Annotated in this window: 47 protein-coding genes and 1 pseudogene; 13 read left to right on the top strand and 35 right to left on the bottom strand. The window is 70.2% G+C overall.

Annotation, left to right across the window (positions count from 1 at the left end; all coding sequences use genetic code 11):
• Window positions 1–231: 231 nt before the first annotated feature.
• Window positions 232–1,248 (bottom strand): IS110 family RNA-guided transposase, encoded by a 1,017-nt coding sequence (locus tag BW996_RS19085; RefSeq protein ID WP_076459055.1) that lies wholly within the window; start codon window positions 1,246–1,248, stop codon window positions 232–234.
• A gap of 176 nt (window positions 1,249–1,424) precedes the next feature.
• Between BW996_RS19085 and BW996_RS21460 the strand changes: the two genes are divergently transcribed.
• Both BW996_RS21460 and BW996_RS21465 read left to right on the top strand, forming a co-directional pair.
• A complete protein-coding gene (locus BW996_RS21460) occupies window positions 1,425–1,964 on the top strand; it encodes a hypothetical protein (protein ID WP_139330954.1) in 540 nt (179 codons plus the stop codon).
• A 429-nt stretch (window positions 1,965–2,393) separates the two neighbouring features.
• Window positions 2,394–3,380, top strand: coding sequence for a helix-turn-helix domain-containing protein (locus BW996_RS21465; protein WP_139330955.1), 987 nt, complete (start codon window positions 2,394–2,396; stop codon window positions 3,378–3,380).
• A gap of 401 nt (window positions 3,381–3,781) precedes the next feature.
• On the opposite strand, the gene BW996_RS19090 is transcribed toward BW996_RS21465, so the two are convergent.
• From BW996_RS19090 to BW996_RS19125, 8 genes are all read right to left on the bottom strand, one after another.
• Window positions 3,782–5,266 (bottom strand): FGGY family carbohydrate kinase, encoded by a 1,485-nt coding sequence (locus tag BW996_RS19090; RefSeq protein WP_051632241.1) that lies wholly within the window; start codon window positions 5,264–5,266, stop codon window positions 3,782–3,784.
• A gap of 10 nt (window positions 5,267–5,276) precedes the next feature.
• Window positions 5,277–5,618 carry an L-rhamnose mutarotase gene (locus BW996_RS19095; protein ID WP_037485132.1) on the bottom strand — a complete coding sequence of 114 codons (342 nt, stop codon included), beginning with the start codon at window positions 5,616–5,618 and terminating at the stop codon, window positions 5,277–5,279.
• Window positions 5,615–6,610, bottom strand: a complete 996-nt coding sequence (locus BW996_RS19100) for an ABC transporter permease (RefSeq protein ID WP_051632242.1) — start codon at window positions 6,608–6,610, stop codon at window positions 5,615–5,617. The genes BW996_RS19095 and BW996_RS19100 overlap by 4 nt, the downstream gene beginning before the upstream one ends.
• A complete protein-coding gene (locus BW996_RS19105) occupies window positions 6,607–7,593 on the bottom strand; it encodes an ABC transporter permease (RefSeq protein ID WP_037485134.1) in 987 nt (328 codons plus the stop codon). Before BW996_RS19105 ends, BW996_RS19100 begins: the two co-directional genes overlap by 4 nt.
• Window positions 7,590–9,197 carry a sugar ABC transporter ATP-binding protein gene (locus BW996_RS19110; protein ID WP_037485136.1) on the bottom strand — a complete coding sequence of 536 codons (1,608 nt, stop codon included), beginning with the start codon at window positions 9,195–9,197 and terminating at the stop codon, window positions 7,590–7,592. The genes BW996_RS19105 and BW996_RS19110 overlap by 4 nt, the downstream gene beginning before the upstream one ends.
• Window positions 9,197–10,192 (bottom strand): rhamnose ABC transporter substrate-binding protein, encoded by a 996-nt coding sequence (gene rhaS / locus BW996_RS19115; protein ID WP_037485139.1) that lies wholly within the window; start codon window positions 10,190–10,192, stop codon window positions 9,197–9,199. The genes BW996_RS19110 and rhaS overlap by 1 nt, the downstream gene beginning before the upstream one ends.
• Window positions 10,193–10,254: 62 nt before the next feature.
• On the bottom strand, window positions 10,255–11,544 hold the full coding sequence (rhaI, locus tag BW996_RS19120; RefSeq protein ID WP_037485144.1) for an L-rhamnose catabolism isomerase: 1,290 nt from the start codon (window positions 11,542–11,544) through the stop codon (window positions 10,255–10,257).
• A gap of 26 nt (window positions 11,545–11,570) precedes the next feature.
• Window positions 11,571–13,676 carry a bifunctional rhamnulose-1-phosphate aldolase/short-chain dehydrogenase gene (locus BW996_RS19125; protein ID WP_037485146.1) on the bottom strand — a complete coding sequence of 702 codons (2,106 nt, stop codon included), beginning with the start codon at window positions 13,674–13,676 and terminating at the stop codon, window positions 11,571–11,573.
• Between the two features lie 265 nt (window positions 13,677–13,941).
• Between BW996_RS19125 and BW996_RS19130 the strand changes: the two genes are divergently transcribed.
• A complete protein-coding gene (locus BW996_RS19130; protein WP_037485149.1) occupies window positions 13,942–14,862 on the top strand; it encodes a LysR family transcriptional regulator in 921 nt (306 codons plus the stop codon).
• Between the two features lie 18 nt (window positions 14,863–14,880).
• On the opposite strand, the gene BW996_RS19135 is transcribed toward BW996_RS19130, so the two are convergent.
• From BW996_RS19135 to BW996_RS19165, 7 genes are all read right to left on the bottom strand, one after another.
• Complete coding sequence (locus BW996_RS19135; protein ID WP_051632243.1) at window positions 14,881–15,711, bottom strand: enoyl-CoA hydratase-related protein; 831 nt, start codon at window positions 15,709–15,711, stop codon at window positions 14,881–14,883.
• Window positions 15,712–15,738: 27 nt separating this feature from the next.
• The gene (gene pcaF / locus BW996_RS19140) at window positions 15,739–16,944 is read right to left on the bottom strand and encodes a 3-oxoadipyl-CoA thiolase (protein ID WP_037485151.1); all 1,206 of its coding nucleotides are present in this window, start codon (window positions 16,942–16,944) and stop codon (window positions 15,739–15,741) included.
• Window positions 16,945–16,963: 19 nt separating this feature from the next.
• Window positions 16,964–18,577, bottom strand: coding sequence for a carboxylesterase/lipase family protein (locus BW996_RS19145; RefSeq protein ID WP_081838283.1), 1,614 nt, complete (start codon window positions 18,575–18,577; stop codon window positions 16,964–16,966).
• 23 nt (window positions 18,578–18,600) lie between these two features.
• Complete coding sequence (locus tag BW996_RS19150) at window positions 18,601–19,443, bottom strand: amidohydrolase family protein (RefSeq protein ID WP_037485154.1); 843 nt, start codon at window positions 19,441–19,443, stop codon at window positions 18,601–18,603.
• A gap of 3 nt (window positions 19,444–19,446) precedes the next feature.
• The gene (locus BW996_RS19155; RefSeq protein WP_037485157.1) at window positions 19,447–21,135 is read right to left on the bottom strand and encodes a (2,3-dihydroxybenzoyl)adenylate synthase; all 1,689 of its coding nucleotides are present in this window, start codon (window positions 21,133–21,135) and stop codon (window positions 19,447–19,449) included.
• Window positions 21,136–21,145: 10 nt separating this feature from the next.
• On the bottom strand, window positions 21,146–21,946 hold the full coding sequence (locus tag BW996_RS19160) for an SDR family NAD(P)-dependent oxidoreductase (RefSeq protein ID WP_037485159.1): 801 nt from the start codon (window positions 21,944–21,946) through the stop codon (window positions 21,146–21,148).
• 69 nt (window positions 21,947–22,015) lie between these two features.
• On the bottom strand, window positions 22,016–22,993 hold the full coding sequence (locus BW996_RS19165; protein WP_076459056.1) for a Bug family tripartite tricarboxylate transporter substrate binding protein: 978 nt from the start codon (window positions 22,991–22,993) through the stop codon (window positions 22,016–22,018).
• A gap of 165 nt (window positions 22,994–23,158) precedes the next feature.
• Between BW996_RS19165 and BW996_RS19170 the strand changes: the two genes are divergently transcribed.
• On the top strand, window positions 23,159–24,061 hold the full coding sequence (locus tag BW996_RS19170; protein WP_037485161.1) for a LysR substrate-binding domain-containing protein: 903 nt from the start codon (window positions 23,159–23,161) through the stop codon (window positions 24,059–24,061).
• 73 nt (window positions 24,062–24,134) lie between these two features.
• Here BW996_RS19170 and BW996_RS19175 read toward each other — a convergent pair whose 3' ends face one another.
• The 9 genes from BW996_RS19175 to BW996_RS19215 form a co-directional block, all read right to left on the bottom strand.
• Window positions 24,135–26,192 carry a glycoside hydrolase family 3 protein gene (locus BW996_RS19175; protein WP_206539531.1) on the bottom strand — a complete coding sequence of 686 codons (2,058 nt, stop codon included), beginning with the start codon at window positions 26,190–26,192 and terminating at the stop codon, window positions 24,135–24,137.
• A 307-nt stretch (window positions 26,193–26,499) separates the two neighbouring features.
• Entirely contained in the window at window positions 26,500–27,315 is an 816-nt protein-coding gene (locus tag BW996_RS19180) for a hypothetical protein (RefSeq protein ID WP_051632247.1), read from the bottom strand.
• A 77-nt stretch (window positions 27,316–27,392) separates the two neighbouring features.
• Window positions 27,393–28,325, bottom strand: a complete 933-nt coding sequence (locus BW996_RS19185; protein ID WP_051632248.1) for an alpha/beta hydrolase — start codon at window positions 28,323–28,325, stop codon at window positions 27,393–27,395.
• Complete coding sequence (locus tag BW996_RS19190) at window positions 28,322–29,476, bottom strand: MFS transporter (protein WP_037485169.1); 1,155 nt, start codon at window positions 29,474–29,476, stop codon at window positions 28,322–28,324. Before BW996_RS19190 ends, BW996_RS19185 begins: the two co-directional genes overlap by 4 nt.
• A gap of 23 nt (window positions 29,477–29,499) precedes the next feature.
• Entirely contained in the window at window positions 29,500–30,753 is a 1,254-nt protein-coding gene (locus tag BW996_RS19195; RefSeq protein ID WP_037485171.1) for an amidohydrolase family protein, read from the bottom strand.
• Window positions 30,754–30,820: 67 nt separating this feature from the next.
• Window positions 30,821–32,362, bottom strand: coding sequence for a bifunctional 3-(3-hydroxy-phenyl)propionate/3-hydroxycinnamic acid hydroxylase (locus tag BW996_RS19200; protein ID WP_037485174.1), 1,542 nt, complete (start codon window positions 32,360–32,362; stop codon window positions 30,821–30,823).
• A 2-nt stretch (window positions 32,363–32,364) separates the two neighbouring features.
• The gene (locus BW996_RS19205; protein ID WP_037485177.1) at window positions 32,365–33,228 is read right to left on the bottom strand and encodes a fumarylacetoacetate hydrolase family protein; all 864 of its coding nucleotides are present in this window, start codon (window positions 33,226–33,228) and stop codon (window positions 32,365–32,367) included.
• 73 nt (window positions 33,229–33,301) lie between these two features.
• Complete coding sequence (locus BW996_RS19210; protein ID WP_037485179.1) at window positions 33,302–34,204, bottom strand: VOC family protein; 903 nt, start codon at window positions 34,202–34,204, stop codon at window positions 33,302–33,304.
• A gap of 46 nt (window positions 34,205–34,250) precedes the next feature.
• Window positions 34,251–34,679 (bottom strand): GlcG/HbpS family heme-binding protein, encoded by a 429-nt coding sequence (locus tag BW996_RS19215; RefSeq protein ID WP_037485182.1) that lies wholly within the window; start codon window positions 34,677–34,679, stop codon window positions 34,251–34,253.
• A 129-nt stretch (window positions 34,680–34,808) separates the two neighbouring features.
• Between BW996_RS19215 and BW996_RS19220 the strand changes: the two genes are divergently transcribed.
• Together BW996_RS19220 and BW996_RS19225 are read left to right on the top strand one after the other, a co-directional pair.
• Complete coding sequence (locus BW996_RS19220) at window positions 34,809–35,738, top strand: LysR family transcriptional regulator (protein ID WP_037485189.1); 930 nt, start codon at window positions 34,809–34,811, stop codon at window positions 35,736–35,738.
• Entirely contained in the window at window positions 35,735–36,625 is an 891-nt protein-coding gene (locus BW996_RS19225) for a LysR substrate-binding domain-containing protein (protein ID WP_037485191.1), read from the top strand. Before BW996_RS19220 ends, BW996_RS19225 begins: the two co-directional genes overlap by 4 nt.
• 3 nt (window positions 36,626–36,628) lie before the next feature.
• Here BW996_RS19225 and BW996_RS19230 read toward each other — a convergent pair whose 3' ends face one another.
• Window positions 36,629–37,573 (bottom strand): AraC family transcriptional regulator, encoded by a 945-nt coding sequence (locus tag BW996_RS19230; protein ID WP_241462049.1) that lies wholly within the window; start codon window positions 37,571–37,573, stop codon window positions 36,629–36,631.
• 84 nt (window positions 37,574–37,657) lie between these two features.
• Between BW996_RS19230 and BW996_RS19235 the strand changes: the two genes are divergently transcribed.
• The 7 genes and pseudogenes from BW996_RS19235 to BW996_RS22320 all read left to right on the top strand — a co-directional run bounded on the left by BW996_RS19235 (window position 37,658) and on the right by BW996_RS22320 (window position 45,696).
• Entirely contained in the window at window positions 37,658–38,623 is a 966-nt protein-coding gene (locus tag BW996_RS19235; RefSeq protein WP_037485197.1) for a phytanoyl-CoA dioxygenase family protein, read from the top strand.
• Window positions 38,624–38,736: 113 nt separating this feature from the next.
• Entirely contained in the window at window positions 38,737–39,150 is a 414-nt protein-coding gene (locus BW996_RS19240; RefSeq protein WP_037485199.1) for a GlcG/HbpS family heme-binding protein, read from the top strand.
• A gap of 22 nt (window positions 39,151–39,172) precedes the next feature.
• A complete protein-coding gene (locus BW996_RS19245; RefSeq protein ID WP_037485202.1) occupies window positions 39,173–40,123 on the top strand; it encodes a LysR family transcriptional regulator in 951 nt (316 codons plus the stop codon).
• A 49-nt stretch (window positions 40,124–40,172) separates the two neighbouring features.
• Window positions 40,173–41,177, top strand: coding sequence for a Bug family tripartite tricarboxylate transporter substrate binding protein (locus BW996_RS19250; RefSeq protein ID WP_037485204.1), 1,005 nt, complete (start codon window positions 40,173–40,175; stop codon window positions 41,175–41,177).
• 16 nt (window positions 41,178–41,193) lie between these two features.
• Complete coding sequence (locus BW996_RS19255) at window positions 41,194–42,267, top strand: lactonase family protein (protein ID WP_037485210.1); 1,074 nt, start codon at window positions 41,194–41,196, stop codon at window positions 42,265–42,267.
• Window positions 42,268–42,327: 60 nt separating this feature from the next.
• A pseudogene (acnA, locus tag BW996_RS19260) lies at window positions 42,328–44,958 on the top strand (aconitate hydratase AcnA); the annotation flags it as partial.
• Window positions 44,959–44,985: 27 nt separating this feature from the next.
• Window positions 44,986–45,696 (top strand): transporter substrate-binding domain-containing protein, encoded by a 711-nt coding sequence (locus tag BW996_RS22320; protein ID WP_241462051.1) that lies wholly within the window; start codon window positions 44,986–44,988, stop codon window positions 45,694–45,696.
• On the opposite strand, the gene BW996_RS19270 is transcribed toward BW996_RS22320, so the two are convergent.
• From BW996_RS19270 to BW996_RS19310, 9 genes are all read right to left on the bottom strand, one after another.
• On the bottom strand, window positions 45,642–47,186 hold the full coding sequence (locus BW996_RS19270; protein WP_051632250.1) for a two-component system response regulator: 1,545 nt from the start codon (window positions 47,184–47,186) through the stop codon (window positions 45,642–45,644). The genes BW996_RS22320 and BW996_RS19270 overlap by 55 nt on opposite strands.
• A gap of 34 nt (window positions 47,187–47,220) precedes the next feature.
• Complete coding sequence (locus BW996_RS19275; RefSeq protein ID WP_051632251.1) at window positions 47,221–48,651, bottom strand: sensor histidine kinase; 1,431 nt, start codon at window positions 48,649–48,651, stop codon at window positions 47,221–47,223.
• Between the two features lie 165 nt (window positions 48,652–48,816).
• Window positions 48,817–50,574, bottom strand: a complete 1,758-nt coding sequence (arsA, locus tag BW996_RS19280) for an arsenical pump-driving ATPase (protein ID WP_037485213.1) — start codon at window positions 50,572–50,574, stop codon at window positions 48,817–48,819.
• Window positions 50,575–50,588: 14 nt separating this feature from the next.
• A complete protein-coding gene (gene arsD, locus BW996_RS19285; protein WP_037485253.1) occupies window positions 50,589–50,966 on the bottom strand; it encodes an arsenite efflux transporter metallochaperone ArsD in 378 nt (125 codons plus the stop codon).
• A gap of 92 nt (window positions 50,967–51,058) precedes the next feature.
• Window positions 51,059–51,718, bottom strand: coding sequence for an aquaporin (locus BW996_RS19290; RefSeq protein WP_037485216.1), 660 nt, complete (start codon window positions 51,716–51,718; stop codon window positions 51,059–51,061).
• A gap of 16 nt (window positions 51,719–51,734) precedes the next feature.
• Window positions 51,735–52,223 carry an arsenate reductase ArsC gene (locus BW996_RS19295; protein WP_037485219.1) on the bottom strand — a complete coding sequence of 163 codons (489 nt, stop codon included), beginning with the start codon at window positions 52,221–52,223 and terminating at the stop codon, window positions 51,735–51,737.
• Entirely contained in the window at window positions 52,220–52,579 is a 360-nt protein-coding gene (locus tag BW996_RS19300) for an ArsR/SmtB family transcription factor (protein ID WP_037485221.1), read from the bottom strand. Before BW996_RS19300 ends, BW996_RS19295 begins: the two co-directional genes overlap by 4 nt.
• Before the next feature lie 71 nt (window positions 52,580–52,650).
• Window positions 52,651–53,565 carry a sugar phosphate isomerase/epimerase family protein gene (locus BW996_RS19305; RefSeq protein ID WP_076459058.1) on the bottom strand — a complete coding sequence of 305 codons (915 nt, stop codon included), beginning with the start codon at window positions 53,563–53,565 and terminating at the stop codon, window positions 52,651–52,653.
• A gap of 13 nt (window positions 53,566–53,578) precedes the next feature.
• Window positions 53,579–54,013, bottom strand: a 435-nt coding sequence (locus BW996_RS19310) for a VOC family protein (protein WP_175619148.1), incomplete at its 5' end; no start/stop codon positions are given.

Consider the following 54,013-nt stretch of genomic DNA (forward strand, 5'->3'; position numbering starts at 1 on the left):
CTACAACCGGTCTTTACTGCGGCTTCTGTTGCCGCTGACCCTGATGAAAGACGCGCGTGGGGGCTCCATTCGTTAGCCGAGGTTGCTCTTGCGAGCGCCTCCAAAAGTTAAACGAGCACTCCCCACGCAGGTCTGACCTTGTTCCATCAACGCAGGCATCACGCGGTGGCAGATTCTTCCTTCACGGTGTCGGATGAGAGATTCGAAATCGGTTCGACTGGCCGGATCGGCTCACGTCACGGGCTTGAACGCCTCGCCCTTGGCCAGCATCGCCCAGGCCATGCGGGCATTCTTGGCCGCGATGGCCACGACGGCCTTCCAGTAACCACGCCGCTCGGACAGCGCCACCGCCCAGCGGCTGAGTCGGTCCTTCTTCTTGGCCGCAGCGGCCAGCGTGGCCCGCGCACCCAGGATCAGCAGCGCTCGCAGATAACTGTCACCGGCCTTGGTGATGCGACCCAGCCGCTGTTTGCCGCCAGAGCTGTATTGCCCGGGCACCAGCCCGAGCCAGGCGGCGAGTTGACGACCATTGGCGAAGTCGTGGCCGTGACCGATGCTGGCCAGCAGCGCGCTGGCGGTGGTCGCGCCGATGCCGGGCACCTGCATCAGCGTCTTCGATCGATCGTCGGCCTGCGCCATCACGCGGATGTGCTCGTCGTACTCGGCCACCCGTTCATCGAGTCGGCGCAATTCGTCGAGCAGGTCAAGGCAGGCAGTCTTCATCCAGCCGGGGAGTTTGTCGGCGTGCTCGGCGGTTTGCCGACGCACGGTCTGAGCCTTCAGCGGCAGCACGATGCCGAACTCGCTCATCAGGCCGCGCAGGCGGTTGATGGTGGCGGTGCGAGCCTTGACCCAGCCTTGGCGGACGGTGTGAATAGCGAGTCGACACTGAGAGAGTTCGGACTTGATCGGCACGAAGCGCATGGTCGGGCGCTGTACCGCCTCGCAGATGGCTGCGGCGTCGGCGGCGTCGTTCTTGCCGCGCCGACCGCTCATGCGGTAGGGGGCGACGAACTTCGGCGCCATCAGCCGCACGGTATGGCCGAAGCCGGCGAACTGGCGCGCCCAGTGGTGCGCACCCGAACACGCTTCCATGCCGATGGTGCAGGGCGGCAGTTTGGCCACCGACTCCAGCAACTGATCGCGCCGCACGCACGGGCGCACCAGACACGCCCGGCCGGTGGCATCGACACCGTGAAGGGCAAATACGTTCTTGGCGAGATCGATGCCGAGAAAGACAATGGTCATGGACATCTCCTTGCGTCAGTTGGATCGGGATCGAGATTGAGCAACCCCATCGTCGATCCGGCTCCCCGTCAGCGCATGAGGAAAAACCTCGGGTGGCTGGCGGGGCGGCTTGGGGATGTCCCTTTCATTCGTTAGGCGGCACTACAAACGTCGCTCTCATTTGCACGAAAGTCAACATGCGGCCCCTCTCACAGTTCATAGTACTCGCACTTATCTGCAACTTATCGGGCTACGCAGTCGCGGCCGAGCCCATTCAGCGCGGTGTCGCAGCTCCGTTCGGAGTTCAGGTCGGAGCCAATGGTTCATGCGATGCACTCCTCAAGCGTCTCGGGTCACCACCAGTCAATCGCCTGAGTGAAGATGACCCCTCAAACATTTCGTTCGAGGCAAAGTCGCCTGATGTGCTGTTCCCAAACGCTAGGTCAATCTCGGTGTTCTGCAACGGTGGTTTGGCCTGGACTGTGACTCTTGTAGTGAATCGGTCGCGCCCTGCTGACCAAGAGCTAGCAGATGTGTTGCAGGGAATGACAGAGAAGTACGGCGGAAGCCCGGAGATCGATGCCAAGGGGTATGGCTTCTTCAAAGCCCGCAATGCGCGAATCGCAATTGTCGCCGGGCCAAACTGGTTTGTCGTTCAATATGAATACCACGCGGACGAAAAACGAGAGAAGAGCGAGGCTGTCGATAAATCAAAAAAGCGCCGCGACGCGTTGTAAAGCAGGCGCAGATGCGCGGTGACGCCCAACTCAAACGTGAGGCATCACAATCCGCAGTTTTTTGCACTCAACATTCTGAAAATACAGAAGACAGCACACGGAGCCAACGTGAACGGATCAAGTATTTACAACTCCTGGAATTTCACAGACAACCCCTTTTCTGCTATGCCCCTGCTGGCTGATTCCTTGGGCGATCAGTTATTCATCGGGCGAGACGAGGAACTCCGACGCGTAGGCATCAGACTTACGTCATCAGCAAGCGCTGTCTGTCTGGATGGAATGGTCGGAGTCGGAAAGACCAGTCTCGCAAACATTGCTGCTTTTCGTGCTCTACGCAGCTATCGTGCAAACTCGAGAACCTCGCCACTCATAATTCCTTGCCGAAGACCCTTCCAGGTATCACCAACCGAAACGCCAGACGATTTTCGTATGCGCGTCTTGACTGAGGTGGCGCAGACGCTACTTGAGCGATCATCAGAGTTCCGCCTCGGCCTGAATATGGAGGGAAGCGTCGGACTCAACGCGTGGCTCAATAGTCCTCTGCTCCGCCAATGGAGTCTTGGTGTACCAATATTCTCCGCAGGTGGTGGAGCCCAGTCCAACGAGTCAGCCGGCTTCACCAGTAGTGGCTTTTCTCGGACAGTCATAAGCTGGCTAGAAGCAATATTCCCGGACAACCAAAATGGTGGCGTTGTATGCGTACTTGATAACCTGGAACTGCTCGAGACTTCCGCGATTGCCAGAAAGAAGATTGAAGCTTTGCGGGACACACTCTTCACAGTAAAGGGTCTGCGCTGGGTTCTTTGTGGCGCCCATGGAATTCTTCAGGGCGTAGTCGCCTCCCAGCGCCTAGTTGGCCATATGCAAGAGCCTGTGTACGTACCGCCTCTAGCTCTGGCTCACGCTCAGGCAGTATTCGATGCACGCGTACAAACCTTCAATGCGCAGAATGGGAGTGCGCCATATTTACCCTTTGATGCCGATGACTTTCACCGCATGTACTTGATTGTTCATCGCAGCCTCCGCAACGCTCTCGCCTACGCAAATGACTACTGCCTTCACATCGCAGAGAGCGGTACTGAGCCTCGCACAAAAGAAGAGAAGAGGCAGCGTTTCGATAGCTGGTTGAAGCGAATGGCCGAATCCATTCGAGACGCGGTGAAAGCCCAAACGGGACCGCGAGCGATGAAGCTGTTTCAAGATGCGATAACTCAATTCGATGGCGAGTTCGGTCCCGGCGACTTCACCACCTTGGGCTTCAAGAGTGTTCAAGCAATGCGGCCCCAAGTGAAGGCGCTCGAAGAGGTCGGCTTGGTAGAAGCGCAGAAAGACGATGTAGATCAGCGTCGAAAGTCCATCTCAGTAACCGGTAAGGGATGGTTAGTGCACTGGTGCATTCTGACTCATGGCAGCTGAAAGCTAGTGACACCCAATCCCCCGCTCAAGCGGAGCGCCAACGGCAGGCCGTGCCGGCCATCAAGCGCAGGGGCTTTCTGTCCAGCGCGGCCTGCAGTCGTTGCCCGCTTAGCTCGAACGTCAAAAATTACTGCAGCCTCCCATCCTCACAAAACCGAGGATGCCTTCGGCGCCTCAAAACGCGGCCAATCCATCCCCTCACCGCATCGCAACCAGCGGCGCGGCCATATCGGCCTCTCGGCGCGTCGGGGTGGGCGCGGGGCTGCTGACCAGCACGCTCTCGTTAGGGAACAGCGAGCTGCCATGAAGACGCCGAAGCCCGCGCCCGGGCGGATGCCCCCCGCACCAACGCCGTATCACCCGATCTGGCCGAGCTGTGCGCCGTCGTGCGCGAGGCGATGTCAGCCCGCGGCGGCTGACTCGACGCGGTTCAATTCGCTGTGCCGCTGCCATTGCCGCGCCAGCGCCTGCAGAGCCGGTGCAAGCTGGAGGTCGGCGGTCGGAAGGACTGGCGGTGCGGCCGGGGCGTGTGGTGACGCCGGCCAGTGCGCCAGCATCCAGGCGCCGCGTGCGGTGCCCTCCAGCGGGTCCGTCGAGACCTGCAGCGGTCGTGGCGCCAGCAGGGCGGCCAGCGCCGCGACATGCGCTGGATTGGTCGCCAGCGGACCTTCCAGCAGCACCGGGGTTTCCGCCCGCGCACCTGCGGCCAGATGCTCGACCATCCACGCCAGCATCAGCGCGCAGTACAGCGCCGCCAGCGCCGGGCGCAGCGCCGCCGGCACCGCCGCCAGCCCGGCCTCGACCGGCTGGCCGTGGCGCAGCACCCGGCCGCGCTGCCCGACGAAGGGGCCGCCCGCCTCGGCAAAGGCCGGCAGCGCCGTCCAGCCCTGCGCCAGCACCTCGCGCAGCGCCGGCACGGTGGCCCACGCCGGATCGCTGTCGCCGCAGATCGCGGCGAACTCGCGCCCGCCCATGAAGCGCCCGGTCGGCACCGGCCGGCCGTCGACCGCGATGTTGACGAGCTGGTCGCGCGCGGCGTCGAGCCCGTCGATCGGCGCGCCCGGCGCCATCACGATGCACCAGGTGCCGGTGGAGACGACGGTGGCGTCGGCCGCGGTGGCCAGATGCCGCGCCAGGCAGGCGTTGCTGTCGTGCGAGCCGGCCAGCACGCGCACGCCCTCGGGCAGGCCCAGCGCGGCGGCCAGCGCCGGGCGCACGCGGCCGACTGTCTCCCAGGCCGCGCGCAGCGGCGCCAGCCGCTCGGCCAGGCCGGTGCGGCGCGCCCAGGCGCTGGGGCCGCGCTCGACCGGCGACCACAGCCCGGTGTGGCAGCCCAGCGAGGAGACCTCGCTGCAGGCCACGCCGCTGAACCACCAGGCCCAGTACTGCGCATAGGGCAGCCAGACGCGCGCCCGCTCCCAGAGCGCGGGATGGCGCGTCTGCACCCAGCGCAGCGGGCGGCCGGCGTTCAGGCCCATCGGCAGCGCGGGCGAGCCGGTGTGATCGAACGGGTCGGCCTCGGCGCGCTCGGCGGCAAGGAACTCGGCGTCGTAGCCGTCCCATTCATAGTCGATGGGGGCCAGCGCGAGCTGCGCGTCGGGCCCGTCGCCGCTCAGGCCGCAGAAGGCTGCGCCGTGGGTGGTGATGGAGAGGCGGTCGATGCGGGCGCGCTGTGGGGCCGGCAGGCCGGCGATGTCGCGGCGCAGCCAGGCCTGCAGCTGCTCCACGTCCAGCACCGTGGCGTCCAGCGTCGCGTCGTGGCGGCCGGCGCTGGCCTGGCTGCGGCGCGCCACCACCTCGCCCGCGGCATCGATCAGCACCAGGCGGGCGTTGCTCTTGCCGATGTCGAGCACCAGCGTGCAGCGGTCGTCGGTCGTCGTCGTCATGGGAATCGGATCAGTCGAGGTGGAACAGACCCGGCAGCGGCTCGGCCACCGGCGCGCCGTCGGGATGGGTGCGCATCAGGTCCTTCATGTGCTGCCACCAGCGCTGCATCACCGGGTGCGCGGGCAGCGCGTCCATCGTGTGCTCGGCCGGCCGGCGCAGCACCGCGAACAGCACGCCGCCGCCGCTCTCGCCCTCCTCGTGCAGGAAGATGCTGTAGTCGCGGATGCCCGCGCCGTGCAGCAGCGCGACCAGCTCGGGCCAGATCGCGTCATGGCGGCGGCGGTATTCGTCGGCGCAGCCCGGGTTCAGGAACATGCGGAAGGCGATCTTCTCGGTCACGGCGGAGCTCATGCGGTCACGCTCCGGGCGGGCGAGGTCCTGGGCTGGGCCGACGGCCGGCGGCGCAGGAAGCGCGGCAGCACCATCGCCACGATCAGCAGGGCGCCGACGATCATCGACATCACGATGCCCGAGACGTTGAGCATGCCCAGCGCGAAGGTGAAGCTGCCCAGCAGCACGGCGGCCAGCACCGTGCCGACGATGCTGCCGCGCCCGCCCTCGATGGCCACGCCGCCGAGGATGACGATGGTGATGGCCTCCAGCTCCCAGCCCATGGCCAGGTTCGGGCGGGTGCTGCCGATGCGCCCGGTCAGCGCGATGGCCGCCAGCGCCGCCATCAGCCCGGCGAACAGGAACAGGCCCAGGCGCCAGCGGTCCACCGCGATGCCCGAGAAGCGCGCGGCCACCGGGTTGGCCCCGATCGCGTAGAGGCGCCGCCCGCCCACGCTGGCGTGCAGGAAGATGCCCACCGCGACCGCCGCCACCGCCATCAGCGCGAACTCGATCGGCACGATCAGGCCCTCGATGCCCAGCAGGTCGCCCAGCGTGCCGTTGCCCAGCACGCTCAGCGGCTCGGGGTAGCCGGTGATGGCCTGGTCGCCCAGGATGACCTGCGCCAGCCCGCGGTAGAGCGACAGCGTGCCGATGGTCACCACGATCGAGGGCAGGCGCCAGCGCGTGACCAGCCAGCCGTTGAGCGCGCCGCAGGCCAGGCCGGTGGCCAGCGCGGCGGCGATCATCAGCGGCAGGCCGGCGCCGGCCTGCATCGCCAGCCCCATCGCCAGCGAGCACAGCGCCATGGTCGCGGCGATCGACAGATCGATCTCGCCGGCGATGATCAGCAGCGCCATCGCCAGCGCGATCAGGCATTTCTCGGAGATGTTGTAGGTGCTGTCGGCCAGCGCATACGGCGAGAGAAAGCCGTCGATGCCCAGACCGAAGGCGAGAAAGACGAGCGCGATCAGGCCGATCAGCACGCGCTCCCAGGTGTCGAGGGCCTTCATGCGGGAACTCCGGAGGTGTCGAGGATCTGGCGGCCGGCCTGGCGCTGCGCGCGGGCGTTCAGCGCGACCGAGGCGAGGATGACGGCGCCGGCGATGGCCTGCTGCCAGAACGGCGAGACCTGGATCACCGGCAGCGCCGCGTTGATGACGCCGATGAAGAGCACGCCCAGCAGCGCGCCGCCCACCGTGCCGACGCCCCCGCCGATGCTCACGCCGCCGATCACGCAGGCGGCGATCACCGTCAGCTCGAAGCCGGAGGCCAGCTCTGTGAAGGCGATCGCGTAGCGCCCGACCCACAGCAGCCCGGCCAGCCCGGCCAGCAGGCCCGACAGCGTGTAGGCCATCATCAGCCGGCGCTGCACCGGGATGCCGGCGTAGACCGCCGCCACCGGGTGGCCGCCGAAGGCGTAGAGCTCGCGGCCCTCGCGGCGCCAGTGCAGCAGCCACAGCGTGAACAGCGCGGCGGCGGCGGCGAACCACAGCAGCATCGGCAGCCCCAGCAGCGTCTCGCGCGGCAGGCCCTTGATCAGCGGATGGATCTGGTGGTCATTGACCCAGGTGCCGCCGCTGGCGACGAAGATCGCACCGCGGTAGGCCGACATCGTGCCCAGCGTGACGACGATGGCCGGCAGGTTGAAGCGCATGATCAGCCAGCCGTTGAGCGCACCCAGCAGCGCGCCGATGGCGCCGGCCAGCAGCAGCAGCGCCGGCAGCGGCAGGCCCGGCCAGGCCTGGCCGGCCAGCGCGCACAGCATGCCCGTCAGCGCCAGGTTGGAGGCCACCGACAGGTCGACGCCGCGGGTGAGCAGCACCAGCATCTGGCCCATCACCAGGATGGCGAGGATGGCCGAGTCGTTGCCGATGTCGAGCAGCGTGCGCAGGCTCAGGAAGACCGGCGCGCGCGCGCCGACCGCCAGCGCGATCGCGGCGATGATCGCCAGCAGGATCCACTCGCGGCGCAAGGAGAAGGAAGCGGGTTTCATGGGCAGGCGAAGGAAGACAGGTCCTCGGGATCCGCAGGCACGGCAGCCGACGTCGTGGGCAGGGCAGGGCGCGTCGCCTCCAGCCCGGAGGCGGCCGCGACGATCGCCTCGGCGTCCAGCGGCCGGCCGGGCTCGCGCTCGAACTCGGCCACCAGGCGGCCGCGGCGCATCACCATCACCCGGTGGGCGAGGTGGCTGACCTCGGGCAGCTCGGACGACACCAGGATCACCGCCAGCCCCTGCGCGACCATCTCGGCCACGAGCTGGTAGACCGCCTGCTTGGCGCCCACGTCGATGCCCTTGGTCGGCTCGTCGAGGATGACGATGCGCGGGTTCAGGCCCAGCCACTTGGCGATGACCACCTTCTGCTGGTTGCCGCCGGAGAGGCCCGAGAGCGGCGTGTCCTGGCTGGCGGTCTTGATGCGCAGCCGCTCGATCATGCCGGCGGCCAGCGTCTGCTCGCGCGCCGCCGACAGCCACGGCCCGCGCGAGACGGCGGCCTCCATGCGGTTGCGCGGCCCGGCCAGCGCCGCCAGGCTGATGTTGTCGCGCACCGAGAAGGCCAGGATGGCGCCCTGGCGCTGGCGCTCCTCCGGCACGAAGGACAGGCCGGCGGCGATGGCGTCGGCCGGCTCGCGGATCGTGACGGCGCGGCCGTCGATGCGGATCTCGCCGCGCGCCTGCGGGTTCAGGCCGGTCAGCGCCTGCATCAGCTCGCTGCGGCCGGCGCCCACCAGGCCGTAGAAGCCCAGGATCTCGCCGCGGCGCAGCGTGAAGGCGATGTCGGCGAACTCGCTCGGGTGCGACAGGCCGCGCACCTCCAGCACCGTCTCGCCGCGCCGGTCTTCGACGGGCGGGTAGATCTGGTCGATCTCGCGCCCGGCCATCAGCCGGACCAGCGTGGGCTCGTCGGCCTCGGCCATGCGGCCGTGCCCGACCGAGGCGCCGTCGCGCAGCACGACATAGCGGTCGCAGACCGCGAACAGCTCGTCGAACTTGTGCGTGATGAACAGCACCGCCACGCCGCGGGCCTTCAGCCCGCGCACGATGCCGTAGAAGTCGCGGATCTCGGCCTGCGACAGCGCAGCGGTCGGCTCGTCGAGGATGACCACGCGCGCCTGCTGCGACAGGGCGCGGGCGATCTCGATCAGGTGGCGCTGCGCGAGACTCAGGTCGCGCACCAGGGTGGTGGCGGCAAATCCCGCGCCCACCTGGTCGAGCACCGCCTGCGCCTCGCGGTTCATGCGCGCCCAGTCGACCACCTGCAGCGCCGGCCAGCGCGCCGGGCCCTTCATCGGCGGTCGGCCGATGAAGATGTTCTCGGCAGCGCTGAGCGCTTCGAACATCACCGTCTCCTGGTGCACCGCGACGATGCCGGCGGCCTGCGCGTCCTGGGCGCAGGACAGGCGCAGCGGCTGGCCGTCGATCAGGATCTCGCCCTCGTCGGGCCGATGCACGCCGGTCAGCGTCTTGACCAGCGTGGACTTGCCGGCGCCGTTCTCGCCGATCAGCGCCAGGGCCTCGCCTGGCACCAGCTCGAGATCGACGCCGCGCAGGGCGTGCGTCGGTCCGAAGCGCTTGTGAAGACCGCGCAGCGTGAGCATCAGAAGATCTTCGCGAACTGCTCGACGTTGCTGGCGTCGTAGGTGAAGGGCTCGGCCATCGCGGCCTCGTTGTCCTTGTCCAGCGTCGCGGTGCCGACCCGGCCCATGCCGATCTTCTCGCCCGGCTGTGCCTTGGCCTGGCCCTTGACCAGCGCATGCGCGATGCGCACCGAGGCGTAGCCCAGGTCGATCGGGTTCCAGATCGCGAAGGACTTGACCGCGCCGCTCTTGACATGGCCGGCCATCTCCGAGGGCAGGCCCAGGCCGGTGACGAAGACCGCGCCGGTCTTCTTCTCGTCCTGCACCGCCTTGGCGGCCGCGGCCACGCCGACGGTGGTGGGCGCCACGATGGCCTTCAGGTTCGGGTGGCTCTTGAACAGGCCCTGCGCCTCGCGGTAGCTCTTGTCGGTCTGGTCGTCGCCGTAGACGACGCTCACCAGCTTCAGGCCCGAATAGGCCGGCTGGGCCAGCACCTTCTTCATCTCGCCGATCCAGATGTTCTGGTTGGTGGCCTGCGCGGTGGCCGAGAGCACCGCGATCTCGCCGCTCTTGCCCGCCACCTGCTCGGCCATCTTCACCAGCTTCTCGCCGATCAGCGCGTTGTTCGACGGCGCCAGGTGCATCAGGCGGCCGTCCTTGCGGATGCCCGAGTCGAAGGAGATGACCTTGATGCCGCGCTGCATCGCCTTCTTCGTCACCGGCACCAGCGCGTCAGGATCGTTGGCCGAGACGATGATGGCCTTGACGTTCTGCGCGATCAGCGTGTTGATGATCTCGATCTGGCCCTCGGCGGTGGCCTTGGCCGGGCCGGTGTAGATGATCTCGACGTCCTTGAGCTCCTTGGCGGCTTCCTGCGCGCCCTGGTGGGCGGCGTCGAAGAAGCCGATGCCCAGGCTCTTGACGACCAGGGCGATCTTGTCGGCGGCCAGCGCGGGCTGGGCGCAGCCCAGGCCCAGGACGAGGGCGGCGGCGATGGTGGACAGGCGATGGTTCATGGGGATGTCTCCTCTCGGTCTCTCTTGGGGGAATCTTTGGGGGAAAGCGCGCGGGGCAGGGCTCAGACGATGCCGCCGCCGCCACCGGCCACCGCCGGTCGGGCTTCGGCCATGCGGGCGCGGTAGCCGCTGGCGCGGTAGGCGGCCACCGGGTCGACCGCGCCGCCCGCGTCCAGCCGCACGCGCTGCAGCAGCGGCGTGACATCGGTCTGGAAGGCGGCCTTCAGCAGGTGGGTGGCGGTCATCGCGTCGTTGGCCTCCTGCGCGGCGTCGAGCGCGGCGCGGTCGACCAGCAGCGCCTGCGCAAAGCTGCGCTGCACCTGCACCGCGCTGGTCATCAGGCTCTCGATCGGATCGGTGACGTTGTGGCTCTGGTCGAGCATGTAGGCCGGGTCGAAGGCCACGCCTTCGTGGGCAGCGGCCACCAGCTCGTTGAAGACCAGGAACAGCCGGTAGGGCGAGACCGAGCCGGCGTCCAGGTCGTCGTCGCCGTACTTGCTGTCGTTGAAGTGGAAGCCGGCGAGCTTGCCCGCGGCGATCAGGCGCGCCACGATCAGCTCGATGTTGACGTTGGGCGCGTGGTGGCCCAGATCGACCAGGCACTGCGCCTTCGGGCCCAGCAGGCTGGCGGCCATGAAGCTCGAACCCCAGTCCTGGATCACCGTGCTGTAGAAGGCCGGCTCGCAGATCTTGTGCTCGAGCATCATGCGCCAGTCGTCGGGCAGCGCGGCGTAGATCTGGCGGCTGCTGTCCAGATAGCGCTCGAAGGCGCGGCGGAAGTGCTGCTGGCCGGGGAAGTTGCTGCCGTCGCCGATCCAGACCGTCAGCGCCTTCGAACCGATCGCCTGGCCGATCTCGATGCACTCGAGGTTGTGCTCGACCGCCTGGGCGCGGGTGGCCGCGTCGGTGTGCGTGAGACTGCCGAACTTGTAGCTGTGCGCCTGGCCCTTCTGGTCGGAGAAGGTGTTGGAGTTGATCGCGTCGAAGCCCAGGCCGAGCGCACCGGCCGCGCCGCGCAGCTCGCTCCAGTCGCTGCACTGGTCCCAGGGAATGTGCAGCGAGACGGTCGGCGTGGCGCGGGCGAGCTGCTGGATCACGCCGCAGTCCTGCAGCTTGTCGAAGACATGGCGCGGCTCGCCAGGGCCGGGGAAGCGGGCGAAGCGCGTGCCGCCGGTGCCCACGCCCCAGCTCGGGATGGCCACGCCGAAGGCGGCGACCTGCGCGCGCACCCGCTCCAGGTCGATGCCGCGGCGGGCGAGCTGCGCGCCCAGGTGGTCGTAGTCGGCCTGGACCTCGCGGCGCAGGCGCTCGTTGTGCGCGGCCAGCAGGCCGGCATCGATCGGGAGGGACATCGGGATCTCCGGGACGTCGTGGGGTTTCAGCGCGTGAAGGCGGCCAGGTTGCCGGCGTCCACGTTCAGGATGTTGCCGGTGCTCTTGGCGCTCAGGTGCTCGGCGGCGAAGAAGTAGGTGGCCTCGGCGATGTCCTCGGGGAAGACGCTGCGCTTGAGCATCGAGCGCTCGCGGTAGAAGGCCTCCAGGTCGCCCTCGTCGACCTTGTTGGCGGCGGCGCGCTCGGCGCTCCACTGGCCGGTCCAGATCTTCGAGCCGCGGATCACCGCGTCCGGGTTGACCACATTGCTGCGGATGCCCAGCGGCGCGCCTTCGAGCGCGAAGCTGCGGCTGAGCTGGATCTCGGCGGCCTTGGCGGCGCAGTAGGCGCTGGCCTGCGCACTGGCGACCATGCCGTTCTTGCTGGCGATCATCACGATCGAGCCGCCGCTGCCCTGCGCCTTCATCACCTTGAAGGCCTCGCGGCCGACCAGGAAGTAGCCGGTGGCCAGGATGCTCTGGTTCTTGTTCCACAGCGCCAGGCTGGTCTCGTCGATCGGCGCGGCCGAGGCGATGCCGGCGTTGCTCACCAGGATGTCGACGCCGCCGAACTCCAGCGCCGCCCGGTCGAAGGCCGCGATCACGCTGGCCTCGTCGGTGACGTTGCAGACCGCGCCGCGCACATGGTCCTTGCCGTGCGCCTTGGCCAGCTCGGCCTCGACGCCCTGCAGCGCCTCGGCGTCGATGTCGGCCAGCACCACGCAGGCGCCTTCCGACAGGAAGCGCCGCGCGATCGCCTGGCCGATGCCGCCGGCGCCGCCGGTGATCAGCGCCACCTTGCCGACCAGCGGCTTCGGTTTGGGCATGCGCTGCAGCTTGGCTTCTTCCAGCAGCCAGTATTCGATGTCGAAGGCCTCCTGCTCGGGCAGGCCGACGTAGCGGTCCACCGCATTGGCCTCGCGCATCACGTTGATGGCGTTGACGTAGAACTCGCCGGCGATGCGCGCGGTGGCCTTGTCCTTGGCGATCGTCACCATGCCGATGCGCGGCAGCAGGATCACCACCGGATTCGGGTCGCGCAGCGCCGGGCTGTTGGCGCGCTTGCAGCGCTCGTAATAAGCCGCGTAGTCGGCGCGGTAGGCGGCCAGCAGCCCGCCCAGCGCGGCGCGCAGCTCGGCGCCGGCCAGCGTGTAGACGGCTTCCGGCACGATCAGCGGACGGATCTTGGTGCGCAGGAAATGGTCCGGGCACGAGGTGCCGAGCGCCGCCAGCGGCGCCAGATCGGCCGAGTTGACGAACTCCATCACCTCGGCCGAGGTGTTCAGGTGCAGCAGCTTCGGTGCGCCCTCATTGGACAGGCCGCGCAGCACCGGCAGCAGCCGCGCCAGCGTGGCGTCGCGCTCAGGTTCGGGCAGGGCCTGCACGGCCGGGCCGCCGAAGACGGCTACCTTCTTCGCCTCGCGCTGCTGCGCCAGCCAGCCCTGGGCGCGCTCGATCAGGTCCACCGTGTTCTCGTAGCAGCTCTTGGCGGTGTCGCCCCAGCTGAACAGACCGTGGCCGGCCAGCACGATGCCGCGCAGGCCCGGGTGCGCCGCGTCGTATTCGGCCAGTCGCTGGCCCAGCTCGTAGCCCGGGCGCAGCCACGGCAGCCAGCCCACGGTGCCCTCGAAGACCTGGCGCGTGATGGCCTCGGAATGCGCCATCGCGGCGATGGCGATCACCGCATCCGGGTGCATGTGGTCGACATGCGCGTAGGGCAGCGACGAGTGCAGCGGCGTGTCGATCGAGGCGGCGCGGCTGTTCAGGTTGAAGGTGCAGTGCGGCAGGTAACCGACCATCTCGTCTTCGTGCGCCAGGCCGCGGTAGAGCTTCTTCAGGTCGCGCAGCTTGTCCATGTAGAGCGTCGAGAAGCCGTCGAGCTTCATCGAGCCGACATCGCCGCCCGAGCCCTTGACCCACAGCACCTCGACCGTCTCGCCGCTGAGCGGGTCGGTCTGGCGGATCTTGGCCGAGGTGTTGCCCCCGCCGTAGTTGGTGATGCGCAGGTCCGAGCCGAGCAGGTTGGAGCGGTACAGCAGCAGGCCGGGCTCGTCGAGCGTGGCGGCGCGGGCATCGTCCCAGCGCGGGAAGGGGCGGATGGAAGTCGGGGTCATGGCAGCGTGTGGGTTCGAAAGTTGTCTGACGACAGTGCGATGGGGACAGAGCTTAGGAGCGCTGACCTGCTGCCACAATCAATGACTTCTGATGCTTGGTATAAGCAAAATGATATGGTTTCCGCCGGACCCCAGCCGAAAGAGCGGGATGCTGCCATTTTTGCGGGTTGTCCCGGAGCCCTGAGGGCTGCCGAGATCCGATGACCGGGCTGTCGTTCGGGGAAAGTCCCGAGACGCACCGAGATGTTCCAGGAAGGATGGACCCATGAAGGACCTGCAGCTGCGCGCGCTGCGACTGTTCGAGACGGTGGCGACCACCGGCAGCTTCTCGCGGGCGGCCGAGCTGCTCGACATGAGCCAGCCGGCGGTGTCGATGCAGGTGCGCCAGCTCGAAGGCGACCTGGGGGTGGCGCTGTTCGAACGGCTGCCGCGCCCGCGCCTGACCGACGCCGGCCACGAGCTGCTGCAGCACGCGCGGCTGATGCTGGCGCAGGCCCGTGCCGCGCAGGAGGCGATGCAGGCCCACCGCGACGAGGCGCGCGGCCCGCGCGGCCTGCTGCATTTCGGGGTGGTGTCGACGGCGCATTACTTCGCGCCGCGGCTGCTGCGCGAGTTCATCGGCCTGCACCCGGAGGTGCGTCCGAAGCTCACGGTGGCGCGCCGCGCCGAGGTGCTGGAGATGCTGCAGGAGCACCGCCTGGACCTGGCGATCATGGGCTATCCGCCCTCCGAGGGCGATCTGGAGGCGACCAGCTTCGCGCGCCATCCGCACTGCATCGTCGCCGCGGCCGACCACCCGCTGGCTGGCCGCGCCGGGCTGCGCTGGAGCGACCTGCGCGACGAGCACTTCATCTTCCGCGAGCCCGGCTCGGCCACCCGGCAGTTCCTGGAGCACCTGCTGCAGTCGCAGTCGATCCAGGTGCGCGCCGGGCTGGAGCTGGCTGGCAACGAGACGATCAAGCAGGCGGTGATGTGCGGCCTGGGCATCAGTTTTCTGTCGGCGCACACCTTCCAGGTCGAGCTGGAGGCCGGCCGGCTGGCGGTGCTCGACGTCGAGGGCCTGCCCAAGCACATCGACTGGTGCTTCGTGCAGCGCCGCGACACGGTGCTGGGCGGCGTCGGCGCGGCCTTCCGCGAGTTCGTGTTCGAGCGCGGGGCGGCGGTGGCGGCCTGCCGGGTGCGCTGAGCGGCGCCCCCGCGCGTCTCAGGTCGGCTTGTCCTGCCGCGACCAGCATGGCTCGCGCCGCTCCAGCCGCGCCGCGATGCCCTCGCTCCGGTCCGGCCAGGCGAAAGCCAGCGCAAAGGCGCGCCGCTCCAGCTCCAGCCCCTGCTGCAGCGGCAGGTTCATGCCGGCAATCACCGTCTCCTTGATGAGCGTCTGCACGGCGGACGGACCGTTGGCCAGTCTGGCCGCCAGCGCCAGTGCGCGCGGTTCGACCTGAGTGTCGTCGACCACCTCCGACACCAGCCCGAGGCGCAACGCTTCGTCGGCGCCGATCGGCTCGCCGAGCAGCAGCAGCCGCATCGCCTGGAACTTGCCCACCGCGCGGGTCAGGCGCTGGGTGGCGCCGCCGCCCGGCATCAGGCCGATCCGGACCTCGGGCTGGCCGAAGCGCGCTCCGGTGCCGGCGATGATCAGATCGGCATGCAGGGCCAGCTCGCAGCCCCCGCCCAGCGCGTGGCCCCGCACCGCCGCGATCACCGGCTTGCGGCACTGTGCGATGGCGTCCCACAGACGGCCCATGCCGCGCTTGACGATCTCGGCGGGCGTGGCCGTGCGGTACTCGTTCAGGTCGGCGCCGGCGCAGAAGGCCCGCGGGCTGCCCGCCAGCACCACGGCGCGCACGTCGTCGTCGGCATCGGCCTGGATGAAGGCCTCGGCCAGGGCGTGGCGCAGCCGCAAATTCAGGGCGTTGAGCACCTCGGGCCGGTTCAGGCGGATGACGCGCACGCCCGGGTGAGGCTGCTCGATCAGCAGCACCGGCGGCGGCGTGGACGTCTTGGCCGGGACGGGGAATCCGGTCGTTTCGGTCATGAGCTGTCTTCCTTGGGGGGCTGGCGATCAGACGCGCTCGATGGCCAGCGCAATGCCCTGCCCCACGCCCACGCACATGGTGCACAGCGCGCGTCGGGCACCGGTGCGCTCGAGCTGGTGCAGCGCGGTGAGCACCAGGCGCACGCCGCTCATGCCCAGCGGGTGGCCGAAGGCGATGGCGCCGCCCTGCGGGTTGATGAAGTCGCCGTCGTCGGGCAGGCCCAGGCCGCGCAGCACGGCCAGGCCCTGGGCGGCAAAGGCCTCGTTGAGCTCGATCAGGTCGAAGTCGCCCAGGGACAGGCCGGTCTGCGCCAGCAGCTTGCGCACCGCAGGCACCGGCCCGATGCCCATGACGCGCGGCGCCACGCCGGCGGTGGCCAGGCCCAGCACGCGGGCGCGTGGCGTGAGGCCGTGGCGGGTGGCGCCGGCCTCGCTGGCCAGCAGCAGCGCGGCGGCGCCATCGTTCACGCCCGAGCTGTTGCCGGCGGTGACGCTGCCGCCATCGCGGAAGGCGGGCTTCAGCCGCGCCAGCTCCTCGGCGCTGGTCTGCGGGCGCGGGTGCTCGTCCACGCTGACCCAGGTGATGTCGCCCCGGCGGCCGGGCACGGGTACCGGGGTGATCTCGGCGGCCAGCCAGCCGGCGGCCTGCGCGGCGGCAGCGCGCTGCTGGCTGCGCAGCGCAAACGCATCCTGGTCGGCGCGTTGGATGCCATGCTCCTGGGCCACGTTCTCGGCGGTTTCGCCCATGCTGTCCACGCCGTGCAGGGCCAGCATGCGCGGGTTGACGAATCGCCAGCCGATGGTGCTGTCAGCCACCTCCGCCTGGCGGGAGAAGGCGCTGGTGGCCTTGGGCAGGATCAGCGGGGCCCGGCTCATGCTCTCCACCCCGCCGGCCACCGCCAGGTCGAGCGCGCCGCAGGCGATGGCGCGGGCGATGCCGCCCACCGCGTCCAGCCCGGAGCCGCACAGGCGATTGACGGTGCTGGCCGCCACGCTCACCGGCAGGCCGGCCAGCAGCGTGGCCATGCGCGCGACGTTGCGGTTGTCCTCGCCGGCCTGGTTGACGCAGCCGTAGCTCACCTCCTCCAGCGCTGCCCAGTCCAGACCCGGGTGGCGCGCCATCAAGGCCTGCAGGGGCACGGCGGCCAGGTCGTCGGTGCGCATGCCGCTGAGGGCGCCGGCGTAGCGGCCGATGGGCGTGCGCAGGCCGTCGCACAGGTAGACGTTTTGCATGGTGCAGACGCTTTCTCGTTCAGAAGGGCAGGCCCCGCCCGAGCGTGGCCGTGTAGTAGCGGTCCCAGAAGGCCAGCTTGTCCTGGAAGGGCACGGCCACCGGGGCGATGGTGTCGCCGATCTCCATCGTGGCGCTGGCCGGGCCGGTGAAGCGAGGCCATGCGGGCAGCCCGCTGCCGTTGGGATCGCCCGTGCGGGCGAAGTTCACCAGGTAGCTCGAGGCGGTGCTGGCGATGTGCCGGTCCACCGCCGTGTAGGCGCGTGTCGGTGCACTCACGTCGAGGTTGTCGTAGAAGTACACCTGCTCGAGCGAGTGGTAGGCGCCAAACCGTTCGGCCGGGCTCTGGCCGGTGAAGGCCTGGTCGGCGTGGTAGGCCGGGCGCCGGGTGAAGAAGTACAAATAGGCCGGTGCCTGGGCTCGTGCGGCGTGGGCGCGTGCGAAGGTCCAGACATTCCACGCGAAGGTGCCGTCACGCATCGGCTGGTAGGCCATGGCCTGGACTTCGGCGTCGCTGGTGGCCGGGTAGGCGGCCTTGAAATCCGCGGCCAGGCTGCCGAAGCGCGCGGCCGCCGTGCTCTCATAGCCCGCCAGCGTGGTCGCGAAGGGCGGGTAAGGCGTGCCTTCATCGGCGTTCCAGCCGGCCAGCAGCGGCACGGCGTTGACGGTGCCGGACTTCAGCAGCAGGTCGAGCTGATCGGGCAGCAGCACGCCATCGACGATGGGCGCGGTGATGGCGCCGGCACCGGCCATGATCGCCGCCGCGGGCCTGGCGCGCAGCGCGGCCAGGTCAGAGGCGCCGAGGTTGGCCGCGAAAGCCGTGCCGGCGGCCTGAGCCTGCGCCAGCGTGGGCAGGGCGGCGCCTGCGGGCAAGGCAGCCAGGCTTTCCAGCACCAGCTTGTGGAACAGCCCCGCGGCCAGCGGCGAGGCATAGAGCACGCTGGCCAGCGCACTGCCCGCCGATTCGCTGTACACGGTGACATTGCCGGGGTCGCCGCCGAAGGCCGCGATGTGGTCGCGCACCCATTTCAGGGCGGCCACCGCGTCGTGCAGGGCGTAGTTGCCCGAGCTGCCGGCTTCGGCCGTGAGTTCCGGATGTGCCAGGAAACCCAGCGGGCCCAGGCGGTAGTTCAGCGTCACCACGACGGCACCCTTGGCGGCCAGCCCTTTGCCGTTGTAGTTGGGCTGGGAGCCGGCCCCCAGCTGGTAGGCCCCGCCGTGCAGCAGCACCATCACCGGTCGCCTCTCGGCGGCGGACGCCGCGCCGGTCCAGACGTTGAGATACAGGCAGTCCTCGCTCTGCGACTCGGTCTGCTGATAGAGGATCGAGCCGACGCGACCGGCCGGTCGGTCCCCCATCAGGCAGGCCGCGGAAAAGTTGTCGCTGCGTCGCACACCGGTCCAGGCCGGGACCGGTTGAGGCACTCGCCAGCGCAGGTCGCCCACGGGCGGCGCCGCGAAGGGAATCGCACGAAAGATGCGCAGCGCGCTGGACGAGTCGACCGCCGCAGCCACCGTTCCCCCCGCGACGGTCACCGTGTCCCGTGACGCGACGTAGGGCGTCGCGGTGGCCGGCTCAGGCGCCGGTTCAGATTCACTGCCCCCGCATGCCGACAAGAGCACGGACGCCAGCATGATCGACGAGGTCGCCTTCACGTTCACAGCCCCAGCACGCGTTCGGCGTTGCCGTGCATGACCTTCTCCATCACGCTGTCGCTGTAGCCCAGCTCCTGCCACTCGCGGAAGATGCGCTCGTAGGGCAGGCTGGGGTAGTCGCTGCCGAACATGATCTTGTCCTGCAGGCGGCCGCGGATGTCGGTCTTCAGGTTGCCCGGAAAGTGCTTGGGAGCCCACCCCGACATCTCCCAGAACACATTGCCCTTGTGCAGCGCCACGGCGGTGGTCTCCTCCACCCAGGGCCAGCCGGGGTGGGCCATGATGATCTTGAGGTGGGGGAAGTCGGCCGCCAGGTCGTCGATGGCGCCGGGGTGGGCGTGGCGGATGCGGGCGCCGTGGCCGCCGGGCATGCCCGCGCCCATGCCGGTGGTGCCCACGTCGATCATCACGGCCGCGCCCAGCGCATCGATCTCCTCGAACAGCGGGTAGAAGCGCCGATCATTGACGGCAAAGTGCTGCATGATCGGGTGGAAATGGAAGCCGATGAAGCCGAGTTCCTGCACCGCGTGCTTGACCTGGCGGATCGCGATCTCGCCCTTGGCGGGCTCCACCGCACCCCAGCACTGCAGGATGCGGTCGGGGTGGCGCTTCCAGATGCCGTGCACATGGTCGTTGTCGCACGGCGGGGTGGCGACGGTGGTCTCCAGGTCCAGCGCGACCAGGCAGGCCTGCACGTCGTGCTGGGTGAACTCGGCGATCACGTCCTCTTCGGACTTGGCCACCCATTCCCGCTTCCAGTAGCGGGCCAGTTCGGCGGGGTAAGGGCCCTGGGCGTCGATCCAGCGTTGGGTGCCGGGATAGCAGTGCAGGTCGATGATGCGCATGATTCACTCCTTGACGGGATGCGGGACGCCGGGGGCGGCGGCCTCTTCGGCCAGGACGCGGGCGATGTGCTCGCCCAGCGCCTTCTTCGACACCTTGCCGAAGGTGGAGACGGGAAAGTCGGGCAGCAGCTCCAGCCGCTCGGGCAGCTTGAAGCGCGCGATCTCGCGCGCCTGCAGGAAGCCGGTCAGCTCGGGCAGCGTCAGGCGCTGGCCGGCGCGGGCGATGACGAAGGCGCACATGCGCTCGCCCAGCATCGCGTCGGGCATGGGCACGCAGGCGACGTTCTGCACCGCCGGGTGCTGCAGGATCAGGTTCTCGACTTCCTCGGCGCTGATCTTCTCGCCGCCGCGGTTGATCAGGTCCTTCTTGCGGCCCTCGACGATGTAGTTGCCCGAGGGGTGGCGGCGCATCAGGTCGCCCGAGCGGTAGAAGCCGTCCGGCGTGAACTGGCGCGCGTTGTATTCGGGCACGCCGAAGTAGCCACGCAGCGTGTAGGGGCCGCGGCAGGCCAGCTCGCCCACCTCGCCGTCGGGCACCTCGGCGCCCTCGTCGTCGATCAGCCGCACCTCGTCGTCCGGGCAGACCGGTCGGCCGCAGGTTTCCAGCAGCACCTCCTCGGGGTCGCCCTGGCGCACGAACATCAGCAGGCCTTCGCTCATGCCGAAGTTCTCCTGCACGAAGGCGTTGCGGAAGAGCTGGCGGGTGCGGATGCGCACCTCGGGCTGCATGCGCTGGCCGCCGCTCTGGATCTGCAGCACCGAGCTCAGGTCGTGGTCGCCGATGGCGGGGTCGTTGATCAGGCGGATCAAGAGGGCCGGCACCACCTTGAGGTGCGTCACGCCGTGGCGCGCGATGAGCTGGAACATCGGCTCGGGCCGGGTGCTGGCGTGCAGCACCACGGTGGCGCCGTTGAACAGAAAGCCCTGGATGCCCGGACAGGCCAGCGGCAGGTTGTGCGCGATGGGCAGCACCAGCAGCAGCACCGAGTCCTGGGTGACGCCGGCCACCTCGGCGGCCACCTTCGAGTTGTAGGCGTAGTCGTTGCCGGTGCGCGGGATCAGCTTCGGGATGCCGGTGGTGCCGCCCGAGAGCTGGAAGATGCAGGGATCGGCCGGATCGATGCGGATCTCGGCCAGCGTGCTGCGCGGCCGGGTCGCGGGCCGGGCGATCAGCTCGGCCAGCGCATGCTCGCCCGGGCCGGCCTCGCCCAGCACCAGGCGGATCTGCAGGCAGGCGTTCTCGGCCTGCACCCGCTCGATGACCGGCGCGAAGCGGAACTCCGCGCCGCCCTCGCGCACCGAGGCCGGATAGACCGCGCAGCGCGCCTGCGCCAGCCGGGTGAACTGGTTGATCTCCGCGAAGCGGTGCGTCACCAGCGCGGCGATCGGAATGCAGCCGATCTTCTGCAGCGCGAAGTACAGGATCACGAACTCCGCCACATTGGGCAGCGTCGGCACCACCCGGTCGAGCGGACGCAGGCCCAGGTCGAGCAGGTTCAGCGCCAGGTTGTCGCTGGCGGCGTCGAGCTCGGCATAGGTCCAGCGGCGCTCGCCGTCGATCAGCGCGGTGCGCGTCGAGAAGCGCCGGAACATGTCGGCGAACTCCTGCGCCAGGCTCTGGTCGCGCCAGTAGCCCTTCGCGCGGTAACGCTCGGCGAACTCGGGGGGAAAGGGAACGAAGCCTTCGAGCATGGCGCGCGCCTCAGGTGCTGGCGGTGAAGCCGCCGTCGATGACCACCACCTCGCCGGTGACGAAGCGGTTGGCGGTGATCAGGTTCAGCATCACCTCGGCCACGTCCTCGGCCGTCACGCAGCGCTTCAGCGGCGTGGCCCGGGCACGGTTGCCCATCAGCTCGTCGTACCGGTCGCCCAGCATGCGCTCCATCCACTCGCCCTCCATCCAGCCCGGGGCCACCGCGTTGACGCGGATGTGCGGCCCCAGGTTCCAGGCCAGGGTCTTGGTGAGGTTGACCACCGCGGCCTTGCTGGCGGCATAGGGCAGCGGCTGGGGGCCGGGCCGCAGGCCGACGATGCTGGCGGTGTTGACGATGGCCGGCGAGCCCCCCGCCTGCCGGCTTTTCTTCAGCCACGGCACCGCGGCGCGCGCCACCTGGAAGGTGCCCTTGACGTTGACGGCGAAGGTGCGATCCCACTCGGCCATGTCCAGGCTCTCGAGGTCGCGCATCGTCCAGTTCGCGGTGGTGCCGGCGTTGTTGACCAGCGCATCGAGATGGCCGAAGACCTCGCCGACGGCGGCCAGCGTGCGGCGCACCGCCTCGTCGTCGGCGACGTCGCATTGAAGGGTGAGCACCTGCGCGCCCAGCGCACGCGCCTCGGCGGCGGTGGCCTCGGCGGCGGTGGCGCTGCTGCCGTAGACCAGCGCCACGTCGAAGCCGTGGCGGGCCAGCTCCAGCACCGCAGCGCGGCCGATGCCGGTGGCGCCTCCGGTGACAAGCGCCTTGCGGCGGGCCGGGGTCGGGGTGTCGGATCCGGTTCGGTTCATCAGGGGTCTCCTCGGATAAGTCTTGGAATCGCGGACAGGGAAAAGGGCGCCAGGCCGAAGAGGCCGGCGTTACTGCGGCTTCAGGCCCAGCTCGGCGACGAAGCGCTTCATCACCTGGCGTTGGGCGGTGACGAACTCGCCGGTCTCGGCGGTGCTGCCGGTGCGCGGATAGATGCCCATCTCGGCCAGGCGCGCGATCAGGTCGGGCGTCTGCATCACCCGGGCGGCGTCTCGGTTGACTTTCTGGACGATCTCGTCGGGCGTGCCGGTCGGCGCGAACAGCGAGAACCAGCCGATCGCCTCGAAGCCGGGATAGGTCTCGGCGACGGTCGGGATGTCCTCGAAGCCCGGCAGGCGCTGCGCCGAGGTCACCGCCAGCGCGCGCAGCCGGCCTGAGCGGATGTGCGGCAGCAGGCCCGGCACGCCGTCGGCGGTCAGCTCCGCGTCGCCCGACAGGACCGCGCTGACCGCGGCCGGCGGCGCCGGATAGGGCACGGTGAACAGGTTCATGCGGCCCAGCCTGTTGACCATCTCGCCGGCCAGATGCGGCAGCGAGCCGGTCTGCGGCGCAGCGAAGTTGGCCCGTCCGCCCTTGGCCTGGCTGGCCTTGGCGAATTCGCTCAGCGTGCGTGCGCCGCCAGCGGCGGGCGTGACCAGCAGCAACGGGCTGGTGGCCAGCGTGGCCACCGGTACCAGGTCGCTGTCGAGGCTGAACTGCGGCTGGCGAAACAGCAGCGGCGTGATGACGGCCATCGCCGCCGGCACGAAGCCGAGCGTGTAGCCGTCGGGCGTGCTGCGCGCCAGCGCCGACATGCCCGGAATGCCGCCGGCGCCGGGCCGGTTGTCGACGATCAGCACCCGGCCCCACAGCGCGCCGAGCCGCTCGGCCACCAGCCGCGCCACCACGTCCGGCGCCGAGCCGGGCCCGGCCGGCACGATCAGCCGCACCGGCCGGTTGGGATAGTCGGCCTGCGCCCGGGCGGCCGGGCTGCAGATCGCCGCGCCCAGCGCCGCGGCCTGCAGCAGCATCCTGCGTCTTTGCACCATGTCTGTCTCCTGAGTCGCCCGGTCCGTCGGCCGGGTCATGGGGGTGGCACCTCGGCGGGTGCCTGACAGGCATGTTCGGTCGCTCAGGGATAACCGGGAAGATCGCAGAAAAATCCGAGCGATACATTCCAGGCATCACTGCAGACAAGACGGACGAGACACCGGATGAAGCTGGCCCAGCTGCGCGACCTGATCGCGATCGTCGACCACGGCAGCCTGAGGGCGGCCGCCCGCCATCTCGGCATGGCCCAGCCGCTGCTGACCCGCAGCGTGCGGGCGCTGGAGCAGGAGCTGGGCGCGCCGCTGTTCGAGCGCGGGCCGCGCGGCATGACGCTGACTCTGGCCGGACAGGCCTTCCACCGCCGGGTGCACCAGATCGTGCGCGACCTGGAGCGCGCCCGCGACGAGCTGCGCCAGGCGCATGGCGATGGCGGCGGCACGGTGGTGGCGGCGCTGTCGATCATGCCGCATGTGGGCATGCTGCCCGCGGCGCTGCCGGCCTTCCGGCGCCGCCATCCGGGCGTGCGGCTGCAGCTGATCGAAGGTCTGTTCCCGGCGCTCGAGGGGGCGCTGCGGGAGGGCCGGATCGACTTCTACCTGGGGGCCTCGCCCCAGAAGCCGCCCGGTCCGGGGCTGACGGTGCGCACGCTGTTCCAGAACCAGCGTGCGGTGGTGGCGCGGCGCGGTCATCCGCATCGTCACGCGCGCTCGCTGGCCGAGCTGGCGGCGCTGGACTGGGCCACGCCCTCGATCGACTACCGTGCCGAGGATGATCTGGCGGCGCTGTTCGCCCGTCACGGCCTGCCGGCGCCACGCATCCAGCTGCAGGCTGGCAGCGCGCTGTCGCTGATGGTCGCGCTGGCCGGCAGCGACCTGCTGGCGATGCTGCCGCGGCAGTGGCGCGACTACTCGCCGGTCGGCGAGGCGCTGCAGGTCATCGAGGTCGCCGAGGACCTGCCCGCGCCCGACATCGTGCTGGTGCGTCGCACCGACCTGCCGCTGACGCCTGCGGCGGAGCATCTGGTGGATCTGATGCTGAGGGCAGCGCCCGGGTCAGTCGCTGGCTGAGGGCATGGCTCATCAGGAGCAGCGTGGGCTGTGTTCGCCAAGGCAGAGCCCACGCGCGTCTCTGTTCAGTGTATCAATATGTTAACCCATGCCCGAACGGGTAGAGCGTGTCTGCTGCCGCATAGCCGGGGGCATCAGGGTCTTGCGCCGCCACGGCTGAAGCCTTGTTGGCCAGCGCCCAGGGCAACTTGCCCTGCGGCTTCGCCTTGCCGGTCAAGACATCCATCAACGCCGTGTCGCTCACACCGTAGTTGGCAATGATCGCATCTGCTTGGCGCAGCCCGCTGGCACTATCAAGCACATACGGCTGGCGAAAGTAGATGCTGAGAATAACCTTGGCGCCAACGGCCTGGGCCTCTGAAAGCGTGGCCTGGATGTCAGGCAGAGAGGGCGAAATCCTCCACGACTGCGCAGTAGCCATCCTCGAAAAGTCAAGGAAATCAACTTCCCACGGGTACGCTCCGCCGAAGCTGAGTCCGTTGTCGATGCCGGCGGTGTCTTGAGCACCCCAGGTTTGGCCCGTGCGTGGATTGAGATAGTTCGGATTGGCTCCGGTAAGAGGGTCGCTGCTCTTGTAGGCGCTCGAGGTGTTTGAGACTTCCACACGGATCAGTGCGTAGTCCGTGCCTGCCGGCACAGCCGTGCGGCTGTTGCTGTTGGCGGTGGTGCGGTCGCCCGTGGTCACCTGGTAGCCACCGTAGGTCGTGCTTCCGACGACGTCGCTGTTGAGGTTGATCGTGTAGAGCCGCACTGGGTTGGTCGCCGTGGGCGTGCGCATGGGCAAAGCAGCGTCGTTCTTCAGCAGTGTCAGCGAGCGGCGCTGGGCATCCAGTGCCTTGGCCAGGAACGCCGGTTTGCCAACAATGCTGTTGGCTGCCGCCGCGTCCACGTACGGATTCTCGAAGAGGCCGAGCGAGAACTGCTCCTTCAGCAGCGATGTCACTGCCTCGTCGAGCCGTGCCGTGGTCACGAGGCCTGCGTTCAGCACATCGATCACGGTCTGCTTGCTGCTGAAACCAGACAGCACATCGGTGCCCGCGTTGATCGCAGCAGCGATGCGCTCTTGCGTGGTTTTGTTCTCAAGTCCCCAAGCGCGCTGCGTGACGATGCCGGTATCGGAGTTGACGTAGCCCTTGAAGCCCAGTTGAGTCTTCATCAAATCTGTTACCGCCTGGCGGTTGAAGGCGAAGCCCACTTCCTCAAAAGTGATGCCTCCGTACGAGAGTGCCTGTGGCACGCTGTAGTAAGGCATGATCGCCGACACGCCCGCATCGATAGCCGCCTTGAATGGCTTGAGGTGATCACCGAAGCGGCCTCCTGAGTAACTGGCGTACTTGCCGAAGGTGTAGTGCGCGTCGAGGCCACCCGCAGCAGTCGCGCCACCAGGGAAGTGCTTGATCGTCATCGCCACCTTGGTCGCTGGCGTCACCGGTCCGCCTTGCATGCCACTGACCAGGTTCGTCATGATGCTGGCGTTCAGGTCAGCATCCTCGCTGAAAACTTCGTGCACGCGAAACCAACGCGGCTCCGTCGCGGTGTCGGCCATGTAAGCATAGGCGCCACGCAGTCCGATGGCGGCCCACTCCGAGCCGATGGTCTCACCAAAATCGCGGATGAGATCCATGTCGCGTATGGCGGCAAGCCCCGGCTCCTTGGGCCACTGCGAGAATGATCCCGCTGGCTCGTTGATACCTTGTCGAGCCGTGCGGTCGTAGTGGTTGCGGGCGTTGGACTTGAAAATGACCGGAATGCCGAGAGTGGTGGCCTCTGCCAGTGCCTGGACGGCATTTGTGAATTCTGCAGCGGCCTGCGGACTGACCAACGTGGTGGAGTCCAACTGAACCGCGTTGCGGAAGATGAAGCGTGTCATCTTCTCGGTGTTAATGAAGCGTTCAGCGTTGGTGCTGGAGATCGTGTTGGGCGCTACGGGTGCGTTGAGTGTGTCGATCAACAGCATGCCGGCCTTTTCGTCGACCGTCATGCGAGCGACAAGATCCTGTGCACGTTGGTCCACACTCAGCCGCCAGTCTTCGTAGGGCTCCAAGGTACCACTGCCGTTGGCATCGCGGAACTGGTAGCCTCCAACGGTGATGATGGCCTTGGTTCGCACGCCTAGGGTGGGCTGGATCATGCCTGTAGCAGAAGGCTCATCGGCTGAGCCTCCGCAGCTTGCGACAGTCAAAGCGCTCAGCGCGAGGCATGTCGCAGCTATCGCGCTGCGGTTGGGAGTCCGTTCGAAATTCATGTTGTCTCCTCTGGATCCTGATGTGCTGTCTGACATGGTGAGCTTGCGCTGGATCGTCGAGCGCAGCTTCGCCTGGGGGGATGAGAACCGGCGCCTGTGAAAGAACTGCGAGCACTGGCTCGGCACGCGCCTGCAGCCCTTCCACCGATTTTTTGGTACTGGTGCAGATACTCAAAAAATCGTAGACATGCTCTTAAAAATGGTATTGCGCGAGCAACATCACGGCATCCTGGCTGCTACCAACGACCTGCGATGAGTCGTTGCCGTACTTGTTGCGCCATCCCTCGTAGCCGAATCCGGCCTGCAGCGCGCGGCTGCCGATGTCGAACATCAGCGTGGCCCGCGCCAGCAGCTCAGGGCGGGTCGCGGCACCGAAGCCGTCCCGTCCCTTCGCCCCCGTCAGGTCCAGCAGACCGCCGAAGGTGATGCCGGAACCGACTGGAATCGCCCAAGTGCTCGACGCCGACCAGGTACGGTCAAAATGCACGCGACGCCCGACGATGCCGTTGTTGTTGCGCTCGTCGTAGAGGTGCACACCGACGTTCCAAAAACCGGCGCTGATCGGCAGCGCTGCTTCCAGGCCTAGACGCAGCTTGCGCACCTGCGGCGCGAAGGGCACGTTCTTGGTGTTGAGGTCCAACCGTGACACCAGCGACAGATCCTTGAACGGACCGGCGCTGATAGCCTGGCCACTGATCGCCGGCAACGACAGCGTGCGCTGGACGATGGCATAGGCTTCCTGCGCGCCGCCCCCTCCGCCAGTGGCAGGGTCGTTTGCATCCGACTTGAGCACGTCGGCCAGTAGCAGGTTGGCACCCAGTCGGTCGCCGCTGACATGGGTCAGGTTAAGCACCGTCTTGGCGATCGGCTCGGGGTTGCCAGGCTCGGTGAAGCGCCGACCCTGGCGCAGCTGTACGCTGGTATCGCTCCAGTCAGCAGCGTATGCAGGCAGCAGCGGCAGCATCGTCAGGGCGAGCGCAAGCGCCCGCAGGTCGTGACCTCGGTTCATGGGAATGTCTCCTCGTTCTCTCTGGGGAATCTTGTGGACAGCGGCGTCCGGGCCCGGGACGCCAGCGGGGCCGGGATTCAGCGCCCGGCGGCCGCGGCGCATCGCCGCACGAAATCGGCCAGCGGCGCGCTCACCGTCTCGTCGGCGGTGTTGAAGCTGTGGCCGGCCGAGAAATGGTTGTGCTCGCGCAGCAGGCGCAGCTCTGGCGCGAAGCCGTGGCGCGAGACCAGCCGGGCGAACAGCTCGCCGGCCTGCACTTGCATCTGCAGCAGATCGCGCTCGGCGACGCTGATCCACAGCGGCAGCGGCGCGGCATCGATGTGGTCGACCAGGCTGGCGGCGTCCCAGTCGGCCGGATCGCTGCCGAAGTAGGCCTCGTTGCGCGGGTCGGGCGTGGCGATGCCGAACTGCGGGCGGGCCAGCCCCTCCAGCCGCGCGTTGTAGGGGCCCGAGAACAGCGCCGCCCCGGCGGGGCGCCAGCCCTCGGGCTGGAAGCGCCGCCCCAGCGTGGCCGCAGCCACATGGGCGGCACCGGCCGACTCGCCCGCCAGCACGATGGCCTCAGGGTCGCCGCCCAGGGCCTCAGCCTGCGCCTGCAGCCAGGCCCAGACCGCCGCCACATCCTGCGGTCCGCTGGGCCAGCGGCTCTCGGGCGCCAGCCGGTAGTCGGGCAGCACGGTGACGAAGCCCTGGCGCGCGCCCCACCAGCCGACGTTGGCGCGGGCCTGGCGGCTGCCGCGGATGAAGCCGCCGCCGTGGAACCACACCAGCACCGGGCACCGCGCCCCAGCCCCGTCCCCGGCCGGCACGAAGACATCGAGCTGATGGCGCTCGTGCCCGCCGTAGCGCAGGCCCTCGTGCCGCACGACGCCCTCGCGGGGCTGATCGCGCAGCAGCGGCGCATACAGCGCCTGCACCTCGGGCAGGTTGAAGCCGGGGCCCAGTTCGCGCAGCCGCGCCGCGATGGCCTCGGGCACGGCACCGGGCGGATGGATCAAAGAGCGGGTCATGCGATCACTCCGGTCTGCAGGGCCTGCGGCGAGCGGGCCGCGCGGTCCATGCACAGGGCCGCGACCAGGCCGATGCCCAGCGCCGCCAGTCCAAGGGCCTCGAAACCGAGGAAGTTCACCAGCGAGCCCCCCAGCACCGGGCCCAGCGCGGAGCCGGTCATCAGCATCGCCGGGGTGGCGGCGGTCGCCCGTCCCGAGGGATCGAGCCGTGCCAGCAGGCCGAAGGCGAAGGTGTGGGTGAAGATCATCACCGCCGCCAGCACCGAGGCCGCCGCCGCCCAGGGCAGGAAGTGCGCGCTCCACATCAGCGTCAGGGCCAGCAGCGCCTGCACCAGTGGCCCGAGCCGCAGCACCCAGGCCGGCGCCAGACGCCGCTCCAGCCAGGCCGCCAGCGGCGCGGGCACCAGGTTCACCAGGCCCAGCGTCACCAGCACGCCGGCCAGGGCATCGACCCCGAAGCCACGGTGCATGCCGACACGCTCCAGGAAACTGAAGCTCATGGCCTGCACCAGGGCCATCGCGCTGATGCCGGCCACGCAGCTGCCGATCCACGGCCCCGGCGCTTCGGCTCGGGCCGTCTCCTGCGGCAGATCGGCCTGTTCGTCCTGCGGAAAGGCACCGGCGCAGGCCAGTGCGGCCAGCACCATCACCAGCGCGAACAGACCGAACAGCACCGGGCTGCCATGGCGCTCGACCAGCGTCGGTGCACTCGCCAGAAACAGCACCGCAAAGACCCCCAGCCCCATGCCCGCCAGCGCAAAGACCCGATGCGGCCGCGGGCTGCGACCGATCGTGGCATGCGTGGTGCTCAGCGACACGCCCACGCTCAGCCCGGCCAGCAGGTGCCCGACGCCCAGCGCAGCGGCGCTGGCGGGTGCGGCCATCAGGCCGAAGACGAGTGCGGCCAGCGCATAGCCCATCGCCGCCCGCCGCCCGGCGGGCCCGCGTGGCGCACGCCGGGCCAGCAGCACGCTGGCCACGACCGCCCCGCCCAGGAACAGCGACACCAGCAGCCCGGCCTGCTGCGCGTCGAAGCCCCGGTGGCGCACCAGGGTGCCCACCCAGATCGGCAAGGCGATCAGGTCGATCATGCCGGCGCAGTGCGCCACCACCAGGGTCGCCACGCCGACCCGGTCCCTGAAGATGCTCATGGTTGGCTCCTTCGCGTCAGGACTCAGGACCACGAGGCGTCGAGCGTGGCGGGCGCCTTGTGGAAGCGTCCGTCCTTCATGATCGCGCGCAGGCGGTGGCGGTCCTGCAGGATCGACACATCGACCGTCGGGTCGCCATCGACCAGCAGCAGGTCGGCCAGGAAGCCCTCGCGCACCTGGCCGAGTTCCTCGCCCTGGCCCATGAGCTCGCCGCCCAGCGCGGTGGCGGCGTGCAGGGCCTCGGCGGGCGTGTAGCCGAAATGCTCGACCCACAGCGCCAGGTCGCGGGCATTGCGGCCGTTGGGGTTGAAGGGGAAGCCGTAGTCGCCGCCGGGCAGCAGCCGCACGCCGCGCCGGCGCAGCGCCGGCACCAGGCGCTTCTGCGCCGCCAGGACCAGCGCGGCGTCCGCCTTCATGTGCGTCATGTCGATGTGCGGCGGGGGCGTGGCGTCCAGTGTGGCCTGCACGATGCCGATGCTGGGCGCGACGAAGAGGCGATCCTTGGCCGACTCCAGCAGGTCCAGCGCCGCCTCGTCGGCGTAGGTGCAGTGGTAGAGCACCCGGAAGCCCGCCTTCACGCCCAGGCGCACCGCCTCGGCCGCGTGGGCATGGCCGGTCAGCCAGACGTCGTGCTCGCGTGCGGCCTGGCCGGCGGCCATCAGCTCCTCCTCGGTGTAGAGCAGCTCGTGGCTGGCGCCCGGCTTCAGGGCGCTTTCGCCCGAGATGAGGAACTTGACCGCCTTGGCGCCGATCGTCTTGCAGTCGGCCACGAAGGCCGCCACGCTGGCCGGGCCGCGACCGTGCGCATCGACCTGCCCCGGATCGAGCACACCGTCGTTGGGCGGCTCGCGCTCGACCGAGGAGGCGATCAGGCGCGGTCCCGGCAGGCCGCCCGAATCGATCTGCTCCTTCAGGAACACCTCCAGCTGCTTGCTCAGCGCGCCGGCCGAGTAGGCGCTGGTGAAGCCGTGGTCGAGCAGAATGCGGGCATTGCGCGCCGCGGTGAGCGCGAGCTGCTCGGGCGGCAGCCACATGCCAGGCACGAACTTCTCGACCGAGCTCGGCCAGGTCAGGTGCGCGTGGGCCTCGGTGAGTCCGGGCATCAGCACGCCGCCGCGGCCATCGATGACGCGGGCGCGGTCACGCGGCACCTGCGCGCCGTCGCGGGCCACCGCGGTGATGCGCTGGCCTTCGATGCGGACCTCGCCGGCAAAGGGCGCGCTGCCGCTGCCGTCGAAGATGCGCACCTGGGTGAAGATGAGGGCGGGGGATGTCATGTCTTGTCTTGTCTCCTGGGTTGTCGTTTCTGTCTGCCGGGATCGCCGCACGCCGGCTGGTCGGAATTCAGCCCGGCTGCGGCACGCGTGCGTCCTGCAGCAGGGCCAGTACGCCGGCCGTGTCCGCGGCGGTGCCGAAGACGTGGTGATCGGGCCGGAGCACCACCGCGTGGGCCTGGTGGCGCGCCATCCAGGCCGCCGCCACCCCGTCGTGCTCGAGCTCGCGGCGCAGGTCGACGAGCGTGAAGCCCGCCGGCAAGGCCGGCACGGGCAGCGAGCCGTCGCTCACCAGGCGCCAGCCGCAGCCGTGGCGGGTGTCCATCAGCACGCCCTGAGGCCCGTGTGCGTCGTGCAGTCGCGGCTGCGGGAACAGCGCCCCGGCGCCCGGCGTCGCGGTGATCAGCCCGGCCGACAGCGGCGGCAGCACGTCCTGGCGCGGGGTGTCGCGCACCACGCCGCCGCATTCGGCCAGCAGCTGGGCATCGCGCTGGCGGGCGCGGTCGACATCGCGCTCGCAGATCACCGCGCCGATGGCCTTGATGCGGCGGGTGAGCTCGCGCACATGGGTCGCGCGCTCCTGACCGTAGCTGTCGAGCAGGCGCTCGGCCGCCTCGCCCGTGACCTCGCCGCGCTGCACCGCGACCAGCTTCCAGCAGAGATTGGCCGCGTCGCGCACGCCCTGGCACATGCCCTGGCCCAGGAAAGGCGGCTGCATGTGGGCCGCGTCGCCCGCGACGAAGGCGCGGCCGACCCGCCAGCGCTCGGCCACCAGCGCGTGAAAGCGGTAGCTCGACTGGCGCCAGAGCTCGCCGTCGTGCGGCGTGATCCAGCGCGACAGCAGCGCCCAGGTGCCCTCGGGGGTCGCGGCCTCGCGTGGGTCCTCGCCCGCCTTCAATGAGATCTCCCAGCGGCGATGGTTGCCGGGGCCGATGACATACGTGCAGGGCCGCTCGGGCTCGCAGTACTGCACGCTGGTGGCGGGCAGCTTCGCCAGGCCCTGAGGGTTGACGCACACATCCACCACCAGCCAGGGCTCGTCGAAATCGAGGTCCTCCAGCGCGATGCCGAGCTGGCCGCGCAGCCGGCTGGAGCCGCCGTCGCAGGCCAGCAGCCAGCGCGCGCGCACCCGGCCCGAGCCGCCCTCGGCGGTGGTGAGCTCCAGCGTCACGCCCGCCTCGTCCTGGCGCACCGATTCGACTTCGGTCGACAGCGCCACCGTCACCGTCGGCAGGGCCGCGACCCGCGCGCGCAGCTCCCGCTCCACCGGTGGCTGGGTGAAGACCAGCGAGGGCACGTAACCCTGCGGATGGGGCGGCTCGACCATGGTCATGCGCCGGATCAGCTGGCCGTCCACGCCGAAGTATTCCGACGGCGTGAAGGGCTCGCAGAAGGGGGCGACCGCCTCGGCCACGCCGATCTGCTGGAACACCCGCATGATCTCGTGGTCGAGCGCGATCGCGCGCGGGATCTCGTGCACGCCGGGCAGGCGGTCGCCGACCCACACGCGCAGGCCTGCCTGGCCGAGCAGCGCGGCCGCCACCGCGCCGACCGGGCCGAAGCCGACGATGGCCACGTCGTAGGGCGCCTGCGGGACAAGGAAGTCACTCATCGTCAGGCCTCCGCGCGGATCGGGTTGACCAGGGTGCCGATGCCCTCGATCTCGATCTCGATGGTGTCGCCCGGCTTCATCCACACCGGCGGCGTGCGCGCCTGGCCGACGCCGGCGGGCGTGCCCATCACCAGCACGTCGCCGGGCTCCAGCGTCATGCACTCCGACAGCAGCGCGATCGTCTCGGCCACGCTCCAGATCATGTCGGCGGTGTTGGCGTCCTGCATCACCTGGCCGTTCAGACGGCTCTGGATACGCAGGCCGGCGGCGCCCGCGGGCAGCGCATCGGCGCTCACCAGCACCGGCCCGAAGGCGCCGGTGGCGTCGAAGTTCTTGCCGATCGACCACTGCGGCGTGCGCTTCTGGTAATCACGCACCGACATGTCGTTGAAGACGCTGTAGCCGAAGACATGCGAGAGCGCCGCGTCCTGCGACACATGGCGGGGCACGCGCGAGCCGATCACCACCGCCAGCTCGGCCTCGTAGTCGAAGCGCTCGGACACCTTCGGACGCACGCCCGGCGCGCCGTGCCCGATCAGCGAGCTCTTGCCGCGCAGGAACAGCCATGGGTACTCGGGCTTCTCGCGCCCGCCCTCCTTGGCGTGGTCGAAATAGTTCAGGCCCAGGCAGACGGTCTTGCCCGGCTCGGGCAGCAGCGGCGCCAGCGTCAGCTCGGCCAGCGCCCGGCGTGGCGCGGCGCTGCCGAGCGCCGCCCGTGCGGCCGCGGCCAGATCGATGCCCTGCGCCAGTGCGGCGCGCAGGTCGGCGGGCACCTGCGGCTGCGCCGCGTTCAGGTCGATGACCTGATTGCCGTCGAGCAGGCCCAGGCGCGGCTGGCCGTCCAGCAGGAAGGTGGTGAATTTCATGGTGGATGTCGCTCTGCGAAGAAGGAAAGGAATCGGTGGAACCGTTGGACGCGGCGGGCCCTGCGGATCAGACTCAGACCGGCACGAACAGCACGTTGCGCTGCGCGACCTTCAGCTCGGGCCGCGCCGGCCCGATGCCCCACTGGTCGGTGCGCCCCGGCGGCCAGGTCCAGTCGGCAGGGGCGCCGGCGCGGTAGGTCTCGTCGATCTGCTCGACCTCGGCCGTGTACTCGATGACCTCGCCGAAGGGCCCGACGAAATAGTTGAAGACGTTGTCGCCGGGACCGTGGCGCCCGGGGCCCCAGACGATGGGAAATCCCGCATCGCTCATGCGCCCGCCTCCGCGCATGACGTCGTCGAGCGCCGGCATCAGGAAGGCGATATGGTTGAGCGCGTCGTTGTCGGTGTCGCCGATCGCCAGCGTGTGGTGATCGCGGTCGCAGTTCATGAAGGCCATGATCCGGGTGCGGTCCGACAGCCCGAAGCCCAGCGCCTGTTCCATGAAGCGCTGCGTGGCAGCCACGTCGTGGCTGTTGAAGACGGCATGAGCCAGGCGCACCGGCTGGTCGGCCGGCACCGGCTGCCCGGCCTCGCTCGGGTGCAGCCGGTCGCCGTGGACGATGTGGAAGACACGGCCATGCGGGTCGGCGATGCGCAGCGCCAGGCCTCCGGCCGGGTCCTTCGAGGCGCGGGGCGCATGCAGCACCCGGCCGCCTGCGGCCAGCGTCGCGGCGGCCACGGCTTCCAGCGCTTCGACCGAGCGGGCGCGCAGGCTGGCGTGCCGCACCGCCAGGCACGGGCCGGCGTGGAGCGACAGCAGGTGGTGGTCGGGGCCGCTGCCGCGCAGGTAGAGCGCGTCCTCGGTGCGCGCAGACACGGTCAAGCGCCAGACCTCGGTATAGAACGCCTCGGCACGGGCGAGGTCGGGCACGTCTAGCGCGACGCTGCGCAGCGCACGGATCCAGGGGGAAGCCATCACGGGGCTCCTGTCAGTGAGAAGGTGGAAGGGGGCGGCGCGGCGCTCAGTCAGCGCGCAGGCCGGCAGCCTGCACGCCGGCCAGGCAGATCGCCTCGTCGTCGTCGCCAGGCGCCCCGGAGGCGCCGACCGCGCCGAGCAGGCGGCCATCGGCGGCGCGGATCGGCACCGCGCCCGTCTGGGCGATGAAGCGGCCCTGCGAGGTCGCTGACAGCGCCTGGAAGAAGTGAGGGTTGCCGCGGGCGCGCTCGGCCAGCACCCGGCTGCTGGCGCCCAGGCCCACCACCGCCCAGGCCTTGCCGGTGGCGATGTCGGTACGCAGCATGCTGGCGCCATCCTCGCGCGCCGCGGCCTTCAGGTGGCCGGCCTCGTCGAGTACCACCACCGCCATCGGCGGATGAGCGCCCTGGCGGGCGGCCGTCAGCGCGGCCTGCAGAATCAGGCTGGCCTGCGCCAGCGTCAGCGGGGTCTTCATCGGGATGTCTCCTCGGTCTCTTGGTCTTGTCTGGAATCAAGTCTAGGAAGACCCGAGCCATCCATCCATAGCATGTGATCGATAGTGATAATCCATGCTGTGGATGAGACTGCCTGACGGAGACACCCGATGGAAATGCGCGATGTCGACCTGAACCTGCTGCTGGCCTTCGAGGCGATGCTGGACCACTGCCATGTGACCCGCGCCGGCGAGGCGATCGGTCTGAGCCAGCCGGCGATGAGCGCGGCGCTGTCGCGGCTGCGCACACTGCTGGGCGATCCGCTGTTCGTGAAGGTGGGCACGCGCATGCAGCCCACGGCGCGCGCGCAGGCCCTGGCCGGGCCGGTGCGGCGGGTGACCGCCACCATCCGCGCGGAGATCCTGCCCTCGGACGGCTTCGACGCGGCCACCAGCGAGCGGGTCTTCACCCTGATCACGCCCGACATCGGCGAGATGATCTTCGTGCCGCCGCTGATGGCGCACCTGTCGCGCCAGGCCCCGCGGGTGCGACTGAACGTGGTGTCGCGCCCGCGCCTGGCCGCCGCCGAGGCGCTCTCGGGCGGCACGGCCGATCTGGCCCTGGGCTACTTTCCCGATCTGGACGGCGCCGGCTTCTTTCGCCAGCAGCTGTTCGAGAACCGCCACATCTGCCTGCTGCGACAGGGCCATCCCGCGGTGCGCGACGGCCGCCTGACACTCGACGACTTCCTCGCCTGCCAGCATGTGGTCGTGCACCCGGACGGCCGCGAGCATGTCTTCGAGCAGCACCTGCAGCAGCTTGGCGTGCAGCGCCAGGTGGTGCTGGAGCTGTCGCACTTCATGAGCCTGATGCCGATCGTCGACAGCAGCGATCTGGTGGCCACCGTGCCGCGCGATCTGGCCGAGCTGTGCCAGCGCTATGCAGCGGTGCAGATCGTCGAGGCGCCGGTGAGCTCGCCCGTCATCCCGGTGTGCCAGTTCTGGCACCGCTACGCGCACCGCGATGCGGCTCATGTCTGGCTGCGCGCCCAGGTGCAATCGATCCTCGCCCGCCCCTCCTGCCCGGAAGCCGCCCGATGACTCCCCCCCGCATCCCGCCGATCCAGTGCCTGGTCACCTTCGAGGCGCTGGCGCGGCTGCGCAGTGCCAGCCGCGTGGCCGAGACGCTGTGCGTGACCGTCAGCGCGGTGAGCCACCGCATCCGCCAGCTCGAGGACCATCTCGGCATGAAGCTCTTCGCCCGGGGCGACTTCACGCTGACGGCCGACGGCGCGGCCTACCTGGGTCATGTGCGCGCCGGGCTGGCCTCGCTGCAGCAGATGATGCCGCGCGACACACCGCGCCCGCGGCTGCGGGTGCGGGTGGCCGCGCCGCCCACCTTCTGCCGCCAGCTGCTGATGCCGCGGCTGGAGCTGTTTCGCAACGCCTGCCCCGACATCGACCTGATCCTGCAGGTCTCGATCCCGCTGCTCGACGTCAAGGCCGAGCCGACCGACCTGGAGGTGCGCTATGGCCCCGGCCGCTACAGCGACTGCGAGCACCGTCTGCTGCAGGCCGATGACCTGGCCCCGGCCTGCAGCCCGGCGTTTCTTGGCGAATTCGGCCCCTTCCAGGGCTTCGCCACCCGCGAGGAGATGGCGCCCACCCGGCTGATACGCACGCCGCTGGAGCCGTGGTCGCCCTGGTTCCGGCACTGCGGCGTCGATCTGGCCGAGCCGCAGGAAGGCTCGCAGTTCAACGACATCGGCCTGGCCTACGACGCGGCGGCCAGCGGCTTCGGCGTGGTGCTGCTGCGCCTGCGCATCGGCGCGTCCTGGCTGGAGTCGGGCCGGCTGGTGCGGCTGTCGCCGCAGGCGGTGCCCTCGGCGCACGGCTACCACCTGTGCTGGACGCCGGGCGCGCTGCAGCGCTGGGAATGCGCGGCCTTCGCCGACTGGCTGGTGCAGGCGCTGCAGCAGCCGGCCTGAGGATCAGTCGTCTTCTGACTCGGCGCCCCGGACCCGCCAGCGCTGGCGCAGTTCACGCGGCGTGCAGCCATGCAGCGTCCGAAACTTCAGGTTGAACTGCGCCAGACTGGCATAGCCCACCTCGGCGGCAATCAGACGGATCGGCCGGTCGGTCTCGATCAGCTGGCGACAGGCCTGGCTCATGCGCAGCTGGGTGGTGTACTGGCCGACAGTGCATCCGACATGGCGTCGAAAGAAGCGGTGCAACGCACCCACGGACAGGGCGGCCTGTTTGGCCAGCTCGCTCATCGAGGGGGGCGCTTGCCACTGCGCGTGCAGCAGGTCGAGTACCCGCATCAGCCGCTGACGCGAGACGTCGCTGTCAGGGCGCAGCAGCGTGCGTATGCGTGCGCGAGCAGCCTCGTCACGGGCCAGCCGCAGCAGCACGCCGATCAGCAGCGGTACCCGATCCGCCGGCGGGCACTGCTGCAGCGCGAGCAGCTCAGGCGCGACCGCGGCGGCCACCTCGGCGGAGAACTGCAGCGCGCCGGCTGCGCGGCGCGCCAGCTCGCGCAACATCACCAGTTCGGGCATGGCCTCGACGAGCCGGTCGATCCAATCCTGGGTGAACCAGGTGACGGCTACCTGCATCGGCTGGTCAGGCTCGGGCCGAGCCTGGGCCGACCAGGTGTGCGGCTGATCCGGGCCAATCAGCACCAGATCGCCCGGCTCGAAGCACGACAGATCCGCGCCGATGTAGCGCTGGCCCCGTGCATTGAGTGTCAGCGTCAGCTCGAATTCCGGGTGGTAGTGCCAGACAAAGGGAATTTCCTGCAGCTCGCGCCACAGCACGGTGCAGGCCCGTGCCCCCTCGCGGGGGACATGCTCGTAAAGCGGTTTCATCGGCGCACGATTGTCGACGATCCCCCAAAGACTCACGTCTCGCGATGACCGATCGGTCAGGATCACATCAGTTCGGATCAGGAACGTGCCAGATCAGCGCGACGGTGGCGCCCACACTGAGGGCTCACCGGCTCTTCCCACCGACCGACCATGAACGACCGCTACCGCTACGGGGACCAGCGCCCCGGCAACCCTTCCGTCGCCTACGCCGAGCTGCCGCAGCTGCGTGAGCTGCGCAAGCGCCTGCCCCTGAGGGTGCTTTCCGAGGACGACTTCCATCATTGGCAGACCCGCGGCTTCGTCATCGTGCGCCAGGCCATCTCGGCCGAGCAGGTGCGCCGCACGGTCGAGCATCTGTGGCGCTTTCAGGAACTCGATCCCGATCGCCCCGAGACCTGGGATGCCCCCGAGCGGCGCAGCCATGCGATGGCCGAGCTCAACGGCTCAGGCATGGTCGAGACCTACCATCACCAGACGCTGTGGGACAACCGTCAGACCCCGCGCGTGTACGACGCCTTCGTCGACCTCTGGGACCGCGAGGACCTGTGGGTCACGATCGACCGAGCCAACCTCAACACGCCCAACCGCGGTCAGCGGGCCTTCGCAGGCTTCATCCACTGGGATGCTGACACCACGCTCGATCCGCTGCCGGTCAACATGCAGGGCGTGCTTGCGCTGTCGGACACCAACGAGCGCGTGGGGGGCTTCCAGTGCGTGCCCGACCTGTTCGAGCACTTCGAGACCTGGCGTCGCCAGGCGCCGCTTGATCGCCATCCGTGGCGGCCTGACATGGCGGCGCTGCCCTGGACGACACAGTTCGTGCCGCTGCAGGCTGGCGACTTGCTGATCTTCAATAGCCTGCTCGCACACGGCATCCGCCCCAACACCTCGGAGCGAGATGTGCGCCTGGCGCAGTACATTGCCTTCACGCCGGCCGACGAATCCCAGACCGAGTTGCGTGAACAGCGCGTGCGCTCCTGGCACGAGCGGGAGTCTCCTGTCGGGCATGCTTTCCCTGGTGACCCGCGGCGCCAGGAGCAGCTACAAGGCCAGACGGCCGTGCTGACCCCTCTGGGCGAGCGCATCCTCGGGGCCCGCAGCTGGCAGCCGGACTGAAGCGGCGCGGCTGCCCAGGTTTCTTCAAACTGCTCGCCAAGAATCCTCAACCCGGACTCAGCGAATTTGATCTAAAGTGCATGCACTTTTGCTTTTGCCTGACAAGGACTGCCGTGATCCAGCGCCCTGCACTGACCCGCGACGACGCGATGACCCTTCTGCTGGCCGCCGAGGCCGAAGCCGCCCGCAACGACTGGGCGGTCTCCTTGGCCGTCTGCGACGACGGCGGCCACCTGATGGCCTTCGTGCGCCGCCCCGGCGCCACGCCGGCCTCGGCCCAGATCGCGCAGGCCAAGGCGCGTACCGCCGCGCTGATGCGCCGCGAGACGCTCGGCGTCGAGCAGATGATCAACCAGGGCCGCACCGCCTTCCTGTCGGTCCCGGGCCTGGACGGCCTGCTCGAGGGCGGCGTGCCGGTGCTGGTGGACGGCCACTGCGTCGGCGCCGTCGGCGTGAGCGGCGTCAAGTCGACTGAAGACGCACAGATCGCGCGCGCAGGGATCGCCGCGCTGCTGCCGGCGGCCTGACGGGCGCGTACAGTGGCGCCCCATGCGCCACGACCTCGTCAGCCTCGATCTGTTCGTCTGCGTCGCCGAGTGCGGCAACCTGACCCGTGCGGCCGAGCGCCGCCATCTGGCGGTCTCGGCCGTGAGCAAGCGCATCTCCGAGCTGGAGGCGCTGATCGGCACGCCGCTGCTGGTGCGCCAGCCCCGGGGTGTGCGCCTGACGCCGGCGGGGCAGTCGCTGCTGCACCACGCCCGCCAGATGCTGCAGCTGGTCGCGCGCATGGACGAGGAACTCGGCGCCTACGCCGGCGGCCTGAAGGGCCATGTGCGCATGCAGGCGGTGGCCTCGGCGCTGACGCAGTTCCTGCCGGAGGAACTGCGCGACTTCCTGGTCGCGCATCCGGGCGTACAGGTCTCGGTCGAGGAGCGCACCGGCCGCGACATCGTGCGCGCGGTGCAGGGCGGCGCGGCCGATCTGGGCCTCGTCGCCGCGACCACGCCCATCGAGGGCCTGAGCGCGCAGGCCTATCACGTCGATCGGCTGATGCTGGGCGTGCCCCGGCGCCATGCGCTGGCGCGGCGGCGCTCGGTGCGCTTCGCCGAGGCGCTGGCCCATCCCTTCGTCGGGCCGCAGCCCGAGAGCTCGCTGGCGCAGCTGATGGAGCAGGGCGCGCGCGCGGCCGGCCTCGCGCTGCAGCAGCGCATCCAGGCCAGCAGCTTCGACGCGATGTGCCGCCTGGTCGAGACCGGGCTGGGCGTGACGCTGCTGCCCGAGCGGGTGCTGAGCGCGCCAGTCGCGGCCGGACGGCTGGTCGCGGTGGCGCTGCGCGAGGACTGGGCCTGCCGCCAGATGCTGATCGTCTCGCGCGGTGAGCGCGAGCTCGGGCCGGTCACCCGCACGCTGATCGACCATCTCCAGCGGGCCGTCGCGTTCGCCGATGGAGAACGCAGCCGTGGCGAAAGACCAATTTTCTCCGGCGACGGGTCTGCCTAGCATCCGGGCCATGCCGGCATCCGACCGGCCCGTCCCGGAGACAGACCTCATGAAACGCCGCCTCTTTGCCACCCGCGCCGCCGCGGCCCTGGCCGCCACCGCCTCGCTGCTGGCCGCCTCGCTGCCGGCCACCGCCCGCGCGCAGGCCTGGCCCAGCAAGCCGATCACCCTGGTCGTGCCCTTCTCCGCCGGGGGCGGCGTCGACGTGATGTCGCGCCTGCTCGCAGAGAAGCTGCGCCCGACGCTGGGCCAGATCATCAACATCGACAACAAGGCCGGCGGCAGCGGCATGATCGCCACGATGGCGGTGGTGCGCGCCCCGGCCGACGGCCACACGCTGCTGATGGCCACCGCCGGCGAGACGGCGATCAACCCGCACGTCCACAAGGGCCGCATGCAGTACGTGCCCGAGAAGGACCTGGCGCCGATCGCGCTGGTGGTCAAGGTGCCCAATGTGCTGGTGGTCAACCCGGCGCTGCCGGTGCGCTCGGTGGCCGAGCTGCTGGCCTATGGTCGCGCCCATCCGGGCACGCTGAGCTACGGTTCGAGCGGCATCGGCAACCCGCAGCACCTCGCCGGCGAGCTGCTGGAGAAGCTCTCCGGCGTCAAGCTCACCCATGTGCCCTACCGCGGCGCCTCCAACCAGCTCTCCGACACCGCCGGCGGCAGCGTGTCGATGACCTTCGTCAGCCTGGCCGGCGCGCGGCCCTTCCTGAAGGACCAGCGGGTGCGCGCCATCGCCATGACCTCAGCCAAGCGCACGCCGCTGGCCCCGGACGTGCCGGCGGTGGCCGAGACGCGCGGCCTGGAGGGCTATGCGCTGGAGAACTGGTTCGGCCTGTTCGCGCCGGCCGCCACGCCGCCGGCGGTGCTGGAGAAGCTGCACGCCGCCGTCGAGCAGGCGCTGCGCGACCCCGAGCTGGTGCGCCGCCTGGGCGAGCTCGGCGGCGAGGTGGTGCCGATGGGCCCGAGTGCCTTCCGAGCCTTCATCCAGGACGAATCGAAGCGCTTCGCGCGCATCGTCCAGGATGCGAACGTCACGCCGGACAACTGAGCCAGGAGCCTCCGCGATGCGACGCTTCGCCTACGTCGGCTGCCGAACCACCCGCGAGCGCCATGCCCGTGGCGAGGGCCTGAGCGTGTTCAAGATCGATGCCGAGGGCGGCCTGCACCCGGTGCAGCTGCTGCGCGGCCTGGTCAACCCGTCCTATCTGGCGCTGAACGCGGCCGGCACGCGGCTCTACGTGGTGCACGGCGACACCCGCGAGGTCAGCGCCTTTCGCGTCGACCGCGCCACCGGCCACCTGAGCTTCCTGAACCGGCAGGACAGCGGCGGGCTCAACCCGGTGCACCTGGCGCTGCTGCCGGGCGAGCGCGACCTGCTGGTGACCAACCACCTCGGCGCCAGCCTGGCGGTGCTGCCGCTGGACGGCAACGGCGCGCTCGGGCCGGTGCGCCAGCTCCTGGCGGTGGCGGGCCCCGTCGGGCCGCACCGCATCGAGCAGAAGCAGCCCAAGCCGCATTACGCCGCCCTCGATCCGTCGGGGCGCTTCGTCCTGGTGCCGGACAAGGGCTGCGACCGCATCCACCGGCTGGGGCTGCAGGCCGACGCCGCAGCGCCGCTGCAGCCGCTCGATGCGTCCTTCGTCGCGCTGCGCGAGGGCGCCGGGCCGCGCCACATGGCGCTGCACCCGCGGCAGCCGCGCGCCTATGTGGTCAACGAGCTGGACTCGACCGTGGTGACCTGCGCGCTCGACACGGACACCGACATCGGCGCGCTGCGGCCGCTGCAATGGTGCCCGACGCTGCCGCCGGAGTTCACCGGCAACAGCCGCGCCGCCGGCATCGCCCTCGATGCGCGCGGGCGCCACCTCTACGTCTCGAACCGAGGCCACGACAGCATCGCGCTGCTGCACCTTGATGCGGACAGCGGCCTGCCCACGTTCGTCGAGGCGGTGGCTTCGGGCGGGCGCACGCCGCGCTTCTTCGCGCTGACGCCCGAAGGCGACCGGATGCTGGTGCTCAACGAGGACAGCGACGCCATCGTCACCTTCGCGGTCGATGCGCACACCGGGCGGCTGACGCCCACCGGCCAGCGCGTGGCCACCGGCAGCCCGGTCTGTCTGGTGTTCTCGCCGGACTGAGCCGCGCCGCACACCACGCTGCACGCAACGCCGTTCCCCCTTCTTCTGCCGTTTTCCGCCATGACCTTCGATCCCGACCGTGCCCTCGGGCGGCTGCCGCTGCCCGACGGCGGCGAGGCCCTGTTCATCGACCTGCCCGGCCTGTTCGGCGCGCGGCTGCAGGCGCTGCCCACCGTGCTGCGCCTGCTGCTGGAGAACGTCGTCCGCCACCAGCGCGGCGCCGAGCGCGAGGCCGCGGTGCAGGCGCTGCTGGCCTGGGGCGAGACCGGCACCAGCGAGGCCGAGATCGCCTTCCAGCCCGGCCGCGTGCTGATGCACGACACCACCAGCACGCCGGCGCTGGTGGACATCGCCGCGATGCGCGACGCGCTGGCCGAGGCGGGGCTGGATCCGCAGCAGCTGCACCCGGTGCTGCCGGTGGACGTGTCGGTGGACCATTCGCTGGCGGTCGAGGTGCACGCGCGGCCGGACGCGCCGGCCGAGAACCTGCGCCACGAGCTGCGCCGCAACCGCGAGCGCTACCGCTTCCTGCGCTGGGCGGCCGCGGCGCTGCCGGGCGTGCGCATCCACCCGCCGGGCACCGGCATCATGCACACGATCAACCTGGAGCAGCTCGCCACCGTGACGACGACCGAGCTGCGCGAGGGCCGCACCTGGGTGGTGCCCGACGTGATGATCGGCACCGACAGCCACACGCCGATGGTCAACGGCATCGGCGTGCTGGGCTGGGGCGTGGGCGGGCTGGAGGCGCAGATGGCGATGTTCGGCCTGCCCACGCCGCTGCGCATCCCGGAGGTGATCGGCGTGCGGCTGACCGGCGCGCTGCCCGCCGGCGTGCTGGCCACCGACCTGGCGCTGGTGGTCACGCAGCGCCTGCGCGCGATCGGCGTCTCGGGCGAGTTCGTCGAGTTCTTCGGCCCCGGCGTCGCCACGCTGAGCGCCGGCGAGCGCGCGGTGGTGGCCAACATGGCGCCCGAATATGGCGCCACCACCGGCTTCTTTCCGGTGGACGAGCGCACGCTGGAGCATCTGCGCGCCACCGGCCGCGCGCAGGACCACATCGAGCAGGTGCGCCGCCATGTGCACGCCGCCGGCCTGGCCTTCGACCCGGCGGCCGAGCCGCGCTTCACCCGCCGGATCGAGATCGACCTGGCGCAGGTGGCGATGCACATCGCCGGCCCGACCCGGCCGCAGGATCTGCGCTCGTTCCGGGACGCGCGGGCGTTGCTGGCGGCGCGCGACTTCCGCCCGAGCGCCGCCGGCACGATGCCGCGCCATCCGGTGGCCATCGCCGCGATCACCAGCTGCACCAACACCTCGGACCCGGCGCTGCTGATCGCCGCCGGCCTGCTGGCGCGCCGCGCCCGCCAGCGCGGGCTGAAGGTGCCGGCCTGGGTCAAGACCTCGCTGTCGCCGGGCTCGCCGGCGGCGGCGGCCTATCTGGCGCGGGCCGGGCTGCTCGACGATCTGGCGGCGGTCGGCTTCGACATCGTCGGCTTCGGCTGCGCGACCTGCATCGGCAACCCCGGCCCGCTGCCGCCGGTGATCGTGCAGGCCCGCGACCGCGGCGAGGTGCATCCGGTGGCGGTGCTCTCGGGCAACCGCAACTTCCCCGGCCGCGTCCACCCGGACCTGGACCTGGGCTTCCTGATGTCGCCGCCGCTGGTGGTGGCCTTCGCGCTGGCGGGTGACGCCGAGATCGACCTGGGCGCCGATCCGGTGCAGATCGCGCCCGACGGCGAGCCGGTCCGCCTGGCGGCGCTGTGGCCGAGCCGCGAGGAGATCGCGCAGCATCTGGCGCAGGGCCTGGACGCGCAGGACTTCCGGCGCGAGTTCGCCCGCGCCAGCGCCAATCCGGCCTGGCAGGCGCTGCAGGCGCCGGACAGCGCGCGCTTTCCTTGGGACGAGGCCTCGACCGCGCTGCGCCGGCCGCCCTTCGCCGCCTTTGCCGCGGCCCCCCCGCAGGCTGCGCCCCAGCTCGGGCGCTACACCGCGCAGCCGCTGCTGGTGCTGGGCGACGATGTCACCACCGACCACATCTCGCCGGCCAGCGCCATCCCGCCCGACAGCACGGTGGCCGATTTCCTGGTCGCGCGCGGCGAGCGCCGCGACGACCTCAACGTCTTCGCCTCGCGCCGGGGCAACTGGGAGGTGATGCTGCGCGCGGCCTTCCACAGCCGCTCGCTGCGCAATCTGCTGGCGCCCGACGCGCCGGTGGCGCACACGCTGCATGTGCCCAGCGGCAAGGTCCAGCCGATCCACGCGGTGGCGCAGCGCTACCGCGACGAGGGCACGCCGGTGGTGCTGGTAGCCGGCGAGCGCTACGGCACCGGCTCCTCGCGCGACTGGGCCGCCAAGGGCCAGCGCCTGCTGGGCATCCGCGCGGTGCTGGCGATGAGCTTCGAGCGCATCCACCGCAGCAATCTGGTCGGCATGGGCATCCTGCCGCTGCGCCTGCCCGCCGGGGCCTCGCCCGAGGCGCTGCAGCTGCGCCCCGGCGACCGCCTGGAGGTGGACGCCCAGCCGGAGCGGCTGCGCCCGCGCGCGCCGGTGGCCGTGCGGCTGCTACGCGCCGACGGCCGCATCGAGACGCTGGCGGCGGTCGCCGCGGTCGAGACGCAGCTGGAGGTCGAGCTGCTGCGCCAGGGCGGCGTGATCCCGTCGATCCTGGCGCGCACCCGCGCCGAGGCGCTGCGCCGCGCCTTCGCGCCCGCCGGGGTGCTGCGCGCGGCGATCAACCTCGGCAATCCGATCCTGGCGCGGCGCGACCCGGCCCGCGGCGAGGTCGGCGGCGTCTCGGTCGATCTGGCGCGCGCGCTGGCGCACGAGCTTGCGCTGCCGCTGGAGCTGGTGGTGGTCGAGGCCGCGGGGCTCTCGGTCGAGGCGGTGGAGCGCGGGCAGGCCGATCTGGGCTTCTTCGCCATCGATCCGCTGCGCGCCCAGCACATCGCCTTCACCGCGCCCCATGTGCTGATCGAGGGCTGTTATCTGGTGCGCGAGGACTCGCCGCTGCGCAGCAACGACGAGGTCGATGCGCCGGGGCGGGTCGTCGTCGTCGGCCGCGGCAGCGCCTACGACCTGCACCTGACGCGCACGCTCCGGCACGCCCGCATCGAGCGCGCACCGACCTCGCCGGCGGTGGTGGACACCTTCGTGGCGCTCGGCGCGCAGGCCGAGGTGGCCGCCGGCGTGCGCCAGCAGCTCGAGGCCGACGCGGCTCGCCTGGGAGGGCTGCGCCTGCTGCCCGAGCCCTTCATGGTGATCCGCCAGGCGATGGGCCTGCGGCGTGACCGCAGCGAGCCGGCCGCCGCCGCACTGGCCGACTTCGTCGAGCGGATGAAGGCCTCGGGCTTCGTCGCGGCGGCGCTGGCGCGTCACCGCATCGAGGGGGCCCGCGTGGCGCCGGCCGGATCTCGATCGGACTGCTGATCGACCTCCGGGGGCGGGCGGCTGGCGCCCTTGACCGCATACATCGCCGCGTCGGCATGCTTCATCAGCGTGGCCACGTCCTGACCGTCGTCGGGAAAGCAGGCCAGGCCGATCGAGGCACCGACCTGCAGCGGGTGGCCGAAGACTTCCATCGGCTGGCCGATGGCGTGCTCCAGCCGTTCGGCCAGCATGGGCAGCACGGCCGGATCGCCGATCCGCTCGAGCAGCAGCACGAACTCGTCGCCGCCCATGCGTGCTGCGGTGTCGTGCTGGCGCAGCTGCTCGCGCAGCCGCCGCGCGACCTGGACCAGCAGCGCATCACCCACGGCATGGCCCAGGGTGTCGTTGATCTGCTTGAAGCGGTCCAGGTCGACGAACATCAGGCCGAGGCGCTCGCCCTGGCTGCGCGCGACAGCCAGCGCCCGCTCGAGCCGATCGAGCAGCAGCGCGCGGTTGGGCAGCCCGGTCAGCACATCGTGAAAGGCCAGGAAACGGATGCGCTCCTCGTGTCGACGCAGCTCGGTGACGTCGTTGAAGATGCCGACGCAGCGCTCGGGCTGGCCCGGCAGGCTGGGCACCCGGCTGATGCTCAGCCGCTCGCAGAAGAGCTCGCCGTCCTTGCGCCGGTTCCACAGTTCGCCCGACCAGTGCCCCTCACGCAGCAGCCGCTGCCACTGCGCGCGGTAGAAATCAGGCTGCTCGTGCTCGGTGCGCAGCAGGCTGAGCCGGCGCCCGATCACCTCCTCGGGCGCATAGCCGGTCAGCGCCGAGAAGGCCGGATTGACCGACAGGATGGTGGACTGCGCATCGGTGATGACGATGCCGTCCATCGCGCTGTCGAACACGCAGGCCGCCAGCTGCAGCTCGGCGGCGACACGCTGTCGCTCGGCCAGCTCCTCGCGCAGCTGCAGGTTCGCCTGCTCCAGCTCGAGCGTGCGCGCGCGCACCTCGGCCTCCAGCGTGCGGGTGTGCTGCTCGATCTGGCGAGCGGACTGCCACTTGGCGCACAGCGTGCGCGCGAGCTGGCTGACCTCGATGGCGTCGAAGGGCTTCTTCAGGATCAGCAGCCGGTCGCGCACGTCCAGCCGCGCGAGCACCTCCTCCCAGGCGTAGTCGGAATAGGCGGTGCAGATGACGACCTGCAGCCGCGGGTCTTCCTGCCACAGCCGCTCGATGGTCTCGACGCCATCCCAGCCCGGAGGCATGCGCATGTCGACGAAGGCCATCGCGTAGGGTCGGCCGGCGGCGCAGGCGGACTGCACCATCGCCAGCGCCTCGCGCCCCTGCAGCGCCGAGTCGATCTCGAGGCGATCGGGCGACGGGGAGGGCGGCACCGTCGCCGTGTCGGCGAACAGTGCCATCTCCAGCGCGTCGAGCTCGTCAGCCGCCTGTGGCGCCACGGCCCGTCCGCAGGCAGGATCGAGGATCTTGCGGAAGTCCTCGTGGATCGAGGGCATGTCGTCCACGAGCAGGATGCGTCGGTTGTCCATCGGGTCACCCGCAGGCGTCAGAAAGTTCGCGGACTCAGATGATCCAGTCGCTGCCGGCCTGGACCGGCAGCACCAGGGTGAAGGTGGCACCGGTGCCCGGACCGTCGCTGTGCGCCTGCAGATCACCCCCCATCTCGCGGGCGGCAACGATGCAGCTGTGAAGGCCGAAGCCATGACCGCGCGTGCGAGTGGTGAAGCCATGCGCGAAGATGCGCTCGAGATGCTCGGATCGGATGCCGTCGCCCTCGTCCCGTACGCTCAGCCGCAGCGTGTCTCCTGATGCCCCCAGGCTGGCGGCGATCTGCAGCCGGTGGCCGAAGGCGCCCTCGGCATCCATGGCCTGCTTGGCGTTGCCGATCAGGTTGATCAGGATCTGCAAGACCCGGTGACGGTCCAGCGGCAGCGGCGGCAACGCCGGCAGGTCCCGCTCGACCACCACCTGATGGCGTGACAGCGCCCCGGCATTCATCCGCAGCGCATCCTCCACCAGCGCGCTCACCTCCGTCAGCGCGACCATGCCGGTGCTGCCCGCATAGCTCTGCTGGGTGGCGACGATGTCCTTCAGGTGCTCGATGCTGCGGCCCATCTGCTCCATCTCGTCGAGGACCATGCGCTGCTCGGCCTCGAGCACCTGCGCGAGCTTGCCGAGGTAGCCCGGCAGCATCCTGCCTTTCGGGTCTTCGCTCATGAATCGGCCCAGGTCGGCCTCGTTGCGGGCCAGCATCTCGACCGTGCGGCCCAGGCCGGACAGCTTGGACTGCCGCAGCTGCTGGCAGATCATGCCGGCCGAGACATTGACGCTGTTGAGCACGTTGCCGACGTTGTGCAGCACGTTGGTGGCGATCTCGGCCATGCCGGCGGCCCGCGCGCTGTCCACCAGCTGGGCCTGCGCCTGGCGCAGCTCGGCGGTGCGCTGCTCGACGCGCTGCTCGAGCTCGCCATGCAGCGTGCTGAGCCGGGCGTTGGCCTCCTGCAGCTCGGCGGTGCGCCGCGCCACCCGCGCCTCCAGCTCGGTGTTGAGCCGGCGCACTTCCTGCTCGGCCCGCTCGCGCTCGGCGATCTGGTCACGCAGGTCGCGATGCACCGCCTCCCACTGCGCCGGCCCGGGCAGCGCCACCGCCTTGGGCACCAGCGGCACCAGCGCCACCGCAGTCCCGACCGAGGCTGCGGCCGTCACCGCCTTGACCATGCCGGCGGCCAGATAGTCCGGAAACCACAGCGTCCACAGCGCCATCGCGTGGGTGGCGCCACAGGCCAGGATGAAGACCCCGAACAGCACGAACATCCAGCTGAACTGCAGATCCTTGCGCCGACGCACCAGCACCATCAGCGTCACCGGAATGGTCGCGTACGACAGCACCGTCAGGGTGTCGGAGATGATGTGCAGCCACATCAGCCTCGGCTCCCAGGACAGGCAGAAGCCGTGCGGCATCAGCTCGACCAGCGAGCCGCTCCAGATCGACATGGCAGAACTCCTTCCACGCTCGTGCTGCAGCATGCACCGACATGCCGGTGCCGGATCCCGGGACAATTCCGGATCTGGCATTTCCGTCATGCATATCGGAGCGGCCCGGAAGGCCTTGAGCGTGAAGAAGGAACGGGGGCGTACTGCCCCCGCCTCCCCGGTCTTTCAGCGGCTGGCCAGCTCGCGCAGCGCCCGCGCGCCCACCGGCGCCCGGGCCTGCCAGGCCAGCAGCGCGCAGCGCCGGGCGTCGCGGGTCATCACCTGCTGCACCCAGGGGCGCTCGCAGCGGCCCCGCTCGGCCAGCATCGGGTCGGTGGTGCCACTGGCCAGCAGACTCTGCTCGATGACCCAGGCGAAAGGCTCGATGCCGGCGCGGCGCAGGTCGTCCTGCAGCCGTTCGGCCTCGTGCACCGGCGTGGCCTCGGCCAGCGTGACGATCATCACTCGGGTGAAGGCGGGATCACGCAGGCGCGGCAGCAGCTTCACCACCGCCTCGGGCAGATCGCCGCGGGTGCGGCCGACCTCGCGGTGATAGGCCTCGGCCGAGTCCATCAGCAGCACGGTGTGACCGGTCGGCGCGGTGTCGAGCACCACGAAGCCGTCCACCGCCTGCGCCACCGTCGCGGCGAAGGCACGGAAGACGGCGATCTCCTCGGTGCAGGGCGAGCGCAGGTCTTCTTCCAGCATCGCGCGCGCCGAGGGGTCGAGCCCCGCGCCGGCGCGCGCGAGCACCTCGTCGCGGTGGCGCGCGACCTCGGCGGCCGGGTCGATGCGCTGCACCGTCAGGCCCGGCACCGCCTCGTCCAGCGACCAGGCCAGGTGCGCGGCCGGATCGGTGGTCGACAGCAGCACCCGGTGACCACGCGCGGCCAGCTCGACCGCCACCGCCGCGGCCACCGTAGTCTTGCCCACGCCGCCCTTGCCCATGGTCATCACTAGGCCATGGCCGGCACGCTCGATGTCGTCGACCAGCGGCGCCAGCCCGGGGGGCAGCGCGAGGGCCGGCATTTCCGGCGCGGTCGATGCGGTCGAGTCCGACGGACGGGGCACCGGATGCAGCAGCGCACGCAGCGCCTCCAGCCCGACCAGCCCGCGGGCGATGAAGCCGGTGCAGCTGCGCGGCAGCGTTGCCAGGGCAGCCGGCATGGCGGCGAGCGCATCCCGATGGCGCCGTGCCATCGCCTGCGCCACAGGATCCTCCGAAGGGGCATCGAACAGGCCATTGATCGCCAGCACCTGGTTGGCCACGCCCAGCTCGGCCAGCTCGTGGCGGCTGCGCTCGGCCTCGCGCAGCGCGGCCACCTCGGGCCGGGCCACCAGCACGACGGTGGTCACCGCCGCATCGGTCAGCGCCGCGACCGCGCCGGCGTAGATCGCCCGGTTGTGCTCCAGCCCGGCCAGCGGCCCCAGGCAGGAGGTGCCGGTGGTGTTGGTCGACAGGAACTCGCTCCAGGCCGAGGGCAGCGTCAGCAGCCGCAGCGTGTGGCCGGTCGGCGCGGTGTCGAACACCACATGGTCGAAGTCGCCGGCCACGCCGGAGCCGGCCAGCAGCGCCGCAAAGGCGTCGAAGGCGGCGATCTCGACGGTGCAGCCGCCTGAGAACTGCTCCTCCATGCTGCGGATCGCCGCCTCGGGCAGCAGGCCGCGGTAGGGGCCGACCATGCGCTCGCGGTAGGCGGCGGCCGCCGCTTCCGGGTCGATGTTCAGCGCCGACAGGCCCGGCACGCCCGCCACCGGGGTGGGCACGTCCGACAGCCGCGTCTCCAGCACCTCGTCGAGGTTGGAGGCCGGGTCGGTGCTGACCAGCAGCACGCGCCGGCCCGCCTCGGCCAGCTGCACCGCGCAGGCCGAGGCCAGCGAGGTCTTGCCCACGCCGCCCTTGCCGGTGAAGAAGAGATGGCGGGTGTGCAGATCGGGCAGCATGGCAGCTGTCCCGCTCAGCAGCACTGGCCCGGTGCGCAGCCGCAATCGCCGCCGCTGCCGAGCTTGATGCGCGGCTTGGCCGCCAGCGCCGCGGCGCGGGCGATGCGCTGCTGCATCTGCGCCAGCGTCGGGTACAGGCCCGTCGAGAGGATCAGGCCGTCGAGCATCACCACCGGCAGCCGGTCCATGCCGGCCTCCATCTCGCGCAGCACCAGCGGCTGCGCGGTGAAGGCCGCCGCATCATGGCTCAGGCTGTGACGGCTGACCGTCACGCCGCTGGCCTCCAGCGCCTGCAGGTCGGCGTTGAACTGCACCAGCACCGGGTCGACCTCGATGCCGCACACGCCGGTGGGGCAGCACATCGCGGGCTCGAAAACTTCCAGTCGGCTCATCGCGTTCATCCTTTTCAGTCAGTGGGGACATGCCCCAAGGGGTTCTTCAGGGCCATGTTCGCGCCTGACAGCCCACAGGGCATTGATCATGCTCAATCTGGCCGGCCCAGCGCACGGTGCAGCAGCAGGCCCAGGCCGGCGCCGGCCAGCTCGGCCAGCATGAAGGCCGGCGCGCTGGCCGGGGCGATGCCGGCAAAGCTGTCGCTGAACATGCGCCCGAAGGCCGCCGCCGGATTGGCGAAGGAGGTCGAGGCGGTGAACCAGTAGGCCGCGCCGATGTAGACCGCCACCATCGCCGCGACCCGCGCCGGCGGCGCGCGCAGGATCACCAGCAGCAGCCCGGCGGTGGCCACGAGCTCGGCGATCCACTGGCCGGTGCCGGTGCGCAGCTTGGCCGAGACCTGCAGCAGCGGCAGGTCGAACATCGCATGCGCCAGCACCGCGCCCAGCGCCGCGCCGATCAGCTGCGCCGGCACATAGCCCAGCAGCCGCGCCCAGGGCAGCTCGCCGCGCAGCGCCATCGTCAGCGAGACCGCCGGGTTGAAGTGCGCGCCGCTGACCGGCCCGAAGACCTCGATCAGCACATACAGGCCGCCGACGGTGGCCAGCGTGTTGGCCAGCAGTGCCACCGCGACGTTGCCGCCGGACAGCCGCTCGGCCATGACGCCTGATCCGATGACCACCGCCAGCAGCAGCGCGGTGCCCAGCATCTCGCCCAGCAGGCGCCGGGCGGTCGAGACAGGAGCGTTCATCGCGTGCCCGCCCGGATCAGCTGCGCCAGATGGTGTCGAGCGCCGCCTGCAGCGCTGCGTTGTCCATCGTCTCCAGCGGCAGCTGCAGCAGCTGCAGCATCCGGTAGCCGATGGCCTGGCGGGTCAGCTCGAAGGCCTGCGCCTTCTGGTCCTCGGGCGCGTTGGAGGGGTCGGGGTAGCCCCAGTGGATCTTGACCGGGCTGCCGGGCCAGTACGGGCAGGTCTCGGCGGCGGCGCTGTCGCAGACGGTGATGACGATGCGCATCTCCGGCGCGCCCGGCGCGGCGAACTCGTCCCAGGACTTGCTGCGGGTGCCGGCGGTGTCGATGCCGGCGGCCTCCAGCACCTGCAGCGCGTGGGGGTTGATGCGGCCGCTCGGGCTGCTGCCGGCGCTGTGCGCGCGCACGTCGCGGCCGAGCTGGCGCGCCCAGTGGTTGAGCATGGCCTCGGACAGCACGCTGCGGGCCGAGTTGTGGGTGCAGAGGATCAGGACGTGGGTGGTCATGGGGTGGGATCGGCGCAGGTGCCGACAGAGCAGTCGCAGGAAAGATCGCCCGCCGGCGTCAGCCCGCAAGGCTGGCCGGCGCAGCAGTTGGCAGTCAGGAAGGCGAGCAGCGTGTTCATGCGCACGAAGTCGGCGCGGTAGATCAGATGGCGCCCGTCGCGGGTGCAGCCGATCAGGCCGGCGTGCAGCATCTCCTTCAGGTGGAAGGACAGCGTGGCCGCGGGCAGGCCGAGCTGCTCGGCCAGCACGCCCGGCGTCAGTCCCTCGGGTCCGGCGACGACCAGGGCCCGGAAGGCCCGCAGGCGGTGGGGCTGGGCCAGCGCGGCCAGCAGGCGAACGACTTCTTCATCTTCCATGATTCCATTATGGTGGAAATATTTGAAGGAATGATGACAGTATCGCGGCCTGACCGGCCACGGATCGTCATTCACCTTGTCTGGGCACTGGGCTGCAGCCGCATGGTGCCGGGCAGGGGCACGGAGCGGCGCAGCACGCCCTCGGCGAGCCAGACGGCCGAGTCCCAGGCGCGGCGGGCGACATAGGGCAGGGGCAGCTGCTGGTAGTCGTCGTTGAAGACCTCGAAGCTGTAGTCGCCGCGGTAGCCCATGGCGTCGAGCTGCAGCACCAGCGCGGTGAGCGCGCCGGAATGCACGCCCTCGCCGGGGAAGACCCGGAAGTGGCGCGCGGTGTCGATGCGCTCCTGCACCGAGCGGGTCTGCTGCCACATGAAGTCCGAGAGCTGCACCAGGTAGATCTTGGCCGGGTCGATGTCGCGCAGCCGCTCCAGCGCGGTGTCGGTGGCGAAGATGTGGTACGAGTCGATGCCGATGCCCAGGTTGGGGCAGTCGGCCATCTCGACGACCTCCCAGGACTGCGGGTACTCGTTGATGTGGCGGCCCCAGGACAGCGCCTCGAAGGCGACGCGGATGCCATGCGGCAGGGCCAGCATGGCGAGCTTGCGCAGGTCGGCGGCGATGCGCTGGGGGTCGGCGCTGGCGTGCACCGAGGTCGAGGAGCAGGCCAGCAGCACCTTGGCGCCGAGCTGGCGCGCCATCAGGATCATCTGCTTGGCGATGTCGATCTTGTAGCCGTGGAGGTGGTCGGAGAGGCCCTCGAAGTCGCGCAGCACCTGGAAGCCGGTGACGCGCAGGCCGCTGTCGCGCACCGCCTGCACGGCGGCGTCCACCCCGTCGGGGTGGCCGACGAGGTCGCGCGCGGCCAGCATGATCTGGGTGAAGCCGGCCTCGCGCACCGCGCGCAGCTTGGCCTCCAGCGGCCCGGCCAGCGTGATGGTGTCCATGCCGAAGTCGGCGACGTTGCGGGCAATGCGCGTCGGGTCCATCGTCATGCCTCCGTCAGACCGTTGCCGCTGCAGCCGCATCGCCGCGCGGGTCGTGCACCAGCTCGAACACCAGCTCGCCCAGCAGCGGCTGCGTCAGCGCGCCGCGGGCGTCGGTGTGCACGCCGTGCGGCTTCTCGACGAAGCTCACGCCCGCGGCCTTCATCGCCGTGGCCGCCGCCAGCACGTCCGTGCAGCCGAAGGCCACCCGCTGCAGCAGCTCGTCATGCTCGAAGTCGGCCGCGTCCGGCTCCGGCTCGATCAGCTGCCAGTGGAACTGCCCGCAGGGGCTGGCCAGGATCGCGCCCTTGGTCATCACCCCGAAGCGCTGCTCGGCCGGCAGCTCGACGAAGCCGAACAGCTCGCCGTAGAACGCGCTCCAGTCCGCCATCCGGTCCAGCCCGATGTACTGCACCACGCCGAACACATGCAGCCCGTGCTGCGCCGCCGG

This window comes from Sphaerotilus natans (genome assembly GCF_900156335.1).
GTDB classification, from domain to species: domain Bacteria; phylum Pseudomonadota; class Gammaproteobacteria; order Burkholderiales; family Burkholderiaceae_C; genus Sphaerotilus; species Sphaerotilus natans.

Excerpts from the sequence above, each read along its gene's own strand:
- BW996_RS19085 (WP_076459055.1), bottom strand. The coding sequence starts at position 1,248 with ATGACCATTGTCTTTCTCGGCATCGATCTCGCCAAGAACGTATTTGCC.
- BW996_RS21460 (WP_139330954.1), top strand. The coding sequence starts at position 1,425 with ATGCGGCCCCTCTCACAGTTCATAGTACTCGCACTTATCTGCAACTTA.
- BW996_RS21465 (WP_139330955.1), top strand. The coding sequence starts at position 2,394 with ATGCGCGTCTTGACTGAGGTGGCGCAGACGCTACTTGAGCGATCATCA.
- BW996_RS19090 (WP_051632241.1), bottom strand. The coding sequence starts at position 5,266 with ATGACGACGACGACCGACGACCGCTGCACGCTGGTGCTCGACATCGGC.
- BW996_RS19095 (WP_037485132.1), bottom strand. The coding sequence starts at position 5,618 with ATGAGCTCCGCCGTGACCGAGAAGATCGCCTTCCGCATGTTCCTGAAC.
- BW996_RS19100 (WP_051632242.1), bottom strand. The coding sequence starts at position 6,610 with ATGAAGGCCCTCGACACCTGGGAGCGCGTGCTGATCGGCCTGATCGCG.
- BW996_RS19105 (WP_037485134.1), bottom strand. The coding sequence starts at position 7,593 with ATGAAACCCGCTTCCTTCTCCTTGCGCCGCGAGTGGATCCTGCTGGCG.
- BW996_RS19110 (WP_037485136.1), bottom strand. The coding sequence starts at position 9,197 with ATGCTCACGCTGCGCGGTCTTCACAAGCGCTTCGGACCGACGCACGCC.
- rhaS (WP_037485139.1), bottom strand. The coding sequence starts at position 10,192 with ATGAACCATCGCCTGTCCACCATCGCCGCCGCCCTCGTCCTGGGCCTG.
- rhaI (WP_037485144.1), bottom strand. The coding sequence starts at position 11,544 with ATGTCCCTCCCGATCGATGCCGGCCTGCTGGCCGCGCACAACGAGCGC.
- BW996_RS19125 (WP_037485146.1), bottom strand. The coding sequence starts at position 13,676 with ATGACCCCGACTTCCATCCGCCCCTTCCCGCGCTGGGACGATGCCCGC.
- BW996_RS19130 (WP_037485149.1), top strand. The coding sequence starts at position 13,942 with ATGAAGGACCTGCAGCTGCGCGCGCTGCGACTGTTCGAGACGGTGGCG.
- BW996_RS19135 (WP_051632243.1), bottom strand. The coding sequence starts at position 15,711 with ATGACCGAAACGACCGGATTCCCCGTCCCGGCCAAGACGTCCACGCCG.
- pcaF (WP_037485151.1), bottom strand. The coding sequence starts at position 16,944 with ATGCAAAACGTCTACCTGTGCGACGGCCTGCGCACGCCCATCGGCCGC.
- BW996_RS19145 (WP_081838283.1), bottom strand. The coding sequence starts at position 18,577 with ATGCTGGCGTCCGTGCTCTTGTCGGCATGCGGGGGCAGTGAATCTGAA.
- BW996_RS19150 (WP_037485154.1), bottom strand. The coding sequence starts at position 19,443 with ATGCGCATCATCGACCTGCACTGCTATCCCGGCACCCAACGCTGGATC.
- BW996_RS19155 (WP_037485157.1), bottom strand. The coding sequence starts at position 21,135 with ATGCTCGAAGGCTTCGTTCCCTTTCCCCCCGAGTTCGCCGAGCGTTAC.
- BW996_RS19160 (WP_037485159.1), bottom strand. The coding sequence starts at position 21,946 with ATGAACCGAACCGGATCCGACACCCCGACCCCGGCCCGCCGCAAGGCG.
- BW996_RS19165 (WP_076459056.1), bottom strand. The coding sequence starts at position 22,993 with ATGGTGCAAAGACGCAGGATGCTGCTGCAGGCCGCGGCGCTGGGCGCG.
- BW996_RS19170 (WP_037485161.1), top strand. The coding sequence starts at position 23,159 with ATGAAGCTGGCCCAGCTGCGCGACCTGATCGCGATCGTCGACCACGGC.
- BW996_RS19175 (WP_206539531.1), bottom strand. The coding sequence starts at position 26,192 with ATGATCCAGCCCACCCTAGGCGTGCGAACCAAGGCCATCATCACCGTT.
- BW996_RS19180 (WP_051632247.1), bottom strand. The coding sequence starts at position 27,315 with ATGAACCGAGGTCACGACCTGCGGGCGCTTGCGCTCGCCCTGACGATG.
- BW996_RS19185 (WP_051632248.1), bottom strand. The coding sequence starts at position 28,325 with ATGACCCGCTCTTTGATCCATCCGCCCGGTGCCGTGCCCGAGGCCATC.
- BW996_RS19190 (WP_037485169.1), bottom strand. The coding sequence starts at position 29,476 with ATGAGCATCTTCAGGGACCGGGTCGGCGTGGCGACCCTGGTGGTGGCG.
- BW996_RS19195 (WP_037485171.1), bottom strand. The coding sequence starts at position 30,753 with ATGACATCCCCCGCCCTCATCTTCACCCAGGTGCGCATCTTCGACGGC.
- BW996_RS19200 (WP_037485174.1), bottom strand. The coding sequence starts at position 32,362 with ATGAGTGACTTCCTTGTCCCGCAGGCGCCCTACGACGTGGCCATCGTC.
- BW996_RS19205 (WP_037485177.1), bottom strand. The coding sequence starts at position 33,228 with ATGAAATTCACCACCTTCCTGCTGGACGGCCAGCCGCGCCTGGGCCTG.
- BW996_RS19210 (WP_037485179.1), bottom strand. The coding sequence starts at position 34,204 with ATGGCTTCCCCCTGGATCCGTGCGCTGCGCAGCGTCGCGCTAGACGTG.
- BW996_RS19215 (WP_037485182.1), bottom strand. The coding sequence starts at position 34,679 with ATGAAGACCCCGCTGACGCTGGCGCAGGCCAGCCTGATTCTGCAGGCC.
- BW996_RS19220 (WP_037485189.1), top strand. The coding sequence starts at position 34,809 with ATGGAAATGCGCGATGTCGACCTGAACCTGCTGCTGGCCTTCGAGGCG.
- BW996_RS19225 (WP_037485191.1), top strand. The coding sequence starts at position 35,735 with ATGACTCCCCCCCGCATCCCGCCGATCCAGTGCCTGGTCACCTTCGAG.
- BW996_RS19235 (WP_037485197.1), top strand. The coding sequence starts at position 37,658 with ATGAACGACCGCTACCGCTACGGGGACCAGCGCCCCGGCAACCCTTCC.
- BW996_RS19245 (WP_037485202.1), top strand. The coding sequence starts at position 39,173 with ATGCGCCACGACCTCGTCAGCCTCGATCTGTTCGTCTGCGTCGCCGAG.
- BW996_RS19250 (WP_037485204.1), top strand. The coding sequence starts at position 40,173 with ATGAAACGCCGCCTCTTTGCCACCCGCGCCGCCGCGGCCCTGGCCGCC.
- BW996_RS19255 (WP_037485210.1), top strand. The coding sequence starts at position 41,194 with ATGCGACGCTTCGCCTACGTCGGCTGCCGAACCACCCGCGAGCGCCAT.
- BW996_RS19270 (WP_051632250.1), bottom strand. The coding sequence starts at position 47,186 with ATGGACAACCGACGCATCCTGCTCGTGGACGACATGCCCTCGATCCAC.
- BW996_RS19275 (WP_051632251.1), bottom strand. The coding sequence starts at position 48,651 with ATGTCGATCTGGAGCGGCTCGCTGGTCGAGCTGATGCCGCACGGCTTC.
- arsA (WP_037485213.1), bottom strand. The coding sequence starts at position 50,574 with ATGCTGCCCGATCTGCACACCCGCCATCTCTTCTTCACCGGCAAGGGC.
- arsD (WP_037485253.1), bottom strand. The coding sequence starts at position 50,966 with ATGAGCCGACTGGAAGTTTTCGAGCCCGCGATGTGCTGCCCCACCGGC.
- BW996_RS19290 (WP_037485216.1), bottom strand. The coding sequence starts at position 51,718 with ATGAACGCTCCTGTCTCGACCGCCCGGCGCCTGCTGGGCGAGATGCTG.
- BW996_RS19295 (WP_037485219.1), bottom strand. The coding sequence starts at position 52,223 with ATGACCACCCACGTCCTGATCCTCTGCACCCACAACTCGGCCCGCAGC.
- BW996_RS19300 (WP_037485221.1), bottom strand. The coding sequence starts at position 52,579 with ATGGAAGATGAAGAAGTCGTTCGCCTGCTGGCCGCGCTGGCCCAGCCC.
- BW996_RS19305 (WP_076459058.1), bottom strand. The coding sequence starts at position 53,565 with ATGGACCCGACGCGCATTGCCCGCAACGTCGCCGACTTCGGCATGGAC.